This window comes from Nocardia sp. NPDC004168, assembly GCF_040610355.1.
Classification (GTDB): domain Bacteria; phylum Actinomycetota; class Actinomycetes; order Mycobacteriales; family Mycobacteriaceae; genus Nocardia; species Nocardia sichangensis.
This window is the reverse complement of sequence record NZ_JBEXME010000002.1, coordinates 169,713-227,383: the sequence shown is the minus strand read 5'-3', so window position 1 is coordinate 227,383 and position 57,671 is coordinate 169,713. Positions and strand designations below refer to the sequence as shown.

The window sequence follows — 57,671 nt, the reverse complement described above, 5'->3', positions numbered from 1 at the left end:
GCACCGGCGTCCTCGGGTCCATTCCGGCTGGCAGCATGCGACCTCCGCTCCATAACCGTCAACGTTGACGGTAACTCGAGTCCGATTAGAACAGAGCCCCGGCGCCACGGCAACAGTGCGCGCCAGACAACTGACTCACGAGTAAGATCCGAGCATGGGCACCAACATCGCAGTGCGGTTCGACGACCACCGGGCGTACGTCACGCTGGACCGGCCGGACAAGCACAACGGCCTGACCATCGACATGCTCCACGAGCTGGTTGCCAGCGCGAAGCTGGTGGCCCGCCGCAGCGATGTGCGTGCGGTCATTCTGTCCGGCAACGGACCCAGCTTCAGCAGCGGTCTGGATATCTCCGCGGCAATCAGCGATCCATTGGCAATCGTTCGGAATTTCGTGCCGCTACCCTGGCGCGGCACCAATGCCTTCCAGGAGGCGTGCTGGGCTTGGCGCCGCCTGCCGGTGCCGGTGATAGCCGCCGTGCACGGGCGCTGCTACGGCGGCGGGCTCCAGCTCGCGCTCGCCGCCGACGTCCGTTTCGCCACCCCCGACGCGGAGTTCTCCGTCATGGAAGCCAAACACGGGCTGATCCCGGATATGACCGGCGCTGCAACACTATCCAGGCTGATCGGCATCGACAAAGCCCTCTTGCTCACGATGACCGCGGACGTAGTGGACGCGGACTACGCCGCGCGGATCGGCTTGGTCACCGAGCTGACGCCGGACCCCGTGGCGGAGGCGGAGAAACTCGCCGACCGCCTTGCGACGCGGTCGCCGCACGCGGTCGCCGCCGCCAAACGACTCTTCGAGAAGTCGTGGCAAGCATCCACCCGGCGAACCCTGGCCGTCGAGCGCGCGACCCAACTTCCTTTGATTCTCCGCAAGGCGCGCAGCCGCCCTCCCAAGAATTAGCTACAAATTCGCTAGTCTGCTGGAGAACCCTCCCCGCGACTGGTTCCGCTGCTACCATTTGCACGATTTGCCAGCCAGTCGACTAGTGGTGCGCGGCACACTGCGAAGGGTCTGTGTATCGCGGGACGTCCGTGTTTCGCACCGCTCTCGGGAAGAAACCGGAGGGCTCACAGATCGTGATCAAGACCGCATCCTTCCTGCTCTCGGCGCTGGCGGGCGCCTCGGCCCTGCTCTTCACGGCGACCACACCCGCCATCGCGAACCCGAACGCCATCAATCCGATCCCGGTGCTCAACGGCACGACCGGATTGCCGAATCTGCTCGGCCGCACCAAGGCGGTCTTCCAGGTGACCGGTATGGCCAGCCCGAACAACACTCAGACCTACAACGTCCTCGGCACCGATCTCGGCATCATGTGGGACAACGGGCACGGCGAAATGCTCACGGCGTTCGGCGACACCGCAGGCGTCGGTTTCCCGAATCTGCTCGCGGGCAGCATGTGGGCCTGGCGCAGCAATATCCTGCTGCGCAGCCACACCACCGATCCGGCCGAGGGCGTCTATTTCGACAGCGTGGTGCGCGACGTGTTCGGGCAGGCGCGCGATCTGATCGCCAGCCCGAAGATCCCGTTCCTGGAGATCAGCCGCATCCCGACCGCGGGCGTCGCCGTCGACGGCGTGCAGTACATGAGCCTGATGTCCGTGCGGACCTGGGACGACGTCGGCCAGTGGAGCACCAACTTCTCCGGTCTCGCCGTCTCCGGGGACAACGGCGAGACCTGGGCCGAACTGCCGGAAACACGGCGGAACAACGAGGGCGGAGACGCCAACTTCCAGATGAACGCCTTCCTCGCCGACGGCGGGTACATCTACGAATACGGCACGCGGTCCGGACGCAATCACACCGCGCACGTCGCCCGCGTGCGCGCGCACGACATCGGAAATCTCGCCGAATACGAATACTGGGACGGCCACGCCTGGCGGAAGAACGACGTGAACGCCGCCGCGCCCATCATGTTCGGCGTCGGCGAACTGTCGGTGATGTACAACGCCTATCTGGGGCAATACATTTCGCTGACCACCGATCGATTCAACTCCGTGGTGATGCGGCGCGCCCCCGATCCGGTCGGGCCGTGGAGCGATCCCGAAGTACTGATCGACACCCGCGAATTGCCCACCGCCTACGCGCCTTCCATCTTTCCGTACCAGACCGGGCGCGATCTGTACTTCCTCACGACCGTGCACAGCCAGTACAACGTCCTGCTGATGCGCACGACGCTGTGACCGGGAACCCGGCGATCCGACGCGGCGCTTGACCTCAACAAAGGTTTATGTACGAGGCTGCACCGCGTTGGATCGTTCACGTTTCCGGGAGGCACCATGCTCAGCACCACCGTCGACATCCGCGCCTGGTTGCGCGACAACGCCGTCGCGATCGACAGCACCGATCCGGACTCGCCCGGTACCGAACTCGACGGCCTGATCACGCGGCTCGCCACCGCCACGGTGGTCGGGCTCGGCGAGTCGACGCGGTTCTCCCGCCAGACTTTCGGTGTGCGCGAGCGGCTGCTGCGCGGGCTCGTCGAACGACACGGCTTCCGCGCACTGGCCATCCAGGACAGCGCGCGTTCCGGCGAACGGTGGGACCGGTTCGTCACCGCGGGCGCGGGCGACCCCGAATCGGTGCTCGCCGGCGCCTGGCGTCCGTGGCGTACCGAGGAATCGGTGGCCACGCTGCGCTGGATCCGCGCGTACAACCTGGCGCACCCGGACGACCCGGTGCGGATCTTCGGCGTCGAACCGCCCCGTGCCGAACCGAGCGACTACGACGCGGTACTCGACTACGTGCGCCGCGCGGCTCCCGACCGGCTCGCCGCGATCGAGGCGCATCTCGCGCCGATCCGCACCGCGCATCAAGTCGACGAACATGTCCAGCGCCATCAAGGCACCCACCCCGGCCGCCCGTTCGCCGAGCACGCCGAAGACGCCCTCGAGCTGCTCACGGCATTGCCGGATACCGGCGAGCGCGCCTCGGCGCTCACCCACGCCCGCCTGATCCGCGACTTCCACCGGCAGAGCGTCGCGAGCCAAGGGTTCGCCAGGGACGAACGGCCGTCGGCCGAGACGGTGCTGGAATGGCAGCGCTCGACCGGCGCGAAGATCGTCTACTGGGACGGCCTCGCGCACACCACCAGCCTTCCGATCGTCTTCGGTACGGCCGAATTCCGCGGCACCGGAAGTCATTTGCGCACTGAGCTGGGCGAACGATACGTGTCCGTCGGCATCGGCTTCCATCACGGCGACCTCGGCGCGGCCGTGGCGCCCAATCCGCAACCGGACCTGGTGGACGCCGCGCTGGGCGAAGTCGAGCTGCCCGCCTACTACGTCGACCTGCACGCCGCCGCGCCGGAACCGGTCCATGATTGGCTGACCGGCCCGGCGAAGCTGCGCACCATCAGCGGCGTCTACGACCCGGCCGCCGACGCCACGGCCAACATCCGGCTTTCGTCGCTCGCCGATGCGTTCGACGTGCTGATCCACGTACGCGAGACCACGCCGGTGCACTGGCTCTCGCAGGTATCGGACTGACTCGGGCAACCCCACGAAGCGCGGGTGGCCCGATCAATAGACTCGAAATATGGATGCGGCCGACTGGGACGAGCGCTACGCGCAAACGGAATTGGTCTGGGGCGCACCGCCGAACAACACCGTGGTGGAGCACGTCTACGGGTTGGAACGCCGTGCGCCCCTCCAAGCCGCCACACCCGAGGGCGATGCGCCGGAGTTCCCGCGCGCTCTCGATCTGGCGTGCGGCGAGGGCCGCAACGCCCTGTGGCTCGCCACGCACGGCTGGCAGGTGCACGCCGTCGACTACTCACAAGTCGGCATCGACAAAGGCCGCACGGTGGCGTCGCGGCTGTCCCGCTCGGTCCGCAATCGCATCACCTGGCAGTGCGCCGACGTCACCGATTTGGACGAAGCGGGGATCACCGGACCGTTCGAGCTGGTCTTGATGGTCTTCCTGCACCTGCCCGCCGAGCAGCGCCGCGCTTTGGTGCGCACGGCGGCCGGGCTGCTGGCTCCGGAAGGCACCCTGCTCGTACTCGGCCACGACACCACCAACATCACCGACGGCTGCGGCGGGCCGCAGGACCCGGCCATCCTGTTCACCCCTGACGACATCGTCGCCGACCTCGGCCCGCTCGCGGCGGCGAGCGAGGTGCGCGTCCGCATCGCCGACCGCGTCTACCGGCCCACCGAAACGGGCGACGCCATCGACGCGCTGGTCATCGCCACCCGACCGGCCGAATAGGACTCAGGACCAGCGCTCCAGCCACGGAGTCACGGTCTCGGCGATCAGGTCGAAGCCCGCACGGAAGGCGTGCGGCTGTCCTGGGATGACGCGCACTTCGGCGGCGTCGGCGGGGTCGGGAATGCCGAACGGGTCGTTCGCCCCGTTGACGACGACCACCTCGATGTCTCCCGGCGCGAGCAGTTCATCCCGGCGCGAGTTCTCCGGCTTGCCCGGCGGATGCAGCGGGAACGAGAGCGCGAGAACGCCACGGACCCGTGCCGCGACGGCGGTACGACAAGCCACCCGCGCCCCGTTGCTGCGCCCACCCTGGATCACCGGGATGCGCTTGCGCCCGCGCAGCCGCGCGACGATCTCCAGCCAGGCCTCGTCCTGCTTGACCGCCGAACCCGGCGCCCGCCGCCCAGCCACCCGATACGGCTGCACCACCCGCGCGACCCCACCCCCCAGCCGCAACGCGACGTCACGCACCGCGAGCAGGTCCTTCGCCTCCACCCCTCCCCCCGCACCATGCGTGAGCAGCAGCAGAAACGCGGGCCTGCGCGGCTGTTCGAGCTCGACCTCAGCCGGCCCCGCACTCGTCTCGATCAGCATTGTGCTCATTCTGCCGCGCCGGCCCCCCGAAGCCGCACCGTCGCTCCCCGCGTGATCGACCTGCGACTATCGGAGCAAGCGGCGGCCGTCGCCCACCCCGACCACGTCTTTCGAGCGAAGCGAGACCGAGCATCCGCCGTTCGCGCGAAGGCGCGGCAAATCAAACACTGTAAAACGCGTCACATTGCCTGCTCAGCTCTTTGCGCAATCATTACCGGCCGGTAATATGTTTCATAAGTTACCCGCGAGTAGCATGCGGAAAACCGGCACGACTACCCGGTGGAGCGAACAACGGGCGGGAACGGCAACCATACCGACCGCACCAACTCAACGGAGAGTGAGTACTGACAATGGGTCACTACAAGAGCAACGTCCGCGACCTGGAGTTCAACCTCTTCGAGGTTCTCGGCCTCGGGTCGATCCTGGACAGCGGCGCCTACGGCGATCTCGACACCGACACGGTGAAGGAGATGCTCAACGAGGTGCGCCGCCTGGCCGAGGGTCCGCTCGGTGAGTCGTTCGCCGACGCCGACCGTAACCCCCCGGTCTTCGACCCCGAGAACCACACGGTCACGCTGCCGGAGTCGTTCAAGAAGAGCTACCGCACCCTGCAGGACGGCGGCTGGGACAAGCTCGGCATCGCCGAGGAGCTCGGCGGCCTGCCGATCCCGCGCGCCGCGTACTGGGCGATCGCCGAACTGATCCTGGGCGCGCAGCCCGCCGCCTTCATGTACGCCGCGGGCCCCGGCTTCGCGAACATCTTCTACAACAACGCCACCGACGAGCAGAAGAAGTGGGCGGAGATCGCCGCCGAGCAGGGTTGGGGCGCCACGATGGTGCTGACCGAGCCCGACGCCGGTTCCGACGTCGGCGCCGGTCGCACCAAGGCGATCAAGCAGGAAGACGGCACCTGGCACATCGAGGGCGTGAAGCGGTTCATCACCTCCGCCGACTCCGACGACCTGTTCCCGAACATCATGCACCTGGTGCTGGCCCGCCCCGAGGGCGCGGGACCGGGCACCAAGGGCCTGTCGCTGTTCTTCGTACCGAAGTTCCACTTCGACCACGAGACCGGTGAGCTGGGCGAGCGCAACGGCGTGTTCGTCACCAACGTCGAGCACAAGATGGGCCTGAAGGTCTCGGCCACCTGTGAGGTCACCTTCGGCGGTCACGGCATCCCGGCCAAGGGCTGGCTGGTCGGCGAGGTGCACAACGGCATCGCGCAGATGTTCGACGTCATCGAGCACGCTCGCATGATGGTGGGCACCAAGGCCATCGCGACCCTGTCGACCGGTTACCTGAACGCGCGGGACTACGCCAAGGAGCGGGTCCAGGGCGCCGACCTGACCAAGATGACCGACAAGGCCGCGCCGCGCGTGACCATCACCCACCACCCGGATGTCCGTCGCTCGCTGGCCACCCAGAAGGCGTACGCCGAGGGCCTGCGCGCGGTGTACCTGTACACCGCCGCTCACCAGAACGCCGATGTCGCCCAGCACGTTTCCGGTGCGGACGCCGACCTGGCCGCGCGGGTCAACGACCTGCTGCTGCCGATCGTCAAGGGCGTCGGCTCGGAGCGGGCCTACCAGTACCTGACCGAGTCGCTGCAGACCCTGGGCGGTTCGGGCTTCCTGCAGGACTACCCGATCGAGCAGTACATCCGCGACGCGAAGATCGACTCGCTCTACGAGGGCACCACCGCGATCCAGGCGCAGGACTTCTTCTTCCGCAAGATCGCTCGTGACCGCGGCGTCGCGCTGGCCCACGTGGCCGGTCAGGTGCAGAAGTTCATCGACGCCGAGGCGGGCAACGGCCGCCTGAAGGGCGAGCGCAAGCTGCTGGCCACCGCGCTGGAGGACGTGCAGGCCATGGCCGCCACGCTCACCGGCCACCTGATGGGCGCCCAGGAGCAGCCGAGCGAGCTGTACAAGGTCGGCCTCGGTTCGGTGCGCTTCCTGCTCTCGGTCGGTGACCTGCTCATCGGCTGGCAGCTGCTGCGTCAGGCCGAGGTCGCCATCGCGGCCCTCGACAACGGCGCGACCGGCGCCGACGCGGCGTTCTACAACGGCAAGATCGCGGTCGCGCAGTTCTTCGCCCGCAACGTCCTGCCGGAGCTGACCGCCACCCGCGCGGTGCTGTCCAACCTGGACAACGACATCATGGAGCTGGACGAAGCCGCGTTCTGACCTTCGTTCCACCGCAACGGCACAACGGCCCGGAGATCCTCTCCGGGCCGTTGTCGTCTACATTTGTCGATTCGTGACGTTCGATCACCGCTCGACGCCGATTCTCTCCGGTAGATTGCGTGCTCCCGGGGAGCGACAAGAGCCTCCCGCTTCCCACAGTTCGGCACGAGAATTGTCGGCAGAGGTGCCCGAGGTGACGCGCAACGCAACTGGCATCGGCGCCTATCTGCGCGAACGACGCCTCGCCGCGGGGCTGACGCCCGCCCATCTCGCCGAGCGGGCCGAGCTCACCGAAGCGGTGCTCGATCAGATCGAGACAGGCGCGGTGGCGCCGAATCAGCCACTGCTGCAACAGCTGTTCGACGCGCTGGAGGTGCCGATCTGGTACCGCAAACATATCGTCGTACTGTCGCTGCCGAATTTCTTCACGGACGCCTACGGACCCGGCCCCGACGTGCCCACTCCGGACGACCAGGCCGACCTGCACAGCTTCCCCGACCCGGCCTGCTACCAGCGGATGCCGACGCAGGACCTGGTGGCAGCCAATTCCGCCTACGAACGCGCCTTTCCAGGTGCCCTCCCCCGAGGAAACGTGCTGGAGTGGATGTTCCTCGACGCGGCGGCCCGCCGGGTGATGGTGGACTGGGCCGTGGAAGCGCACCTGCTCGTCGACGCCTTCCGTATCCTGTCTCCGCTCGCGCCGCGCGAGCGCGTCGAGGAGATCGCCGAACGTTGCCGCCGCTCCCCTGATTGGGATCGCATGTGGACCACCGAAGTGCGTCCCGCCGACCTCCCCCGCCGCCGATTGCAGGTGCGCGATCCAGCCTCGAGACGGGTCCGATCGATGAGCATGCGGGTCTACAGCCCAGAACTACCCGAGCGCCCGTGGTGGCTTTACCGGCTGGTGACGATCGGCCGAACGCGCTGAGTCCACCCACCGATGTAGGCGACATCGCGGCGGCGAACGGGCAGAATGACCGAGCAGACTGCGTCCCAGAGGAAGGGAATTGCCGGATGACTCGATCGCTGTCCGCACTCACCGGGGCCGGCGCGCTAGCCGCGGTCTTGGCGCTGGTCGCCGCCACGCCCGCCGGAGCCGACCCGAACAACGTCATTCCGATTCCGGCGATCAACGGCATTCACGGCCTGCCGGACCTGCCCGGGCCTGCCAGAGCGGTGTTCCAGGTGACCGGCATGGACAGCCCGAATCGGACCCAGAACGTCAACGTGCTCGGCACGGATCTCGGCATCATGTGGGACGACGGCAACGGCCGCATGATCACCGCCTTCGGCGACAGCGCGGGCATCGGGATCCCGAATCTCCTCGCGGGCAGCATCTGGGCCTGGACCAGCAATGTGCTGTTCCGCAGCTCCAGGCACGATCCGGCCGACGGCATCATCTTCGACGACGTGGTGCCGAATCCCATACCCAGCCCCAAGATTCCCGGCATCGAGATCAGCCTGATTCCCACCGCGGGCATCTCGGTGGGCGGCGTGCAGTACATGAGCTTGATGTCGGTGCGCGAATGGGGTGACCACGGGAAGTGGAACACCAACTTCTCCACCCTCGCCGCCTCCGGTGACGGCGGCACCACGTGGGCCCAGCTCACCCACACGCGGCGCGCGAACGTCGACGGCCACGAGAACTTCCAGCAGAACGCCTTCTTGAAGGCGAATGGCTACGTCTACCGCTACGGCACCCCAGCAGGGCGCAACAATCCCGGATTCGTCTCTCGCGCCAAGGAAAGCGATATCGCGAATATCGACGCCTACGAATACTGGGACGGCAGAGAATGGAAGCCCACCGACGCCAAGACGGCGGCTCCGATCGTCGGCGGCGTCGCGGAACTCTCGGTGATGTGGAACGACTATCTGGGCCAGTACGTCATGTTGACCACCGATCCGGCCAACAGCGTCGTCCTGCGCACCGCACCGGCTCCGGAAGGGCCGTGGAGCGAACCGCGCATCCTCATCGACGCCCGCGCGCTTCCCACCGCGTACGCGCCGATGATCTATCCGTATCAAACCGGCCGCGACCTCTACTTCGTGGTCACCCAGCACACCCAGTACAACGTGTTGCTGATGCGAACTCCGTTGTGAAGACGACGAATCCGCCCCTCCGGTGCGTGGCGGGGCGGATTCGGGAACCGCGTGCTCGGGGCTATTCCCTCACTCGCACTTGACGATCGGAATCGGGTCGTACTTCACCGTGCGGGTCTTTCGAGACACTTCGCGGCCGGTTTTGTGGTCGGTGATGACGCGGGTGTCGGAGATGGTGAAACCGGGGCCACCTTCGGAGGCGATGCAGTCCTTGCCCTTGGGCAAGGTGACCGTGTTGGGTTCGGTCGGTTTGGTCTTCTCGCCGGTGATGGACTCGACGTCGACCGTCTTCGTGCCCCACAGTCGCACGGTGATCTCGGTGGCGGTCGCCGAGGTTTCGATGTAGATGCCGGTCTGGGTGTTGTTGCGGAATTTCAGGTCGATCACGCCGTCGAAGACGGTGGCCTCGCGGGCGGCGGGGTAGCGGGAGATGTAGTAGCTGTGCTCGGTGTGACCCGCGTCCTCGAGACCCGCGAAATACGCCGCGTTGTAGAGCGTGGTGGCGAACTGGCTGATGCCGCCGCCGACGGCGGTGCTGGGACGACCGTGGTCGATGATGCCGGACTCGACGTATCCCTCCGCCGTGCCGCGTGGACCGGTGAAGTCGTTGAGCGAGAACGTGTCTCCCGGCTTCACGATCGCGCCGTCGACCTTCTTGGCCACGGTGCGGATGTTGACCCCGGAGGGGCCGCTGAAACCACCGGTAGTGAACGATCCGACGGGTTCGACCACGCCGAGCCCCTGTGCGGCCTCGGTGGTCAGCTTCGGTTCGACCCGTTCGTAGACCACCTGCGCGGTCCGCTCGCCCGGCGCGGTCAGCAACGCGGTGAGCTGTTCGAAGGTCTTGGGCCAGTTGATCTTGTCGCCGATCACGGCGGGGACGACGGACGCCTTGCCACCCGCCACCGCGAACGTCGCGTCTTTCGGTTCGACCTCCGTGGTGGCCAGTTGCGGCCCGAGTAGACCGGTCGCGGCGTCCTGATTCACCGACGCGGCGAGACCGCCTTGCCCGTCCGGCGCGAAGGCCAGCACGGACGCGATCTGCTCCGGATCGAGCCTGCCCGAGGCGCCCTTGCCCGCGAACGCGATCGGCGAGCGCACCGCGGGCTGGGCGATCTCGCGCAGGGCCTTGTCCACGGCCTCCGGACGCACCTGCAGCGGCGCGGGGACGACAGGAAGGTCCACTGTGGCGCCGGCGACCCACTGCTCGGCCAATTCCGTACGCGCGGCGGCGACATCGAGCACCCGGCCCGGAACCGGAGGCACCGCGACGGGTTCGGCATTGCGGAAGGTGATGGTGCCCTCCACCGACGGCCGGTCGTGCACCCGCAGTTCGGTGAGTTGGCGATCCAGGGCCGGTTCGTCGATCGCACTGACGATCGACACTTCGCGGGTGGTGAAGAAGGAGGCGAGCCGGGTGAACGGGTTGAGCGGCTGGGACCCGATCCGCGACCAGGTGGCGTCCCAGTCGACGGCCAGTCCGGCGGCGCTCGGCACGATGCGGGTCTGCACGTCGCCGATGCGCAGCGGCAGTTCGCGGCCCGCCCTGGGATCCAGTTCGGCGCGCAGCTTCGCATCGGCCGCGGCTTTGTCCATGCCGCCGATGTCGACACCGGCGACGACGGTGCCACGCGCGACCTCGCCCGAGGACATCACCCAGTCCACCACGTAGCCGAGACCGGCGACCGCCAGCACCGCGCCCACCGCGATACCCACCCGGCGCACGACGGCGCTGTCCAGGCGTTTCGACGGCGGGGGCGAGATCGGGCGACGCGCGGGCGCACGGCGAGGTGCGGGTGGCGGGGGCCGTCTCCGGGTAGTTTGCAGAGGCTGGGTGAGCTGTTCGTCGCCGGTCCAAGCGACCGACCGGTCCGCCGCCTGGGGCCGCTCCGCCCCGAGAAGCTGGCGCCATCCGACTTCGCCACCAGCCTGTGGGCCGCGTCCTCCGGTGCTCGGCTGGCTCGTCACGAACCGTCCTCCCCGTTCGATTGAATTGTGGACCCGCACCGCTGCGCGTCCCTGCCAACGATAGTGGTCCACACCGACAGTGCTCGCCACAGCTCGGGCATAGCGCACATTCCGCGCGAAGAACCGGGTACACCACACAAAGAGGCCCGCGCAGTTGCCGGGTCGGGGGTCAGGCAACTGCGCGGTGCCGATCTGTTTATCGGGCTGTAGCGGGCGGCGTTACACCCGCGAACCGAACCGTGATCGATCCCACGCGGAAGAATCGAGACGACCCCGCCGCAAGACTTGGCTACACGAGGGAGATGGATGGCATGCAGCTGGGAATGATCGGCCTCGGCCGGATGGGCGCCAACATCGTGCGCCGCATCGTCGGGGACGGACACACCGCCGTCGGATACGAACGTCGCTCCGCGCACATCGACGAACTGCGCGCCGAGCTCGGGGACGGCTTCCGGGGCAGCACCGACCTCACCGAGTTCGTCGGCATGCTGGAGACGCCGCGCGTGGTGTGGGTCATGATCCCCGCCGGGGCCACCGGTGCGGTGATCGAGCAGGTCGCCGAGCTGCTCGAACCGGGCGACATCGTCATCGACGGCGGCAACAGCCGCTACCACGAGGACCTCGTGCGCGCCGAGCGCTTGCGGCCCAAGGGCATCCACTACGTGGACATCGGCACTTCGGGCGGGGTTTTCGGGCGGACTCGCGGCTTCTGCCTGATGATCGGCGGCGAATCCGAGCCAGTGAAGCACCTGGACCCACTGCTGAAATCCATCGCGCCGGGCCTCGGGGCGGCGGAGCGGACGCCGGGACGCGGCGGCGAGCCGTCCACGGCCGAGCTGGGTTATCTGCACTGCGGACCGGTAGGGGCGGGCCACTTCGTGAAAATGGTGCACAACGGCATCGAGTACGGGGCGATGGCCGCCTACGCCGAAGGGCTGAACGTCCTGCGCCGGGCCAACTACGGCGCCGAGCACACGGGCGAGTTCTCCGCGGAGGAGACGCCCCTGGAACATCCCGAGTACTACCGGTACGACCTGGACATCCCCGAGATCACCGAGGTGTGGCGGCGGGGGTCGGTGGTCGCGTCCTGGCTGCTGGACCTCACCGCGGCCGCGCTGCACGCGGACCCGAGCCTGGATTCCTACAGCGGCCGGGTATCCGATTCCGGCGAGGGTCGCTGGACGGTCGATGCCGCCATCGACACCGGCGTGCCCGTCCCTGTGCTGGCTTCGGCTTTGTTCGCGCGATTCTCCTCGCGGGGCGAAGCGGTGTACGCGGACAAAGTGCTCTCGGCGATGCGCAAAGCGTTCGGCGGGCACCTCGAGCTGCCCGGCGAGTAGGGCGCAGGTGGTCCGACCGGAATTCCGGTCGGACCACCTCGCGGTGTCGATCGGTCAGCGCTCGAGGATCGCCACGACGCCCTGGCCACCCGCGGCGCAGATGGAGATCAGCGCGCGGCCGGAGCCCTTCTCGGCCAGCTGCTTCGCGGTGGCGGCGACGATACGGCCGCCGGTCGCGGCGAACGGGTGACCCGCGGCCAGCGACGATCCGTTGACGTTCAGCTTGCTGCGATCGATCGAGCCCAGCGCGCCGTCGAGGCCGAGGCGCTCCTTGCAGTAGGCGTCGGACTCCCACGCGGTCAGGGTGGCCAGCACCACCGAGGCGAACGCCTCGTGGATCTCGTAGTAGTCGAAGTCCTGCAAGGTCAGGCCGTTGCGGGCGAGCAGGCGCGGCACCGCGTAGGTCGGGGCCATCAGCAGGCCGTCGGGCCCGTGGATGTAGTCGACCGCGGCGACCTCGCTGTCCACCAGGTGCGCCAGTACGGGCAGCTTGCGCTCGGCGGCCCACTCCTCGCTGGACAGCAGCACCGCGGAGGCGCCGTCGGTGAGCGGGGTGGAGTTGCCCGCGGTCATGGTCGCGTCACCGGCTTTGACGCCGAAGACCGGCTTCAGCGTCGCCAGCTTCTCGATCGAGGAATTCGGCCGCAGGTTGTCGTCGCGGGTCAGGCCGAGGAACGGCGTGATCAGGTCATCGAAGAAACCGCGGTCGTAGGCGGCCGCCATGTTCTTGTGCGACAGATAGGCCAGCTCGTCCTGCGCCTCGCGCGGGATGCCGAATTCCTTGGCGGTGATGGCGGCGTGCTCGCCCATGGACAGCCCGGTGCGCGGCTCGGCGTTGCGCGGGATCTCGATGCCGAGCATGCTCGGGCGCAGCTGGCCGACCAGCTTGAGGCGGTCTTTGTTGGTCTTGGCGCGGTTGGCGTCGAGCATCCACTCGCGCATGCCCTCGCTGACGCCGATCGGGGCGTCGGAGGTGGTGTCGGTACCGCCGCCGACGCCTGCTTCGATCCGGCCCGCGGCGATCGCGTCGCCGACGGTGACGATCGCCTGCAGGCCGGTGCCGCAGGCCAGCTGCAGGTCGTGCGCCGGGGTGTAGGGGCTGAGCTTGCTGCCGAGCACGCTCTCCCGGATCAGGCCGTGCTCGCCGACCCGCTTGAGCACGGCGCCGCCGACGACCATGCCGAGCCGCTCGCCCTGCAGGCCGAAACGGCTGACCAGCCCGTCCAGCGCGGCGGTGAACATGTCCTGGTTGGAGGCGTGCGCGTACGCCTTGTCGGAGCGAGCGAACGGAATCCGGTTGCCACCGACGATCGCGACCGGGCGGGTGGTCCTACCGGTCTTGGCGGCACTCTTCGCCGAACGGGCTTTGCTAGTCACTCGAGTCTCCAAGGTCTCGTGGATGGGTGTCCCGGCGGCCCGGTGGAGCACGGATATCTCCGCGCTGCTCGGCGCCCCGTCGCGGTTGTTTACATTAAACTTACTCTGGAGTAAGTTTAATGTCGACACATACCCCCGCAAAAGTGCGCCAGCAGACCACGCCGGGGCGATACCCCAGACCCGAGAGCCAGAACTCAGAAAAGGTAGGAATAGTGGCAGCCAGCAAGAGCAAGGGTGCTCCCAACCTCTATGGATCGTTCGTACACTCCGCGCCTGGCGCGTTCCTGGCCGGCAAGCTCGGCCTTCCGAAGCCGGAGAAGCTGCGCCGCTACGTCAAAGGCGAGCCGCCGCTGTCCGGGCCGGTGCTGATCGGCGGCAAGGGCCGCGTCGCCGAGCCGGTGCGCGCCCTGCTGTCGGACTACACCTTCGCCGACGCGCTGAGCCAGGGCACCAAGTACGGCGCCCTGGTATTCGACGCCACCGGCGTCGGCACCATCGAGGACCTCTCGCAACTGTTCGAGTTCTTCCAGCCCGCCCTGCGCAGCCTCACCTCCTCCGGACGCATCGTGGTCATCGGCACCACTCCCGAGCTGGCTTCCGGCATCGACGAGCAGATCGCGCAGCGCGCACTGGAGGGCTTCACCCGCTCGGTGGCCAAGGAACTGCTGCGCGGCTCGACCGCCCAGCTGGTCTATTTGCACCCGGAGGCGTCCGCGGCGGCGACCGGCCTGGAGTCGACCCTGCGCTTCCTGCTCTCGGCCAAGTCGGCGTTCGTCGACGGCCAGGTCATCCGGGTCGGCAAGGACGACGCGAGCGCGCCCGCCGACTGGGACCGCCCGCTGGACGGCAAGGTCGCGGTGGTGACCGGCGCCGCGCGCGGCATCGGCGCCACCATCGCCGAGGTGTTCGCCCGCGACGGGGCCCAGGTGATCGTGGCCGACATCCCGGCGGCGGGCGAGGCGCTGTCGCAGACCGCGAACAAGGTGGGCGGCACCGCGCTCGCGCTCGACGTCACCGCGCCCGACGCGGCGGAGAAGCTGGCCGAGTTCGCCACCGAACGTTTCGGCGGCATCGATATCGTCGTGCACAACGCGGGCATCACCCGGGACAAGCTGCTGGCGAACATGGACGAGGGCCGCTGGAACGCGGTCATCAACGTCAACCTGGCCGCTCCGCACCGGATCACCGAGGGGCTGGTGGCCAAGGGCGCGCTGAAGGAGGGCGGTCGCGTGATCGACGTGTCCTCGATCGCGGGCATCGCGGGTAACCGCGGGCAGACCAACTACGGCGCGTCCAAGGCGGGCGTCATCGGCATGGTGAACGCGGAGGCGCCGAAGCTGGCGGAGAAGAACATCACCATCAACGCCGTCGCGCCGGGTTTCATCGAGACCGCGATGACCGCCGCCATCCCGCTGGCCACCAGGGAAGCGGGCCGGCTGATGAGTTCGCTGCTGCAGGGCGGCCAGACCGTCGACGTCGCCGAGACCATCGCCTACTTCGCGAGCCCGGCGTCGAGCGCGGTGACCGGCAACGTCGTGCGGGTCTGCGGACAGAGCCTGATCGGAGCATGATGGCCCAGGCTCCGGCAGGCAAGGAGAAGACCCAGGTGATCGCCCTCACCGAACCGCCGAAGAACAACCGCCTGTTCGTCAAGGCGGCGCTCGGCGCGGTGCCGCTGCTGTCGGCGCGCAAGCCGACGCTGCCGGACCGGGCCGTCCGGCTCGACGGGCTGCGGGTGGACCCGGATCATCTGGCCGCCTACTGCCGCGCGACCGGGCTGCGGTTCGGCGACGCGCTGCCGCTGACCTACCCGTTCATCCTCACCTTCCCGCTGGCGATGCAACTGGTGGTGGCGCGGGACTTCCCGTTCGTGGCGGTGGGCGCGGTGCACGCGCAGAACGTCATCGAGCGCACCCGCGAGATCTCGGTGAGCGAGCCGCTGGACATCCGCACCCACATCGAGAACCTGCGCGAGCACCCGAAGGGCCTGCTCGTGGACGCGATCAGCGATGTGAAGGTGGGCCGGGAGCAGGTGTGGCACCAGGTCACCACGTTCCTGCACCAGCAGCGCACCTCGCTGTCGGGCGGGCCGAAACCGGAGCCCAAACCGGAGGAGGTTCCGCCGCCGCCGCTGCGCACCCTGCGGGTGGATCAGAAGACGATCACCCGGTACGCGGCCGCGTCCGGTGACCACAATCCGATCCACACTTCGGCATTGGGCGCCAAGGCGTTCGGCTTCTCGCGATCGATCGCCCACGGCATGTGGTCGGCGGCGACGATTCTCGGGGCGGTCGAGGGACGCATTCCGGAGCAGACCACGTACTCGGTCAAGTTCGGCAAGCCGATCCTGCTGCCCTCCGCCGTCAACCTGTATGCCGATCAGGTCGAAGGCGGTTGGGATCTGGCGCTGCTCCACCCGAAGAAGGGGTACCCGCACCTGACGGCGACCCTGCGCTGAACGTTCCGCGAAGCCGCATCCCGATTCCCACGAATCAGGATGCGGCTTCGCGCTTTTCAGCGAGATCGGCCGTGCCTTTCGCACGGGAGCGGCCGGCTCGCCGCTCCAGCACGGATCAGCAGTCGCAACCGCAGTCGCAGCAATTGCAATCCCCGCAATCGCAACAACTGCAATCACACCCGCCGCAATCTCCGCAATCTCCGCAGTCGCAGTTCTTGATCCACGCGTCCTTGCGTTCGCCCGTACACGGTTGCGTGTGGTCGGCGCAGCACGCGTAGCCGGTGCAGTAAGCGCCCAGGATGAGCGCGAGAGATTCACCGATGCCAGGGCGGCGGGTCGGCGGGCGGTGGCGGGTTCCGTGCGCGTGGGCGCGGATGTCGGCCCCTTCGGGCGACACCGAGCAAGTGTGGGCGGCGAACGCGCCGAGCCCGCCGCCGAGCCGCCGCAGCACCGCGGTCAGCGGGTCGAGCAGCATCCAGCGTACGGTGGGAACCCGGCTGAGTTCGGCCGCCGCGACGGCCGCGCGCAGGCGCGAATTCGACTGCCGCATCAGGTCGTAGGCCTCGGGCAGGCTGGTTCCAGTAGCCGCGAGAGGGTTGAAGCGGTCGTGGGCGGCGTCATCGTCATAGTCGGTTACGGCGTCGGCTAGATGCGCGATCCGGCCGAACTGCCATCCCGCCTCCCGCAGCGCGTCGACGTTGTCCGTGCGGTCGGCCAAGACAGCTGTGTGGGCGAAGAACTCCGACGCGCACAGCTGAGTGGGTGCGGTCAACCGGTCGATCGGGTCGGCCGACGGCGACATCGCGGAACGCCAATGCGAGGAATGGGCAAGGGATTCCGGCGCGAAACCAGCCCCGCCCACGGCGACCAGCTCCTTCGCCTCCTGCTCCAAACGCACCTGCGCGGCGAGCGCCGCGACGAGCGGTTCGACGTCCAGACCGATTCGGTCCGCGCCCGCGCGAGCCTCGCGGTGCCATCGCGTCGCGGCTTTCGCCAGCGGCCCGCGCGCGAGCGCGACCACCTCACCGTCGTCCACGTGATCGCGAATCTTGGCCGCCGCCAACAACAACGACGCGGTGGTGGCGAGCTGGACGCCGGGCGCGCCCGCGGCGACCACCGACGCGCGGCGCATTCCGCGCAGCGGGCACGGCGCCGCGGTGGTGCGTGCCGCCGGTCCGGACTGGGCCTCGGTGAGCATGCTCAGCACCAGCGCGTCCTTGTTGGTGGTGGCGCGGGCGAGCTGACCGTGCCCGTCGCGCAAGCCGAGACACAAACCGCACAGATGCGCCCGCCATTCGGCCGCATCGATTCCATACTTCTGAGCGCCGTGCGCACACGGCCTGAGCAACCCGAACAATTCCGCCCCGTTTCTCCCCGGCTCTTCGGACGAGCCGGTCCGCGCTGTGCGAACTCACGCACTTTGGCAGGAGGGGCGGCGCGGAAGCAACCGATCCGGGCGATGGGCGGGCTACTCGGTTTTCTTCCGTCCGGCGAGACCGCGCCAGGCCAGATCATCGAGCAGGTCGACGGCCTCGGCGACCTCGATCCGGCCGCTGGCCAGCCGGTCGGCGATGGCCTCGCCCGCGCCGATCACGGCGACCGCGACGACGTCGAAGTTCGTCCCCGGCTCGGCGTGCTTGGCGCTGGACTCCAGCAGTTTTGCGGTCAGCTCGATGACGCGTTCGCGCGCGTTCTCGATCTCCGAGGCGAACGCCTGCTGGCCGATGGCCTGCCGGTAGAGCACTTGCCAGGAGCGCCGGTTGCGGTCGACGAAGCCGAGGAAGCCCTCCAGCGCGGTGCGCACCTGCTCGTGCGGCGTGAGCAGCGGGTTGCCCGCGGGCGCGACGGATTCGATGAACCGCAGCCCCTCGCGCTGGATGCAGGCGCGGAACAGTTCGTCCTTGGAGCCGTAGTACAGATACAGCATCGGCTTCGAGATCTTCGCCTCGGCGGCGATCGCGTCCATCGACGTGTCGTGGAAGCCTTTACGCGAGAAGACCTCCACGGCGGCGTCGAGCATCTGCTGCTCGCGTACCGCCCGCGGAAGCCGCTTCGTACCGCCCGCCATCCACACTCCTACCACAGGTGAATCTCATATATTACTCCAAGGTAAGTTCCGGCGGTCCGATTTGCTCACCAGTCGCCCGACCCGACCGTGCGGCGCGCCTCAGCAGCGCGGCAACGCACCTTTGTACGCGGCCAACCGCAACACCGAAGCATCCACCTGGGCCATCGGCAGCCGCCCACTCGAAACCGCCTGCTCCAGCCGGTCGAGCACCTGGGGCACCGCGTCGGTGGTGATCCACAAGGCGCTGTCCGCGCCGGCGACCAATGCGGCCTCGACGGCGTCCTCGATCGACATCCGGCTGGTGATCGCGGCCATGCCACCGAGATCGTCGGTGAAGATCGGTCCCTGGAACGGCGCGGCTCCGTAGCCGGTGCCCTCGCGCAGCAAACGCATCGCTTCCGGGCTGATGCTGGCCGGGACGTTGGGTGTGGTCAATCCGGGCACGTCGAGGTGACCGACCATGACGGCCGCGCCCGAGCCGATCAGGTTGCGGAACGGCACCAGGTCCGTGTTCTGCATCTGGTCCAGCGGCGGGGTGCGCACCGCGCCGGTGTGCGAGTCGCCCGAACCGGATCCGTGACCGGGGAAGTGCTTCATCACCGTGCCGACGCCGACCTCGCGCATGGCGCGGATGTAGGCGTCCGCGTAGCGGGTGACCACGTCCGGGTCGTCGGAGAAGGAGCGGTCGCCGATGACGGAGTCGTCCGGCTGGGAACTGACGTCGACGTCGGGAGCGAAATCCACCGTCACACCGAGATTCTTCAGCGCGCGACCCCTGGTCAGCGTCGCACTATAAAACTCATCGGGGCTCATGGTCTGCGCCGTCTGCCGCGCCGAGGGCGCCGCGCCGATCAGGTCGCGCACCCGCGAGACCCGGCCGCCCTCCTCATCGATGGTCACTATCAGCGGCACCTTGGCAGCCTGCTTCACCTGCTCGATCTGGCCGGAGGCGAGCAGCGCCTGGTCGGTCCAGCCGCCCACGAAGATGCCGCCGATCTGCTCGTTGCGCACCACGTTCGTGGCGTCGGCCGCACCGGTGACGCCGACCGTCAGCAACTGGGCGAGCTTCTGGCGGGTGGTGAACTGCGCGAGGTATCCCGCGTTGCAGTCCGGCGGCGCCGAGCTGGTGACGGGGACCGCGGCGGTGGTCGCGTCCGTGGTGGTGGTTGTGCTCGATGGGGCCGACTCGGTGGAGCCACCGTTCGAGCAGGCGGTCGCGACCGCGGCGAGTACGGCGAGTACGAGCAGAGGCGTCTTCCGCATAGAGGTCAACCGTACTCGCCGCGACGTGCGCGACCGCAGTCGCTACGTCCCTACCGAGCAGGCAACTCGGGTGCGGCCGCGAACCCGCAGGTAGACCCCCGAAAACAAGCGCTCGACGCGGGCCTCCAGGGGTAATCTCGAGGTGTCGCCGTGCGTCCTTTCCAGGAGGTCATCGTGCCCTGCGATCTGATGCTCATCGCCTACGACGGCTCCGAGAACGCCAAGCGCGCTGTCGAATACGCCGGGCGATTCCTCACCGCCGACCGGGCCATCGTGCTCACCGCCTGGGAGCCCATGGTGCGGCAAGCGGCTCGCCTGTCCGGGCTGTCGGGAGTGATGCAACCGGAATGGGTGCCGGACGACGAGATCGAGGACATCGCCTACGTCGACGCGCGCGCCATCAACGCCGAGGGCGTGCGGCTGGCCGAACTGGTGGGTCTCAACGCCGAGGCGCGCACCGCCGAATGCGCCACCACCATCTGGAACGCCATCGTCGACTGCGCCGACGAACTGGACGTCGACATCATCGTGGCAGGCACCCGTGGCGCCACCGGCATCCGCGCGCTGCTGCACAGCAGCGTCGCGGACGCCGTCCTCAAGCATTGTCACCGCCCGGTCCTGCTCGTCCCGCCCGGCAAGAGCTCGTGATCGCACTCGCGTGAGATATGGATCGCTCCACCGCTGTGGGGCGCGGCGACGGGGTTACGCGTACCTCCGCCTTCGCTCCGGCCATGCGCGGGCTGAGGACGGACCACGTCCGACCGCACCCACTAGGTTGGGGGCATGGATGGGTTCCTGCTTGCCCGGGCCGACGGGGTTGTTCGTGGTCACGGGACCCGGGTCTGCTTCGACGACGCGCGACGAGCGCGGGCGGCGCTGCTGGACGGCAGTGCGCGGCTGGTCGTCGGCGCGCTGCCCTTCGATCCACGGGAGCCTGCCGCGCTGAGCGTGCCGGAGCGCGCCGTGCACACCGCTGGTCCATGGCGGCCCGCCGCGTTGCCCGAGCTGCCGCCGGTGCGCGTGGTGACCGAGGTCCCGAGCCCGGCCGAGCATGTGGCGCGGGTGACCAAGTTGGTCGAGCAGCTCAACGATCCCGCACAACCGCTGCGCAAGGTGGTCGCGGCGCGGTCGGTGCTGGCCGAGGCGCAGTCCGCGCTCGACCCGGAAGTCGTCGCGGGACACCTGCTGACCCGGCATCCGCACGCGAACGTCTTCGCGGTCGATCTCACCCCCGCCGGACGCCCCGGTGCGACGCTGGTCGGCGCGACGCCCGAAGTGCTGATCGCCCGGCAGGGCGACACGGTGACGCTGCGCCCACTGGCGGGCACCGCGCCACGGCGAGCCGATCCGGAAGCCGACGCCGCTCAGGCCGGGGAACTGCTGGCGAGCACCAAGAATCGGGACGAGCACGCCTTCGTGATCGACTGGATCCGCGAGCGGCTCGCGCCGGTCTGCGCCGAGCTGTCGATTCCGGAGAGCCCGGAACTGATCAGCACCCATGAGGTGTGGCATCTGGCGACACCCGTCACCGGGCGGCTGCGCGACAGCACGATCACGGCATTGGACCTGGCGCTGCTGCTGCACCCAACGCCCGCGGTCTGCGGCACCCCCACCGGCCTGGCGCTGGACACCATCACGCACCTCGAGGACGACCGCGGCTTCTACGGCGGCGCCGTCGGCTGGTGCGACGCCGACGGCGACGGCGTCTGGGTGGTCGCGATCCGCTGCGCGGAACTCTCGGCCGACGGTCGCGCGGTGCGGGCGTACGCGGGCGGCGGCATCGTCGCGGCCTCCGACCCGCAGGCGGAACTCGACGAGACCACCGCGAAACTGCGCACCCTGCTCGGCGCGCTGCACTGCGCTCTCCCCGCCCGCTGACGCGGCCGCTTTCCGGGCAGTCCGTCGGGCGCTCCAGCGTCGGCCGGGGCGCGTTCAGCGGAGATTCGGCGGCCTGAACGCATACAAATACCGGACGCCCTGCTAGGTTGGCCGGGAACGTGCCTGCATCGACGTATTGGAGTACCGCGATGAAGTTTGCTGTCCCGGGTGTTGCGAGTGCCGTCGCGGGCGCCGTGCTGGGCGTGCTCAGCGTCTTCCTCATCACCATGGCGGTCCAGCAGAACTCGCGGCCGGAGATCGATCGCAGCGGAGACAAGGACTCCTCGCTGCTGAACAACGTTGAGTACGGCAGCCGCTGACCCGCTGACCTCCGCTTCACCCGCCGACTCGCTCGGATCGTCCGGGGCGCCGGGGCAGCACAGCACCGCGCCGCTGGGCAGACGTTGGTTCGCCGCGACCGTCGTCGTGGCGTTCCTGCTGACCTTCGTGCAGGCTCCCGGCCTCACGGTCGCCGACACGAAATACGACCTGGCGCAGAATCCGCTCGGCTTCCTGGAACGCGCGAGCCATCTGTGGAGCAGCCAGGCGCCGATGGGTCAGGTGCAGAACCAGGCCTATGGCTACTTCTTCCCGCACGGCGCGTTCTTCTCGCTCGGCCATCTGCTGGGCGCGCCCGCCTGGGTGACGCAGCGGATCTGGTGGGCGCTGCTGCTGCTCGCCGGATTCTGGGGGATCGTGCGCCTGTGCGAGGCGCTCGGCATCGGCACGCGCGGCTCACGCGTCGTCGCCGCGCTCGCCTTCGCGTTGTCGCCGCGAGTGCTGACCACCGTCGGGTCGATCTCCTCGGAGACGCTGCCGATGATGCTGGCGCCGTGGGTGCTGCTCGCGCCCGCCGCGCTCGGCGTCGCCGGGCGCGAGCGGCGGCGGGGCGGGGCCGAGTCCGCCGCGGGCAGTGCGCTGGCGCTGGCTCTGATGGGCTCGGTCAACGCGGTCGCGACCGTGGCCGCCTTTTTGCCTGCGCTGCTGTGGTGGGCGGCTGCTTCGCCTGTGACCGGCCGTGGACGGACTGCGTCCGACGGCGCCCGAGCGGGCTTCTCTCGCTACAACCAGCGTTGGTGGCGCTTCACCGCCGCCTGGATCCCGCTGCTGGTGCTGGCCACCTTCTGGTGGGCGGTGCCGTTGCTGCTGCTCGGCAAGGTGAGTCCGCCGTTCCTGGACTACATCGAGTCCTCGGGCGTGACCACGCAGTGGGCCTCGCTCGGCGAGGTGCTGCGCGGCACCGACAGCTGGACGCCGTTCGTCTCGCCGGAACGCATCGCGGGCGCGGTGCTGGTCACCCAGCCTGCGGCGGTGCTGGCCACCGGGCTGGTCGCGGCGGCGGGCATGGCGGGGCTGGCCCTGCGGTCCATGCCGTATCGCGGCAGGCTCGTCCTGATCCTGTGTGTCGGGCTGGTCGGCATCAGCGCCGGGTTCGTCGGTGAACTGAGCGGACCGTTCGCGGAGTCGGTGCGCGTCTTCCTGGACTCCGGCGGCGCCCCGCTGCGCAACGTGCACAAGCTGGAGCCGTTGATCCGCATCCCGCTCGTGCTGGGGCTGGCGCAGCTGCTCGCCCGGGTTCCGCTGCCCGCCTCGGTACCGCTGAAGTCTTGGCGGAGCGCTTTCGCGCACCCGGAGCGGGACCGCGCGGTCGCGATCGCGGCGCTGATCCTCACCGCGCTGGCCCTGTCCACCTCGCTGGCCTGGACCGGCAAACTCGCCCCGCGCGGCGCCTACGACCGGGTACCCGCGTACTGGCAGCAGACCGCGGACTGGCTCGAGCACAACGCCGCCGATACGCGCGCCCTGGTGGTGCCCGGCGCGCCCTTCGGCAGTCAGGTCTGGGGACTCACGCGCGACGAACCACTGCAAGCGCTGGCCCGAACGCCGTGGGCGATCCGCGACGCGGTGCCGCTGAACCCGCCCGGCACCATCCGCGCGATGGATTCGGTGCAGCGGCTCATCGCCGACGGCAGGCCATCGGCCGGACTGGCCGCGACGCTGAGCGCCCAAGGGATCGGCGTCGTCGTCCTGCGCAACGACCTCGATCCGGAGACCTCCCGCTCGACCCGGCCGATGCTGGCCCATCAGGCGCTCGACGGGTCGCCCGGGCTGCACAAGGTGGCCGAGTTCGGCAACCCCATCGAATCGGTGGTGATCGCCGACGACCTGGTGGCCGACGGTGACCTGCGCCCGCCGTACCCGGCGATCGAGATCTACCGGGTGGACGCGCCGGGCCACGGGACACCCGCGGAAGTGCGTAGCGGCACCGGCGCGCCCGAGGCTTTCCCCGGCGCGTACACCGTCCCGCTCGGAGACGTCCCGGTCATCCAGGGCGGCCCCGAAGTGCTCGAGCGGATGCGCCGCGATCCCGGCCTCGCCCGGACACCCGCCTTGCTCGCCGCCGACGCGACCGAGGCCGGGTTGCCGCTCGGCCCGGTGACGGTCACGGATACGCCGATGGATCGCGAAGCCGATTTCGGCCGGGTGGACAACCACAACTCCGCGTTGCGCGCACCCGACGACGCGCGCCGCACCTTCAACCTGGTCCCCGACTATCCGGTGCCAGGCACCGAATTGGTGCGCGGCGCGTGGTCGGGCGCCACTGTCACCGCGTCGAGCTCGGCCGCCGACGCCACCCAGCTCGGCGGCGCGGCCCCGGGAAGTTCCACCGCGGCCGTCGTCGACGGCGATCCGTCCACCGCATGGATCAGCAACGGCACCGAGCCCGCCCTCGGCCAATGGCTCCGGCTCGATCTCGACCACCCGATCAAGGCCGGGCAACTGAACCTGACCACCAGTTCGGCCGCCATCGGCGACCCGGTCAAATGGATCGAGGTGCGCACCGCGAACGGCACCGTTTCGGTGCGGGTGCCCGAACCCGGCGCGCCGGTCTCGGTTTCGCTCCCCGCAGGCCGCACCGAGTGGCTGAAGATCACCGCGATTCGCACCGAGAACGGTTCCTCGGGAGGGCAATTCGGGATCAGCGAACTCACGCTGGACGATTACTCGACGCGCAACGCGCCCGTCCGCGTCGACATCAGGCATCGCACCGTGGTGCCGTCGGCTCCCGCGGGCGCACCGGTGCGGGAATGGGATCTCGGTCAGGAATTCCCCGGCCGCAGCGCCTGTTTCGACGCGCCCGACCGGGTGCGTTGCAGTAAAGGTCTCGCCTTGGCCCCGGAGGAACCGGGGGCGTTTCAGCGCACGCTGACCGTCCCGGAACCGATGTCGGTCGCCCCGGAACTGACCGTCCGAACCCGGCAAGGTCCGGCACTGGAGGCGCTGCTCACCGACCACGCCAGGCCGGTGGCCCGGGGCAAGGCCGACGTCGGCGACCTGCGCGGGGCCGCATTCGCCGCGACCGACGGCGATCCGCGCACGAGCTGGACCGCACCGGAGGACTCGGTCCGCGAGCCGACCGCAGGCAGGCCGACGCTCACCCTCGAGTTGCCCGAGCCCACGCTGGTGACCGGCCTCGAACTGACTCCCTCGCTCGGCGGTCTGCCCGCCGCGCCCACCTCGGTGACGGTCAACCTCGGCGACGGCCCGCAGGTGCGCGAGCTGGACGACGACGGCCGGGGCGCGCCGACGCGGATCTCCCTGCATCCCACGGTGACCGACCGCATCGAGTTGAGCATGCGGACCTGGCAGCCGGTGCTGGACAAGACCGCGCTGGGTTTCGTCCAGACCCAGCCGCCCGGACTGGCCGAGGTGACGGTCATCGGACCGGACTACCCGGAGGCCGCCGCGCTGGACCGCGAGATCACCGTCCCGTGCGCACTCGGCCCGACGATCGACACGGGCGGCCGGACGCTGCGCACCACGGTCACCGCCACCGTCGGCGAATTGCGGTCCGGGGCGCCGGTTCCCGCCCGGGTGTGTACGGACGAAGCGGACACACCGGAACTCACGCTGCCGCAAGGCCGGGCCGACGTGGCGGTCGGTCCGACCGACCTCTTCTTCGTGGATCGCCTGCGCCTGAACCGAACCGGGGCGGAAGCCGCCGCCGCACCGCCGACGAACGCGGGCGACCGCCTGCTCGTGCTGCCGCTGAGCACCAATGTCGGATGGCGCGCGACCAGCGCGGACGGGCGCGTGCTCGAACCCGTGGTGGTCGACGGCTGGCAGCAAGCCTGGCTGCTGCCTGCCGATGCCACCGGCCCGGTGACGATCACCTTCCCGGTCGACCGGTGGTATCGCCTTGCCATCTTCGGCGGATTGCTGCTGCTCCTTCCGCTCGCGGTGCTGGCCGTTCCCCGCCGCGCGCGGCCTGCCGCGGGTATGCCTACCGACCAGGCGAATTCGAGCACCGAAGTGCCCGGCACCTGGGGCCGTCGCTGGATGGGCGCGATCGGGCTCACCGGCGCGGCCACCGTGATCGCAGGTCCGGTGGGTGGTGCCGCCACGGTGATCGCCTTGGCCGCAACGCGTTTCACGCGATTTGTCACACCGCGCGCGCTCGTCGTCGTCGCGGGCATGGGCACCATGCTGTCCGCTGCCGCGCTGTCCACGGGCCCGTGGCGTTCGCCCGACCGTTATATGGGCGGCTCCGTGCTGGTGCAGCTGCCCGCAGTGCTCGCGATCATCGCGGTGGGCATCGCGGCGCTGCCTCGGCCGAAACACGCCGATCGGCCCGGCGCGGTCCGGCCGGACGAAACCGATCCGCCGACCGGAGAGCACTGACCCGCGGCCCGCGCGCCGGCCGGCGACCTCGGCCCGCGCGAAGCGCGGCAGCGCCGCTGGACAAGACCCCATTCGCCGTGCGCCGCAACGGCACCCGTTGCTAACGTGACCACGCGTGAACACCTGTGCCGAATGCGGTTTCGTCTACGACTTGGCTTCGGCGGCCGACGTGCCGTCGCTGGCGCGGGAGCACGCCGTGGAATACGCCGACCTGCTCGGCGCCGACAGCGTCAAGTTGCGCGAGCGCGGCAAGCCCGATGTGTGGTCGCCGCTGGAGTACGCCTGCCATGTCCGGGATGTGCTGCTGGCCCAGCGCGAACGCGTGCTGGCCGCTCGCCGTTCGGACAACCCGCCCATCACCGCGATGGGCCGGGACGAACGAGTCGAGCACGACGGCTACGCCCAGCAGAATCCCGCCGACGTGGCCCGCCAGATCCGTGACGCCGCCCTGCTGTTCGCCAACGTGCTGGAGCGACTGGGCGACGACGATTGGGAACGCACCCTCGGCTTCCCCTACCCCGAACCCGCGGATCGCTCCCTGCGCTGGCTGGCGGTGCACACCCTGCACGAGCTGCGCCACCACCTGATGGACATCCACCGGCAACTCGACGGCTGACTTCGAGCGGGACCCGCCGATCAGGGCGCGGGCTCGGGTTCGGAGCTCCGTCGCACCCGGTCCCGGCGGCGAGCCCAGCGCCGCACCGGCTCCTCCACCAGCGCATAGCTGGCCGCGGCGACCGGAAGGGTGATGGCGACCGTGAGAACAAGGACGTAACCGAAGTCGCCCTGGAAGGGCAGGATGCCGAACACCGGGAAGACGATCGACAGCACCGCGAGGTGCCAGATGAAGATGCCGTAGGACCAGCGTCCGAGCGTCGCGGCCACCGGCGACTCCAGCCAGCGATGCCCGCGCGCGTCCGGGTCCCGCAGCACCAGCGGCGCGAGCAGCGCGAAGCCGATGATCGCGCCCAGCCCCATCTTCACCGCGTACTGCCATGGTTCGGCCCGGGTCAGACCCGCCGGACCGGCCAGATCGGTAGCCGCGAGCAGGAAGGCCACCGCCGCGACGGCCCACATCAGGGGCTGATTCCCGCCGAATTTCCACCAGCGTGATAGCCGAACGCTATGTTCGGCGAGCTCCGCGAGGAGCATGCCCGCGGCGAACCAGGGCAGATATCCGGGCAGCCAGTTGTCCGCGTGGATCGCGTCGGGTGTCGGGACCGGAATGAAATTCCAGCCGAGACTGATGAGGGCGACGGCGACCAGCACCGGCACCCGCCACCGCGCCGCCGGTCCGCGCAGGCGCACCAGCGCGAACGCCAGCAACGGCAGCACCAGATAGAAGGCCACCTCCACCGAGAGGCTCCACATCTGCGTGAGGCCGTCGGTGAGCGTCAGCGGCACGAATACCTGCAACAGCGCCAGGTTCGACACCCAGACCCGAAGGCCCGCGGTTCCGGCGGCGCTTGGCAGCAGCACCAGGACCGCGCACACCACCACCCAGTACGCGGGCAGGATGCGGGCGGCACGATGCCGCAGGTAGTAGCCCACGGGCGGAGCGGTGTCGAGCCCGCGCGCCGCCGCCGCGTGCGGACGCCAGAGCAGGAAGCCGGACAGTGCGAAGAACACCGCCACCGCCATGTCGAACCGGCCCCACACCCGTCCGACGACCGGCGTGCCCGCTGCGCCGGTCTGGAAGGCGACATGGGTCAGCAGCACACCGAGCGCGGCCATACCGCGCATGCCTTCCAAGGCAGGCACGAACGCGCGGGGGCGCACCCGTTCGGTCGCGGGCGCGGTGCTGGGCAGGGTTGCGGTCATCGGGCTCCAGTCTGCCTCGGCGGGTCCACAGTTGATAACCCGACGTTTCAGATTTCGCGCTAGACTCGGGCGATTTCTCGGCCGTTTCCGGCCTCGACGCCGCATGGTACGACATCGGACTGTTAGTGTCGGGGCTCACGAGTGCCGCGGCGTGCCCGCAGTACTCGCCGGAGCGACCTGTGTTCTACGACGAGGAGAGTTTGCATGGCACTGAGTGCCGGTACCAGAAGGACGGTGGCCTGCCTGCTCGTGGGTCTCGGCGCGTTGCTGATCGTCGCCGCAATCATGATCCCGACCTACACCGTCGACAAACTGGCGAAAACTCCCCTCGACTTGGAGATCACCACTATCGCGACGAACCAGCAGAATGAGGACAGCCTGGTACTCGACTCCAAGTCGCTGACCGCTCCGGAAGGCTCGGCGAAGGTCGACACCAACGTCCCGCTGGTCTCGCAGCGCTTCCTCACCGTCGAGGACCCGGCCGACGCCCACCAGATGACGGTGCAGGCGGGCCAGACGCTGCGGCGCATCGACAAGCAGGGCGACACCGGCCTGCTCACCGCGACCGTCGACCGGGTGACCATCGACCGGGTGACCGGTGAGCCCGTCAGCACCCAGCCGAACGGTTCGATCGCGGTGACCGCGAACCTGGAGGGCCAGAGCATCGCGGAGCCGGTGCAGCACACCGGTCTGCAGTACCGATTCCCGATCGGCACCGAGAAGAAGACCTACCCGTACTTCGATCTCAACGTTCGCAAGACCTTCGACGCGAACTTCATCGAAGAGACCGAGATCAACAACACGAAGGTCTACCACTTCCAGATGTCGGTGCCCGCCACCAGCCTCTGGGACGTCGTGCAGGCGCCGACCAACCGGCTGAGCCTGCCCGCCGCCAAGTGGGGCGTCGAGGGCGGCGATGCCCCGGTGACCATGACCCGCTACTACACCAACACCCGTGACCTGTGGGTGGAGCCGCAGACCGGCACGGTCGTCAAGGGCGGCGAGGCGCTGCACCTCTACTACTCGCGCACCGCGGACAAGCCGGAGGTCACCGCGCTGAAGTCGCACCTGGTGTTCGACGAGAACACGATCGAGTCGCAGCTGTCGGTGGCCAAGGAGAACATCGACAAGCTGTCGCTGTACGGCCGGATCCTGCCGATCATCCTGGGCGTCCTCGGTGTGATCGCGCTGATCGTCGGTGTGGTTCTCGGCATTCGCGGCGGCTCGGCTCCGACGCCCGCGCGGGCGGGCGGGGCCCCGTTCCAGCGTCCGGGCGGTTCGGCTCCGACCAGCCCGGCCCCGCGCGTCAACCGCGGCGCCGACGACGCACCGACCGAACAGATTCGGATCGATAAGCAGCCCTGACCGGCTGAGCGTTCCTGAATTCGGCTCCCCCGCCCTCCGGCGGGGGAGCCGAATTCGTTTCGGTCAGCCGACCGGGCGCAGCGGTTCGGGGCGCGCCGTGTGGTCGGCCGCGCGCAGGACCATGACGGCGACCACGACGGTGGTGGTGGCCGCGACCGATACCGCCGTGGTGATCAGCGCCGGAATCGAGCGGGCCAGCGACAGCATCAGGGTGACTTCGACGACCAGGCCCAGCCAGGTGACCAGTGCGAGGGAAGTGCGGTCGACGGCGATGGCCGAGAGCACCGCGCCTTGCAGCACGGCCAGCAGCGCGCCGTGCAACGCGAACAACCACAGCAGGCCCTGGATCGGGGCATAGTCCTCGCCCGCGAGCAGCGGGGCGAGCGGCGCGGCCAGCGCGGCCCCGAGCACGGCGACGAGACCGATGCCGCTGAGCACCGCCAGCGCGGCCCGGATCGCGCTCGCCGAGTGCGTCGGCTGCGCCATTCGCGGATAGAGCACGACACCGACCGCCTGCGGCAGCCAGAAGGCGATCTTCGTGGCGATGGTGCCAAGGGCGTAACGGCTGGCGTCCACGTCGTCGAGCACGATCCGGACCACGATCAGGTCCGCCGACGAGAGAGCCATCATCGCCGCCTGCACTTGGGCGGCCCGCAGGACCGGCAGCACTCCGGGCGCGGAGACCTCGCCGGGTTCGTTTCGGGCGCGCTCGGACGGCGCACCTGCGACGATCCTGGCCAGCACTGCCGCCGTCGCGATGCCGCATGCGGCGGCCCACAGCGCGATCGTCGCGCCGCCGCCCAGCGCGAGAATTATCAGCGCGGGCGCGACCCGGGCGACCCCGGCGGCGCCGAGCACGACTCCCAGCGCTCGAAACCGCTTGCTGCCCTGCAGCACGCCCTGCTCGCCGGACAACAGCACCAGCGCGGGCGCCGCACCCAGTGCCGCCGCGGTGGCGGCCACTCCGGCGTGCAACGTGACGGCGACCAGCGGCACCAGCACCGCGGCCACCAGGGCGACGATCACCGCGCAGCGCCACTGCAGCCCGCGCAGCGCCGCCGTTCCCGCGCCGCGAACGAGTTCCCTGGCCACCACGTTCTGCAACGCCAGCGCGGGCACCGCGCACAGCAGCTGGACGGCGAGCAGACTCGCGAACTCGCTGTACCCGGTGACGCCCAGCCACCGCCCGGCCAGCAGTTGTAGCAGATACCCGGCGACGTTCGCGGTCATCGCACCGGCCGTCACCCACGTCAGATCCGCCACCACAGGAAACCGACGGACAGCAGACACGCCGCCCATCGTCCCACTCGCACGGACCACCGCCCGTCGCGCCCCGCCGGACCATGGGACAGGCAATGCGCTCGCCGGCGTCCCGACAGTTTTCGGCCTCGACAGACTCGCGACCACACAGCACCCACCCTGGTCCTCGTCATCCTCGCGGCAGCACATCACCCCAGATCAGACGGTGCGCCCGCCAGCTGATACCGGAGTACGGCCGGCTGCGACGGCGCTGGTACACAGCACCCCCGCGGTCCCCCCGGATTCAGCCGTGACATTTCCGCGCCGACGCCGCTGGATCGGCGGCGGTGGTGGCCGGGACGTACAGTGCTCAGGCGTGAGCGGGAGCAGTCGGACTCGAGCGGTGGTCGCGGCATACAGCGCGGCCGGTGCGCTGCTCGTCGCCGGGCCGTTGCTCGCGCCGGGGTATCTGTTGTTGCGAGACGCGGTGAGCACGCCGCGCAACTATCCGACCGACGCGGCGCTCGGCCTCGGCGACGCCGCGCCACGGGCGGTGCCACAGGACGCTCTGCTCGCGGCGCTGACGTCGTTCGCGGACGGCGGGCTGGTGGTCAAGGCGATTCTGCTCGTCGCACTGTGGGCCGCGGCGTACGGAGCGGCGACGCTCGCGCGTGAATTGCTGCGCGCGTCGCTCGGCCCGCAACTGGTCGCCGCGACGGTCGCGTTGTGGAATCCGTACGTGGCCGAGCGGCTGCTCCAGGGACACTGGAGCCTGCTCGCGGGCTATGCGGCGTTGCCGTGGACAGCGCTGGCCGCTTACCGCCTTCGAGGTACGGCCACTGCGAAGCGACGCCGACGGATCCCTTCGAACACACCCGCCTCGGCCGACACCACCGAGTCCACCCCGCACGGCGAACCGCTGGGCACCCCGGACACAATCGAGCACCCCAGCGAAGCGCCTGCTGACATCACCGGTAACGGCCCGCGTTCCGAAACAGCTGTCCCAGGGGAAGCGCCGGCGACTACGCACCACGTGTCCGATCGTGCGAGCGGAGTCGCACCGACCGAGGCCCGTGAGCACACCGGGTCGACCGGCCGAGCCGAACCACCACTGGCTACGCGCCACTCACCCGGACACCCCGGCGGGGTAGCGGCAGCCGAGCCCCACTGGCAACCAGCCGCGCCCGGCTCCTCCCATCGTTCCGACGACACCGCTCCGGCCGATTCAGCCGAACATCCGCGCAACTCCGTACCAACCGGCACGGCGGGCGAAGGCGGGCCGAATCGGCTCAGCGTCACAGCGGCGCCGCGCGCGACCGTCCGAACGGCAACCACCTGGGCGGCCCTGGCCGGATCGCTCGCAGCGGCCGGACTCACTCCGACCGGAGCGCTGCTGGCGGGCGTGACCGCTTTCGCCCTGGTCCATCGACGTCAACTCGCCGCGACGTTCGTCCTCTGGCTGGCCGCCTCCGCGCCATGGCTGGCCGCGACCGCGCTGTCCGGCGCGGGCGCGGAGCCATCCGATCCCGCGGGTATCGCGGCCTTCGCCGCGCGGGCCGAACCCGGTTTGGGCACGCTCGGGAGCCTGGCCGGTCTCGGCGGGATCTGGAACGCCGAGGCGGTACCGGACTCGCGCACCACACCGCTGGCGGCGATCGGCACGCTGGTACTGCTGGCGATAGTCGTGCTGGGCGTGCGCTCCGTCGCCACCGGCGGCCCCGATCCCGACAACCGCCACGTCCGCCGGGCATTGCTGCTGCTCGCCGTGATCGCGATCCTGTTCCCCGCGCTCGGCGCGACCGCGTGGGGCATGCACGCACTGGAATGGCTGGTCGCCCACGTTCCCGGCGCGGGTCTACTGCGCGACACCCAGAAGTACGCGGCCTTGGCCATGCCCGCTTTCGCGTTGTGCGCGGCGGCGGGGTGCGTGGTGACGGCTCGGCGTCTTTCCCGCGCGGACGCGACGACCGCCCGGCCCGCGACGGCGTCTCCGGCCACGACGGCAACGGTCACAGCGGTATTCGTGGCGCTTCTGGTGTTGCCGCTCTACGACCTCGCCTGGGGCGTCGGTGGAGCCGTCCGGCCCGTGCACTATCCCGCCGGCTGGCAGCAGGTCGCCGCAAGGATGGACGGTCCGGGCGACGTCGCGGTGCTGCCGGGCGGAATGTTCCGCAAGTTCCGCTACAGCGGCGCGGCTCCCGTGCTCGACCCCGCCCCGCGCATGCTGCCCAACGACGTCTTGCAGACGGGCGAACTCCCGGTGCGCGGACGCACCGTCTCCGGTGAAGGCGCCCGCGCACGAGAAGTGGAGAACCTGCTGCTCCACGGCGGCGCGCCCGCGGACCTCGCCCGCCTCGGCGTTGGCTGGATCCTCGTCGAACGGACCACCCCTGGACCGGTCGGCGCATCGGCGTCGACTCTCGCCCAGGTCGAACAGGTCTACGAGGACGCGGACCTGGCGCTGTATCGCGTGCCCGGTGTCGTCGAGCGCGGTACCTCGACGACCACACAACGCTCCGTCGCCGCCGCGGCCCACTTGCTCTGGGTCGCGGTGCTCGTCGCAAGCTCACTTACCGCTCTGGGCGCACGATTCCGCTCGAGATCACGGAACTGACGCACGATTTCAGTCCACCGTCCGCGGCGCGATCAACCCGCTCGTGTGCTCGCCGCGGGCGGCCGCCGCCAATACTTCGTAGACTCCGTTTCCGGTTTGCTCCCAAGAGAATTCGCGCGCGCGGGCGCGGGCCTTCTCCCCCATGACCGTGCGCGCGCCGGGATCGTCCAGCAGGTCGCCGACGGCGTCGGCCAACTGGGCGACGTCGTCGACCAGGATTCCGGTGGCGCCGTCCACAATGGAATCGGTGAGCCCGCGCGAGCTGCGATAGCCGACCGTCGGAACACCGTGCTGTGCCGCCTCGATCACCGCGAGCCCCCACCCCTCCTTCCGGGAAGGCAGCACATGCACCCAGGCGCGCGCGAGGAGTTCGTGCTTGCGGCGCTCGTCCACGTGCCCATGGAAGGTGACGGCGTCGGCGATACCGAGTTCGCGGGCGTTGTCCCGCAAGTTGTCCGCCCACCAGCCGCCGCCGATCACGTCGAGGCGCAGACCCGGGATGCGGTCGCGCAGCCGGGCCACGGCCGCGAGCGCGTCCTCGATCTGCTTGTGCGGCACCAGCCGGGACAGCACCACGACAGTTGGTGTGGGAGTGCGGGTTTCCGCGGCGCCGGTGGGTGCGTCCACTGGAACAGGTTCGGCCCCGTTGCGAACCACCGCGATTCGGGAGCGGTCCACACCGAGGGTGGCCAGCTCTTCCGCCGACGGCAGTGAAACGGTCAGGTATTGATTGCGGCGGTGCACGCGGGGCGACAGCCACGACTCGATCCACCAGCCGACGCGGCCGACCAGCCGACCCGCGACCGGCCACTGCTCCCGGTGACCGTGGTGCACCAGCACCACCGACGGGGCCGCGGTGACGGCGGTGGCGAAGAACGGTATGCCGTTCTGGGTGTCGATCACCGCGTCCGGCCGCACGCCGCGCAACGGGCCGAGACCGATCCTGCCCAGGAGGAGCGCGGCCAGCGCTCGCGGGTACACCGTGTAGCGTCCGCCCGCCCTGCTGATGGTGATGCCGTCGACGTGTTCGCGCCGCGGCGCCCCCGGATAGCGGGCGGTACGGAGGGTGACTCGAACCCCGCGCGCCGCGAGCTGCGCGCCGACCTGCTCGAGGTACCGCTCGCTGCCGCCGCCCTGTGGGTGCCCGGTGTCGCGCCAGCAGAGCAGGAGGACTTCGCGCACGGTGGAGCTTCTCTCGGTCAGTAGGTCCCGGTGGGAATGTCGGACGTCGCGCTACACCCTATCCCGAGCACCCGCCCGAGCAGGCCGGCATCCGGGTTGTGCGAGACTCGGCGCCGTGCTCAAAGCCGCGAAGACGCCGACACGCAGGAGTTCGCCTCGGTTCGCCCGCCGGGCGACCCTGCGCCGGTCGCTGCGACTGCTCGGCAGTTTCCGGTTCGAGCAGACCGACCCGGCCCTGTTCTACGGAGGTCTGGCCGCCGACAGCGCGGCGCTGATCGCCGACTTCTACGCCGATCTCACCGGCCGGTCGCTGGACGGGGCGACGATACTCGACGTCGGCGGCGGTCCGGGCTACTTCGCGGACGAGTTCGCCCGTACGGGGGCTCGCTACATTCCGGTGGAGCCCGACCCGACGGAGATGCACGCCGCGGGCCTTTCCGTGGCGGGCGCGGTCCGCGGGTCCGGGATGGCGCTGCCGTTCCGCGACGACGCGATCGACATCTGTTTCTCGTCGAACGTCGCCGAACATGTCTCGAAGCCGTGGGTGATGGCCGACGAGATGGTGCGGGTGACCAGGCCGGGCGGGCTGATGGTGCTCTCCTACACGGTGTGGCACGGCCCGTTCGGCGGCCACGAGACCGGGCCGTGGCACTACCTCGGTGGCGAGTACGCCGCCCGGCGGTATCGGCGCAAGCACGGGCGCGAACCCAAGAACAGGTTCGGCACGTCGCTGTTCGCGGTGCGGGCCGCTGACGGATTGCGCTGGGCGGCACGTACTCCGGCGGAGGTGCACACGGTCTTCCCGCGCTACCACCCCCGCTGGGCGTGGTGGTTGATCCGGGTGCCGATGGTGCGTGAGTTACTTGTGAGCAATCTGGTCGTGGTGGCAACCAAAAGTTAGCCGAAGTACGGCTCCAGCCATCCGCGACGCCAGTGCCGCTTCCCACAGGGAGCGTGCACGGGCTCGCTCCACGGCGATTCGCGCATCGCCAACCCGACGGTCTCGAGCGTGGTGAGCCCGACCAGGTCGGCCAGCATCCCTACGGCGGCGACCGCCTCCGCGGCCTGCATAGCCGCCGTCGCCTGCTCGATTGTCAGGGTGCGTCCGGGTAGGAACGAGACCACCCACCCGCCGCTGCCGACACTCTTAGCCTGATGCTCGGTTTGATCACTGGTCATCAGCGACCGGCCGATCACTTGCACCGCCATGACTCGGACTCCCCAGTTTGCGGTAACGATTCGGTAATGGAGCGAGCTGATATGTCGATACAGCATCCCCCTTCCAGCAACAGAACGCAATAGTGCGTTCTGCGAAAAGCGAACCGAGAGGTCGGGATTCACACTGGCCAGGGCGTCGCCGCGCCGCAAAACTGGAACAGGTTACAGACAATGCGGAGGCAAAACTGTAACGTGTTCTCATGCACTACGACAGCTTGTTCATCGGCGGCCGCTGGACCGCGCCAGCCACCGCCGAGCGCATCCAGGTCATCTCGCCGGCCACGGTCGAGCCGGTGGGCAGCGTCCCCGCGGTGAGCCGGGCGGATGTCGACGCCGCGGTCGCCGCGGCCAGGCACGCCTTCGATCACGGACCGTGGCCCGCCACGCCCCCGAAGGAGCGAGCCGAGGTACTCACCCGCGCCGCCCGGCTGATCGAACAGCGTTCCGCCGATCTGCTCGCCGCGCTGACCGCCGAGGTCGGCGCGCCGCAAATGATCGCGATGACGCTGAACCAGCTGCCCGCGGTCGCCGCACTGGACGCCTACGCGGCCCTGGCGGAGTCCTTCCCGTGGTCGGAGACCCGGGTGGGCGGGTTCGGCACCACTCGGGTCACCCGCGAGCCGCGCGGTGTCGTCGCGGCGGTGACCGCGTGGAACGTCCCTCTGTTCCTCGCGGTCAACAAGCTCGCGCCCGCCCTGCTGGCCGGTTGCACCATCGTGCTCAAGCCCGCCCCGCTGACTCCGCTCACGGCGAACCTGGTCGCCGACATCTTCACCGAGGCGGGCCTGCCCGAAGGCGTGCTCTCGGTGCTGCCCGCCGAGCCCGACGCGGCCGAGTACCTCGTCTCACACCCCGGCGTGGACAAGGTGACCTTCACCGGAAGCACCGCGGTCGGCCGCAAGATCGGCGCCATCGCCACCGGTCAGCTCAAGAGCGTCTCGCTCGAACTCGGCGGCAAGTCGGCGGCGATCCTGCTGCCCGATATGGACGTCGCGGCCAATATCCCGGTGCTCGCGTTCTCCGGCCTGATGAACAGCGGGCAGGGCTGTGTCGCGCAGACCCGCATCCTCGCCCCGCGCAGCCGGTACGACGAGATTCTCGACGCGCTGGTCGAACACGTGAAGACGATGAAGGTGGGCGACCCGAACGACCCGAGCGTGCAGCTGGGTCCGCTGATCTCCGAACGCCAGCGCGATCGGGTCGAGGGCTACATCGCCAAGGGCAAGGCCGAGGGAGCGCGACTCGTGCTCGGCGGCGGTCGCCCGGAGGGGCTGGACCGGGGCTGGTTCGTCGAGCCGACGATCTTCGCCGACGTGGACAACAAGTCGACCATCGCCCAAGAGGAGATCTTCGGACCGGTGCTTTCGGTCATCCCGTACGAGACCGAGGACGAGGCCGTGGCCATCGCCAACGACTCGGTCTACGGTCTCGCGGGCTCGGTGTGGACGACCGATATCGAACACGGCGCCGAGATCGCGGCGCGGGTGCGCACCGGCACCTACGCGATCAATTGGTACGCGTTCGATCCGAGTTCGCCGTTCGGCGGTTACAAAGCCTCCGGACTCGGCCGCGAGAACGGCCCGGAGGGTCTCGATTCGTTCTGCGAGCAGAAGTCGCTGCTCATGCCGCTCGGCTGGACCGGCTGATCACTCCGGTGGCATGACCACACGCAGCAGCGGAGCACGGTTGCCGTAACGCCGGGGTGGTGCGTCGACGATCTCGACGCGCCACCCGGGCGGCAGCACCGCGCGCAGCCGTCCCGCGGCCCGGCGCAGCGGGGTACTCACGGTCTCGAACTCGAATTCGGCCACCATCGGGGCAATCGACATCGTCATCTCCGGATCGGCCATGCTCCATCCACCTCTCGCGTCGATCTCGCCGTGCGCCGCGGCATCGCGGGTCCGATATCGGTAGGGAAGTCGTTCAGTCGATCAGTTAACCGCCAGTAATCCGACTGGGTGATGCGGAAGGAAGAACACGCCAAGCATAGGTTACGAATACACGAAATCTCTCGACAAGATCATTACCCCCTTTCCCATCCGGCTAAACCGATCGGTCCGTGGGAATTTCGCGAACTAGAGTGTGACGCGGGACACCGATCCGACCGCCCGACTCCCGAGCGCCGAGGTCGGCACAACCGAATCATCTCCCCCGCAAGGTTATTCGCCGCACCAGGCACTTCACCCCGGTGCGTTCACCGGCCCAGCGACCGGCGATACGCGGCCGGTGTCGCGCCCGTCGCCGCACGCAGGTGCGCCCGGAGCGCGGTGACGCTGCCGAACCCGGCCTTTACCGCGACGACTTCCACTGGCAAACGCGTGGTTTCCAGAAGCTCGCGCGCCCGTGCGGTGCGCTGGGCATCCAGCCACCGCCGCGGCGTGGTGCCGACTTGCGCCTTGAAACGGCGGATGAAGGTCCGCTCGCTCATCAGCGCGTGCGCGGCCAGCGCCGAAACATCCACCGCCACAGCTGGTTCCGCCACCGCCCAGGCCATCGTCGCGGCGAGACCGCCCTCGGTACGCGCGGCGGGTGCGTCCGGAATGTATTGCGCCTGACCGCCTTCCCGGTGCGGCGCGGTGACGTTCCACCTGGCCAGCTCCGCCGCCGCGTGCGCGCCCAGCTCGCGGCGGACGATGTGCAGGCACAGATCGAGACCCGCCGACAGCCCGGCCGACGTCAGCACGTCACCGTCATCGACGTAGAGGGCCGTCGGGTCCAAACGCACCGCCGGATACAGTTCGGCGAACTCGTCGCAATAGGCCCAGTGCGTAGTCACGCGTCGTCCGTCCAGCAGCCCGGCCTCGGCCAGGACGAACGCGCCGACGCAGATGCTCACCATGGTCGCGCCCCGCGCGGCCGCGCCGCGCAATGCGACGAGCGCCTCCCGTGGGGTGGGCAGCGTCGGGATACCGATGCCGGGCACGACGACGACATCGGCTTCCGCCAACGCCTCCAGCCCGTGCTCCACGCGCAATTCGAAGCCGTTGGGTGTCCACACCGGACCGGGACGCACCCCACAGGTCCGCATCTCGAACCCGGACGGCTCGCCGGTCTTGCCCGGCCCGTGCCGGAACGCCTGAACAGCACAGGCCAGGTCGAAGGCCATCACCCCGTCCAGCGCGAGCGCCACGACTTGCTTCATCGTCCCCAGTTTGGCACGAATCCGAGCAATACTGTCATTTCCGCCACTCGCCGCGGATCCGGACACACGCTTGACTTCAGTGCACACCGAGTTCCGACCAGAAGGAGGAATCGTGGCCGCACCGACGGGCCTCGACTGGGCATGGGCCACCCGCACCGGGGGCGCTCTGTCGAAAGAGCAACGCCGCGCGTTGGCCGTCGCGACCGCCCGCACGCTGCCCGCCATGGCGCCCAACCGGCTCCGGCTGGCACTGGGCAGGCGGGGACGCGGGCGGCTGGAGTTCGCCGGCCTGCGGTTACCCGACTCCCAGCTCGCCGTCGCGGCGGAGACCGAGGCGCGGGAGTCGCTGTCGCCGCACGTGCTGAACCATTCGCTGCGGACCTACTACTTCGGACGGGTCCTGGCGGATCTCGACGGCGCCGCCTACGACGACGAGCTCGTCTACGTCTCCTGTCTACTGCACGACCTGCAACTCGAACATCCCACGCCCGGACGGTGTTTCGCCGTGGTCGGCGGCGAACGGGCGGCCGCCGTCGCACTGGGCGCGGGCGCGCCGCCAGAACGGGCCGAAGCGATCGGCGCGGCCATCGCCGCCCACATCACGCCCGGGGTCGCCGACGATCTCGGCGACCCCGGCGGCTTCGTCTCCGCGGGAGCCTCGGTGGACGTACTCGGGACGCGACTGGCGGAACTGGACCGCGAGTGGGTCGCCGAACTGCTGCGGCGGCACCCGCGACTGGAGTTCGTACGGCATGTCGTCGCCGCCTTCCGAGCGGAAGCGAAGGCGATGCCGAAAGGCCGGATTCATTGGCTCAACAGGGCGGGTTTCCTGGCCATGATCCGGATGTCCCCGTTCGCCGAATAACCAAGCCGCCCCGTCAGACCGATCGGTATGCTCAACGTTATGAACGGTGTCACCGGCATCGCAAGCGCACGGCACAAGCTTGCTCGCGCGGGACACCACATCAATGACCTCGAACGCATGATCTCGGAATACCAGAACGCGAACCAGGTCGAAGTCCGAGTCGACCTTTCCCCGAGCCTGGAATACGAGAACGAGATCGATTGTCAGGTAGCCGCGGTGAGCGTATCCGAGGTGCCCGACGAGTGGGGACTGATCACCGGTGACGCGCTCACCAACTCGAGGGCCGCCCTCGACCACGCCGTCTACCCGCACGCGGAGCATTTCCCGATCCTGCTGAGCAGCACGGACAGCAGGGGTGAGGAGATATGCGTTCAGGAGATATTCGACGCCACGACCACAGCGATAATTCTCCGCCATCAGCCATATAACGATCCGCAGCCGACACATCACCCACTCGGACTTCTCCGCGAACTCGTCGACCGTGACGCGCACCGCCGAGTGCTCGTCACCAACTCGTTCAGGACCGAGCTGATTTTCGCACCATCGGATGACTACGAAGTCGTGGATATTCCAGGACTGGCAGTCCACGAACTCGTGCCGGGAGCTGTTTTCAAGCATTTCCGTTTGAAGCTTCGCCCTGGGTTCACACAATCTCAGCTCACATACAACAACCGACTCGTGGCGACTGTCGTCGTCAATGTTCCCGATACCGATGACGATGTGCCCCTCGTCGCGTGTATGAGATCGATTCACACACGAGTGTCGGAAATTTTGGATCAGCTCGAAGCCCTCGGGATTCTATAACCGCCACGGTGTCGCCGTTTCCGGCAGCCATGATCCGCGATCTCCGCGCGGTAGAGCGACGACCGCGCTGGACGACAAGCCATGGTTCGTGGAGTGCGGACCGCGCGGAGTGGTCCGGCGAGCTCCACGGCCGACCGCGATGCTCGAAGGGCGCTTCCGGACCGCGCTGAACACGGAAACGTTTGTCTCGCAGAACAAATCGCCCGCACCATCTGCCGGATGGTGCGGGCGAATGCTACTTTGGGTGGAGTGTCAGCCCAGACGCTGCTTGAGCGCCTCGAACTCGTCACGCACGCCGGAAGGCAGCTTGTCGCCGACGAACTCGAACCACTCTTCGATCAGCGGGATCTCCTTGCGCCACTCGTCGGCGTTCACGACGAGCGCCTCGTCGACGTCCTTGGGGTCGACATCCAGTCCCTCCAGGTCGAGCTGCGCGGCGGTCGGCACGTTGCCGATCGCGGTCGCCTCGGCGTGGGCGGAACCCTCGATACGGCCGATGATCCACTCCAGCACGCGGGAGTTCTCACCGAAGCCCGGCCACAGGAAGCGGCCGTCGCCGCCGCGGCGGAACCAGTTCACGTAGAAGATCTTCGGCAGCTTGCCCGCGTCGGCGTTCTTGCCGACGTTGATCCAATGGCCCAGGTAGTCCCCGACGTGGTAGCCGAGGAACGGCAACATGGCCATCGGGTCGCGGCGGACGGTGCCGACCTTGCCCTCGGCGGCCGCGGTCTGCTCGGAGGACAGCGTCGCGCCCATGAACACACCGTGCTGCCAGTCGAAGGACTCGGTGACCAGCGGGACGGTGGTCTTGCGGCGGCCGCCGAACAGGATCGCCGAGATCGGCACGCCCTGCGGGTCGTCCCACTCGGGCGCCAGGATCGGGCACTGCGCCATCGGCGTGCAGTAGCGGGAGTTCGGGTGCGCGGCCAGCGTCTCGGTCTCGCGCTGGTACCAGTCGTTGCCCTTCCAGTCGATCAGGTGATCGGGCTCGCCTTCCAGGCCCTCCCACCACACATCGCCGTCATCGGTCAGGGCGACGTTGGTGTAGACGGTGTTGCCCGCCTCCACGGTCGCCATGGCGTTCGGGTTGGAGCTGCGGTTGGTGCCCGGCGCGACGCCGAAGAAGCCGAACTCGGGGTTCACCGCGTAGAGACGGCCGTCCTTGCCGAAGCGCATCCAGGCGATGTCGTCGCCCAAGGTCTCCGCGCGCCAGCCCGGCACCGTCGGCTGGATCATCGCGAGGTTGGTCTTGCCACAGGCGCTGGGGAACGCGGCGGCGATGTAGTAGGCCTTGTTCTCCGGGGAGATCAGCTTCAGGATCAGCATGTGCTCGGCCAGCCAGCCCTCGTCGTGGGCCATCGCCGAGGCGATCCGCAGCGAGTAGCACTTCTTGCCGAGCAGCGCGTTGCCGCCGTAGCCGGAGCCGTAGCTCCAGATCTCCCGATCCTCGGGGAAGTGGGTGATGTACTTGGTGTCGTTGCACGGCCACGGCACGTCGGCCTGGCCGTCGGCCAGCGGCGCGCCCACGGAGTGCAGCGCCTTCACGAACGGGCGGTCGGCGCCCAGCTTCTCCAGGGCGGCGGCGCCCATGCGGGTCATCACGCGCATCGACACGACGACGTACTCGGAGTCGGTGATCTCGACGCCCAGCTTCGGGTCCTCGGCGCCCAGCGGGCCCATGCAGAACGGCACCACGTACATGGTGCGGCCCTTCATCGACCCGCGGTACAGCTCGGTCATCGTGGCGCGCATCTCGGTCGGGTCGACCCAGTTGTTGGTCGGGCCCGCGTCGGCCTCGGTCTTCGAACAGATGTAGGTGCGCGACTCCACCCGGGCCACGTCGGAGGGATCGGAGAGGGCGAGGAAGGAGTTCGGCTTCTTCTTCTCGTCCAGCCGCTTGAACGTCCCCGCCGCGACGAGCTGCTCGGTGAGCCGCTCCCATTCCTCGTCGGAGCCGTCTGCCCACACCACTCGATCCGGCTGGGTGAGTTCGGCGACTTCTTGTACCCAGGCGAGTAGTTCGCTGTGCTCGGTCGGCGCCTTGCCGTCGGATCCACGAAGACCAGGAATGGTCGCTGACGTCATGAAAACTCTCCTGAGATGGGCGGCTGTTCGATGCTCCGCCGCCTGGCCCTAGGCCCATGACCAGCGCGAATGCACCGAGCGCCACCGTTGGCGGGAAGGCGCCCGCTCCGACCGGTCGAACGCGCACCCCAGGAGGGCGGCAGATCAGGACTTAGCGGACGCCCAAGTTCCTGAATAGAGGTTAACGCGATGTGACGGCCGGTACGGTATCGGGTTCCTCACTGTGTACCCAATTGGTCGTTCGTTTCAACAGGCGCGATCCAGCGATCGAGGATCCGGACGTCGCGCTCGCATGCGGCGAGCTGCCCCGGCTGCTCGGCCGCCATCCGGCGCAATTCGGCCTCCAGCCGGGCCACCCTGCGATCCGTCTCGACCATTCGCGCGGTGCTTGCCTGGACCACGTGATCGGCCAAAGTGGTCTCCGCTTCCACGAGTGCGGTCACCACGCGCTGCTCGAGCTGCGCTTTTACGTTGACCAACGCGTCGGCGACCCATTGCCGGATGTGCGCTCGATCGGCCAGCTGGCGGCGTGCTCGGACCACCCACGCCGCCGCACCGCCGCCGAGCAGCAACGTTACCGGCACGCTCGCGACGTCGAGGGCCGATACCAGGGAAAACGGAGCAACCAGCAAGCGACCCAGACCGACACCGGCCGACGCGCCGAGCGCGATCATAAGGTGATCTTCGACACCCCGATGGCGTGGCTCGGGATCCGGGCCGACCCGAGGGGCCTGGTCGCGGCGCCGCGTAGGCGAACCCCGATCCGTGCTCTCGATCCGGGCGCTCAGTTCGGCGATGCGCTGGTCGATGACGTGGTCGAGGGCGCCGGTCAGTTCGGTGACGGACTGCTGCAGCCGAGTGGGGTAGCCGCCGAGCTCGGCGGGCCGCAGCCGGTCCAGCTCGGCGCGCACGGCGGTGTGCAGCGCCCGGATGCTCGCGCCGATCTCGGTCATCAGGTCCACCCGGGCCAGGTGCAGCTGCCCGCGCAGGGTGGACATCGCGGTGGCGCGCCCCCCGTCGCGACCGGCCAACAGAAGGGCGCGCTCCTCGCGCAGCCGGGCCGCTTCGGCGCCGGAGCGCAGCACCGCCACCTGTTCGGCCACCCGTCGACGCGTGTCGGCGAGGACCCGGCCGGTCACCGCACCCGGCCGGTCACCGCCTGCGGCGGCTGCCGCGGTGAGCCGCGCGTGCAATGCGCCGACACCGGAGCGATCGAGCAGTCCGGCGTCGCCCGCGGCGCGTGCGGCGGCCGCGAGCCGCGCCGAGACCGGCACGATGTCCAGATCGCCCGCGCCCGACGCGGCGAGCAACTCCAGGTCGCGCTCCCGCACGGCGTGCCAGTCCCGGTGGGCGTGGACGCCGTTCATCGCGAGCAGCAGGCGGGCGCCGTCCGCGCGCAACCGATCGACCACCCCGAGCGTGTCCGCGCCGATGATGGTGCCCGCGTCGAGCAGGATCAACGCCACCGCGGGCGGGGCGGACTCCGATACGGCGTCGGCGCGGGGTTCCGACAGCGTGAGGCGCGGTTCGAACCGGGCCAACTCGGTGCGCAACAAGGTCGTGTTGACGTCGGCGGGGCCGATCACCGTGACCGCACGAGCGCCACCGGAGTCGTGCACCGCGCGCAGCAGCGCCATACCTTGCGGATTCCATCGCTCCACCACGGCCGCGAGCTCGGGGACGAGCGCGGCGGGGCGCTCGGCTTCGCCGTCGGCGGAGTCGCCCGCCGTGTAAGAAGGCGGATCCACCGCGGCAGCCGCACCAGGCGACGCCGATTCCGGCGGCTCAGAGACCGGCACTGCTCATCCGTTCCCATAGTCGGACGTACCCGTTGTGCACCCGCAACGCGGCGCGGCGGGCGGCCGGGGGCATATCGCTGGTGACGACCGCGTGCCAGCGCGTGGCGCGGGCAAGCGCATCGTCGGCGTCGGAAGGAGCGGGCGCGGAATACCCTGCGGCGAGATGGGCCACTTCGGGCCCCGCCAGGCCCGCGCAGAGTCCGAGCCAGACGGCGTCGTCGCTGTACAGATAGGACTCCAGGAGGTCGCGCGCCCGGCCGCCCTCCTCCGGGACCGCGCGGGCGGCGAGCCGGGCCAGCTCGTCGAGCAGCTCGCCGCCGCGCAGCGCGGACACTTGTTCGTAGCGGCGGTGCAGCAACTGGTGGAGCGCGTCGATGCCGCTGGCCGCGTGCAAGATCTGCAGCAGCGCCTGCGGAGCGAGATCCGGATCGTGCCGTAGGGCCGTGCACGCGCAGGCCACGCCGTACAGATCCCAGCGGCGCAGCAGTTCCTCGCGCTCGGCGGCATCCGGACCCGGTGCGACGAACAGGTCCGGCGCGAGGAGCAACGCGGGGTCGGCTTCGGTGGCGAGTTTGCGCAGCAGGTCCAGCTCCGCGCCGGTCAGCGCGCCCGCCCTGGTGCGCATCGCGAGCGAGGCGACCACCGGAACCACCGGAAGCCGCAGCTGGCTGCCGTACTGCTGGGCCGAGGCCACGGCATCGCCCCAGCGAGAGCCGATCGCGTCGGCTTTGTTCAGCACCGCGATCGTGCGCTGCGGCGGCAGCGTGGCCAGCACCCTCCGATCGGCCGGCGTCGGCGCGGCCGACAGCACGTAGACGACGATGTCGGCGTCGAGGTCGGGGTCGGGCGCATCCGGCCGGTCCACCGGATCGGTCTCCACCGCAGACATGAGCGCGAGCGCGTGCAGCACCGTTGTCCGCCCCGCGTGCGCGCGCCCGGTCACCTGGATGCGCGGCGGCTTGCGCCACGCGCTGACGGCCGCCGCCGCGGCGTACCCGATCTGCGGATCCCGCCCGGTGCCGAAGCGCAGCTCGGCGAGCAGCTTGTCGAGCTGATCGTGCGCGGACGTCGGCACGCCACGCTCCCGCAGCGGCCCATCGGAATCAGTGGCTGTCGGCATGCTGCACACACCCCCTTTTATGGTGCGCAATTGTGTCAGAAGTCGGCTCGCCGGGCAGGTTCGACGGGCTCAGCTGCCACTGAAGTATTTGTTGGCGGTGCGCACCATCCAGTTCGGCGCGTATTTCCCCACCGTCGCGAGCACCTTCGCCTGCGCGCCGATCTCATAGTGCACTTTCGGCAGCCGGGCGCGCTTGCGGGTGGCCTCCCAGATCCCGGCCGCGACGTCGTCGGCGGTCAGTCGTACGCCCAGCGATTTCGTCGTCCCGGTCGTCACGCCGTCCACCATGGCCGTGGCCACGAACAGCGGCCAGATCGCGAGCACGCGGATGTCGTGGCGCTCCCATTCCAGGTCGAGCGCCTCGGTGAAGCTCTTGACGGCGGACTTGGTCGCACCATAGCTCGCGAGTTCGGCCTGGCCGTAGATCGCCGAAGCCGAGCACAGGTTGACCACCTGCGCGCCCGGCGTGTCGCGCAGGTAGCGGAACGCACTGTGTGTCCCCGTGAGCACGCCCACCACGTTGACCTCCACGATCGCCCGATGGGCGGCGATGTCGATCTCCTCGAACGGCCCCGCGCGCAGGATCCCGGCGTTGTTGACCAGGATGTCCAGTCGTCCCGTCGCGGCGTGGAACTCCGCGAGCCGCTCCGCCCACTGCGTGGCGTTCGTCACATCGAGCACTCCTGTGTTAACTACGCCACCCTTGGCTGTGATATCACCGGAAAGCCTGGTCAGCCCGACTTCATCGATGTCGTAAGCCCCGACTTGGTATCCCTGCGCAGCGAAAAGCAAGGCCGTGGCCCGCCCGATGCCCGCCGCCGCGCCGGTGATGAATACTGTCGGTCTGCTCATGCCGGGGAGTCTAGTGCCGGGAATGCCGTGTATCGCGGGGTTCCCAGACGCCCGGTCGGTCACTTACCCTGCAGAAGTGGTCGGCACCATAACCGGTGCGCAGCTTGAACTTTCGCATGCGGCAACCGACCTCGAAGATGAGGAGGTTGCGATGACCGCGAATGTCATCGGCGCTGTCGACCGGGAGCCCGCCTGTCCCGCGGACCGCAAGCCCTTGCTGCCCAGCACGGACCCGTTCCATCGACCGCCGAAAGGGTTCGCGGCCAAGGCGCCGGGCACCATTCTGCGCAGCAGGAAGATCGAAGTGGCGCTGTTCGGAATTGTCCCGCAACAGGTCTCGGCCTGGCAGTTACTCTACCGCAGCTGTGATCTGCACGGGGCACCGGAAGCGGCGATCACCACCGTACTGCTTCCGATCGGCGCGGAACCGGACGAGGATCGCCCGCTGCTGGCCTTCCAGACCGCGATGGACGCGGTGACCGAGAAATGCTCGCCGTCCTACGCGCTGCGTCACGGCTCGCGGGCGCTCGGTTCGATCACCCAGTTCGAATGGCTCCTGGTCGCGAACGCGCTGCGGCGCGGCTGGGCCGTGAGCATCGCCGACCACGAGGGACCGCACGGGAACTTCGGCGCGCCGCGCGAGCCCGGCTACCGCGCGCTCGACGGCATCCGCGCCGCCCTGCGCTTCGACCCCCTCGGGCTCGGCCCGGAAACCCGCGTCGCCGTGTGGGGCTACTCCGGCGGCGGCATGGCCAGCTCGTGGACGGTCGAGATGGCGCCGACCTACGCCCCCGAACTCGACATCGTCGGCGCGGTGCTCGGCGCCCCGGTCGGCGACCCGCGCCAGGTCTTCGACCGGCTCAACGGCACGCCCTTCGCGGGTCTGCCCGCCATCGTCATCGCCGCCCTGCGCAGGCTGTATCCCGCGCTGAGCTCGCTGATCGACAACGAGCTCAGCCCGGACGGCCACCGGTTCGTCGTCCGTGCCGAGAACGCGACGCCGGTCGGCGCGATCCTCGGGCTGGCGGGCAAGAAGGTGGACGACTTCCTCGACCGCCCGCTCGCCGAGGTGCTCGACACCCCGGAGCTGCGGGCGATGTTCGACGATCTGCGGCTCGGCAATACGACGCCGGCCTGCCCGCTGCTGGTGGTGCAACCCATCCACGACCAGGTCATCCACATCGAGGGCATCGACGGCCAGGTGGCGCGCTACCGTCGCGGCGGCGCCGCGGTGACCTACGTTCGCGACCGGCTCAGCGAGCACTTCTCGCTGCTGCCGCTGTCCACGCCGATCAGCCTGGACTGGCTGGCAGACCGGTTCGCCGGGCAACCGGTGAGCGACGCGGGCGACAGCACTGTCTGGTCGGTCGCCGCCTCACCCTCGGGTGTGCGCGGACTGCTGGAGATGGCGGTGACCGCGGCCAAGGTCGCGCTCGGAAGACCGCTGCGTCAGCAACGGCCGACCGAGCCGAGGATCGCGCCCGCGCGCGCCGCCTGACCTCCTGCTCAGCGGCCCGTGCACAACCGCTTGCCGCACTGATCGCCGGATGCTGGACAATGGACGCCGTGAACGACGCCGCGAACCATACTGCCGAGTCAGTTCCGGGCCCGCCGTCCACAGCTTCGGCTCCGGCCGAGGGCGGGCCCAGGCACAAGACCGGCTCCCGCCTGTACCCACGAGTCACCAGCTTCCGGTCGCGCAGGGGCGCGCTGACCGCCACCCAGCAGCAATCCTGGGACCGGATGTGGCCCTCGATCGGCCGCGAGGTCGCCGACGAGCCGCTGGACGCCGCCGCCTGGTTCGGTCGCGACGCTCCGCTGGTCATCGAGATCGGCTGTGGCACGGGCACCGCGACGGCCGTCATGGCGCAGGCCGAACCGCACCTGAACCTGATCGGCATCGAGGTGTATCAGCCCGGCCTGGCGCAGTTGGTGCAGCGCGTCGAGCGCGAAGGGATCGAGAACATCCGCCTGCTGCGCGGCGACGCGGTCGACGTACTGGAAAACATGATTGCCGAGGAGTCGCTGACCGGCGTCCGGGTGTTCTTCCCCGACCCGTGGCCGAAGGCGCGCCATCACAAGCGGCGGCTGCTGCAACCCGCGACGGTCGCGCTGATCGCCAACCGCCTGAAGCCGGGCGGTGTGCTGCACGTCGCCACCGACCACGCGGGCTACGCAGAGCACATCCACGCGGTCGGCATGGCGGAGCCCCTGCTCTCGGGTCTCAACGAGGCGACGGGCGGTGTCAGCGCGGAGCATCGCGCCACCGCGCCGATCGGTTTCGAGCGGCCCGTCACGAAATTCGAGGGCAAGGCACATCGCGCCGGTAGCGCCATCACGGAGCTCATATGGGGGAAGATCGACCGATGAGCGTCAGTGAAATGGCCCACGAAGTGGTCGATGTTGCCGGGGAGGTGCACGGCGGCGGAGCGGAAGGTCTGGGCAGCTCGGGGCCGGACGTGCGCCGCGTCCTGTTGGTGTGGGACGCCCCGAACCTCGACATGGGCCTCGGCGCCATTCTTGGCGGTCGTCCGACCGCCGCCTACCGCCCGCGGTTCGACGCGCTCGGCCGCTGGCTGCTGGCCCGGACCGCGGAACTGTCGGTGGGCGCGGTGCATCGGGTGGAACCCGAGGCCACCGTTTTCACCAACATCGCGCCCGGCACCGCCGACGTCGTGCGGCCCTGGGTGGAGGCGCTGCGCAACGTCGGCTACGCGGTCTTCGCCAAACCGAAGATCGACGAGGACTCCGACGTCGACGCCGACATGCTGGCGCACATCGCCTTACGCAGCCGCGGCGCGGGCTTGGCGGGCATCATGGTCGCCTCCGCCGACGGCCAGGCGTTCCGCGAACCGCTGGAGGCGCTCGCCGCAAAAGGAGTGCCGGTTCAGGTGCTCGGCTTCCGCGAGCACGCGAGTTGGGCCGTCACATCCGATACTCTCGAATTCATCGACCTCGAGGACATTCCGGGCGTGTTCCGTGAACCGCTGCCCCGGGTGAGCCTCGACTCGCTGCCCGACGAGGGTGCCTGGCTGCAGCCGTTCCGGCCGCTGTCGGCACTGCTCACCTCTCGCCCCGCCCAAGGAGTCGCTTAGTGTTCACACGCTGGGGCGATCTGGTATACCGGCTGCGATTCGCCGTCATCGGCGTGGTCGTGGCCGGTCTTCTGGCTCTCGGTGGCTACGGCCTCGGGTTGGAGGACCACCTCAGCTCCAGCGGGTGGGATGATCCGACCTCGGAGTCGGCGCGCGCGGCGCGAATCAAAGACGGTGCCTTCGCACGGGATCACAACTCCGACGTCATCGTGTTGTACACGGCGCCGGAGGGCAAGACTATCGATGACCCGGAATTCAGCGGCAAGATCCTCGAGAATCTGGGAAGTCTGCCCCGCGATCATCCCGACGAGATCACCAAGATCAACGGTGTCTACTGGCGGAACAGCGCGAACATTCCGGTCCAGGCCTCCGTTTTCGGCTCCAAGGACAAGAAGTACGCCTTCGCCTCCATCGCCATCAAGGGCGACAACGACACCGAGATGGTGCGCAACTACCGGAAGGTGAAGAACGTTTTCTTCATCCCCGGGGTGGATGTGCAGGTGACGGGTCTGCAGGCCGTGGCGGGCACGCTGAACGACACCATGGCCGACGACCAGAAGCGCATGGAGATCCTCGCCATTCCGGCGGTGGCCGTCCTGCTGTTCTTCGTCTTCGGCGGCATCGTCGCCGCCGGATTGCCGCTGATCGTCGGTGGTCTCACCGTGATCGGCGCATGGGGCATCGTGCGGTTCATCACCGAGTTCACCGAGGTGAATTCGTTCGTCTCGCCGGTCGTCTCGATGATCGGCTTGGGCCTGGCCATCGACTACGGCTTGTTCATAGTGAGTCGTTTCCGCGAGGAACTCGCCGAGGGATACGACACCAGGACCGCCGTCCGCCGAACGGTGATGACCTCGGGTCGCACCGTGGTGTTCTCCGCCACGATGATCGTCGCCAGCCTCGGCGGCATGCTGCTGTTTCCGCAGGGCTTCCTGAAATCGGTGGCCTACGGCGCCATCGCGACGGTCACCCTCGCGGCGCTGACCTCGATCACCGTGTTGCCCGCCATGCTGTCGGTGCTGGGCAAGCGGGTCGACCTGCTCGGCCTCAAGCGGTTCCGCCAGACCAAGACCGCCGATGAGGTGGAGAACGGTATCTGGGGGCGCTCCACCCGCTGGGTGATGAAGCATCCGCTCAAGATCGCGATCCCGCTCTGCATCCTCTTGCTGCTGCTGATCATCCCGGTCAAGAATCTGAGCTTCGGTGGTATCAACGAGCGGTATCTGCCGCCGGACAATCCGACCCGCTTGGCGCAGAAAGAGTTCGACACGATCTTTCCGCTGCGCAAATCGGATCCGATCGAACTGGTTTTCGTAGTCGACGATCCCAGCCTCGCTCCCCAGGTAGCCAAGGTGGTGAAGGAGGCGAGCAAAGCGCCCGGGCTGGCCGGCGAATTCGCTTATCCGCCCAGCACGGCTCCCAACGACAAGACCATCTACAACACGTCCGTCACGCTGACCAATTCGCAGGACGCCGATCCGACCATCGATTACCTCCGCTCGCTGCCGTTGCCCGACGGCGTCACCATGCTCGTGGGCGGTCAGCCGACGATCCAGAAGGACAGCATCAACGCGCTGCTGGGCCGGATGCCTTTGATGATCGCGCTCGTCTTGTTCGTGACGACGCTGCTGATGTTCCTGACCTTCGGCTCGCTGGTGCTGCCGATCAAGGCCGCGCTGATGAGCGCCCTCGGTCTCGGATCCACGCTCGGCATCCTCACCTGGATCTTCATCGACGGCCACGGCGCGGGACTGTTGAATTTCACTCCGCAGCCGATCATGTCGCCCGTGCTGGTGCTGATCATCGCGATCATCTACGGCCTGTCGACCGACTACGAAGTCTTCCTGATGTCGCGCATGGTCGAGGCGCGCGCCCAAGGCGCGAGCACCACCGAGGCGGTGCGGATCGGTACCGCGCAGACCGGCCGGATCATCACCGCGGCCGCGCTGATCCTGCTCGTCGTCACGGGTGCGTTCGCCTTCTCCGACCTGGTGATGATGCAGTACATCGCCTACGGCATGATCGCGGCGCTGTTCATCGACGCGACCGTGCTGCGCATGCTGCTCGTCCCGGCCACCATGAAGCTCCTTGGCGACGACTGCTGGTGGGCGCCTGCCTGGATGAAGAAGGTGCAGGAGAAGGTCGGGCTCGGTGAGCCGATCCTCGATGACGAGCGCGTCGGCGGTAGCGATGTCGTCGACCTGGTGAAGACCACGCCGATCACCGATCCGGTGACCATGCAGATCCCCGCCGTCACCGCCGCCAACAAGGTGCCGCGCAGGCGCAAGCCGCGCACGGTCGCCGAGATCGAGGCCGAGGCGCCGACCAGGCGGCTGGACCGGGTACCGCCGTCGCCCGCACCGCAGCCGACCCCCGCGCCGCCGCCGCTCGATCCGGCCAGGCCACGCACGGAACCACCACGGAATCCCACACCCCCGCAGGGCGAACCGATTCGCCCGCGGCGGATTTCGCAGGTTCCGAACGATCCTCGCTCGCCCGGCCAAGCGGAGCAACGGCCGCCGGCACCGCCCGTGCACCCGCCGCGACCGGCGCCGCCCACCGGCCTGCCGCAGGACCCGAACGCATCGCATGCCGGTGTGCCGTCGGTGACCCTGCCCGAGCACAGCCCGCGACCCGCCGTCTCACCGATCACGCCACCCGCCCCGCGCCCGACCCACGCACCGGAACCACGCCCGCTGTCGGGCATCTCGCAGGAACACACCGTCGATCTCGCACAACAGCGCCCCGACGCGCCCGGTCCGGCGCACCACCTGCCGCCCGATGCTCCGGCCGCTTCCGACGTCCCCGCGCACCGCGCACCCGAACCCGAGATCCCCGCGGAGCCGTACAACGGACCGGACACCACCAACCGCAGCAGCATCGAGAGCTGGATGGCCGAACTGCGCTCCTCCCGCCGCCACATCGGCCGGGCCCCCGAGGAGGGCAGGCACCACGGCGGCGACGGCCGCACGGTGAGCGTGAACGAACTGCTGCGCCGCCGCGACCGCGAGTGAGCCGACGCCACCGCTGACGCGAAGCCGCCGCGCCGTAGTCGTTGAAATCCACCATGGCCCAGCGGTTCCCGCTCAGCGCGTTGCGTAGCACCATCGGCCAGGCCTGCCGACCGAACTGTCCTGCGAGCAGAGCACAAAGGCGGTCGAGCACGCGTTCGCCTGTTCGTAGCCGCGCGGCACCCGGCCCGTTCGCAGACCACTGTTCGGCGGCGAACGCGGTGCCGATCTCGCTCACGCGGCGCAAGCGATCGCGCAGCGACCTCTCGCTTTGAGTGCGTTCCCGGTGAGCGTGGCGACGGTCTGGGCCACCGCGACCGGGTCGCGGGTAAGTCAGCTCGCTCGACCGGAGTCGTCGGGCTCCTCCGTTCGCTTCGTGACAGTCGTTGCGGTGCCATCAGGTGCGTTCCCCGTTCCCGCGTCGGCGAAGGCGCGCGCATAGCGGGTACCTGCCAAGAGCAGCAGAATGCCGACTACGAGGAAGGCGACGACGCGGACCAAGCCGTCCAAGGTGGCCAGGTCGAAGAGGAACAGTTTGGCCAGTGCGGCTGCCGTGACCAGTAAACCGGAACCCAAGGCGAGTTTGGCGACCGCGGGTGCTTCGGCGAGTGCGCGAAGTCCGAACAGGAGGGCGCTGGTCGCGGCTGCCATCCAGAGGATGGTCGCGGCGCTGTGGCCGAGGAGGAACCCGTTCGGCGTTCCGGTCACGACGCCGAGGGAGACCGTCGTCGTGGTCACCGCGTAGAGTCCCGCGACGCTCGCGGCGATCCATGGCCACGCGCTGCCCGCGGCAGGTCCGGGCAATCGCCGCGCGCACCACATCGCCACCGCGATCACCGCGAGGGCCAGCGTCGCGCCGAGCACGGTCGCCACGCCGAGGTTCGCCTCCGAAAGATGTCGCGAGGCAAGCACTTCCGGGCTCGCGACACTCAGCAGCGCCAAGCCGCCGAGCACCGCGAACGCCGCGCCGAGGCCCGCCGCCGGGCGGGACGTCCGCTGGCCAGCGACGCCGAGGAAGACCAACGCCACCAGCAGCAGAGCCGTGGGCAAGGTCCGCGTCTCGGTAACGCCGACACATGCCTCGAGCGCAGCGATCGAGCCCGCGACGGCGGCCACGAGGGCCGTGTGCCCCGGGATCCGTACCAACTCGTTCACTTTCGGCGCCATGCTCACCGCGGCGACGAGCAAGAGCACCGCGGCGGCGATCGACGCTACCGACACCGCGATGTGCCGTTCGGAATACATCCCCGGGGCGAGCAGCATCGGCACGAGCGCTGCCGCCATCGTCAGCGAGGCGGTGAGATCGGCGGGCCGGTGCCGGACGACGACGATCGTCCCGGTGATTCCGACCAACGCGACCGCCACCGCGGCCACGAGCACCCAGGTGCGCACTCCAGCGGCGGGAGTTCCGAGAACCGCACCCGCGACGAACCCAAACGTCGCCAGTACGGCAGGCAATGTGCGCGCCACGTGCAGATATGGCCAGTTCCGCGTCAATTGCACCGGCACGCAGACCAATTGCAACACGATCAGGAACGCGAGCAGTACCACCCGCGTGGTCACCACCGGAGACAGCGCCGCCGCGGCGAGCACCACCAGGACCGCGAGTGGCTGCGTGCGCCACCGCATCGCCAAACCGACGCCCGCGGTGGCGACACCGAAATCGACGGCGAGCCCGAGTACCGGATGCAGCCAGTGGTAGATGGCGGTCACCGCGACGACATCGAGATAGGCGCCCGCGATGCCGGTGGCCGCCAGTGCGATACCGCCGACCCGCCCTCCGGTCCGCTGGAAGACTCGTACTCCCGCAGCCAACAGCACAGCCGAGAGAGCCGCTCCCGCAATCACTCTCGGCACCGGCCCGAAGAATCCCGCCTGGGCAGCCAGAACTAGGAGCATCGCGACGCCGATCAACGTCACCGCGACACCCGCCAGCGCCAAGAGCCGGCTGATCACCCCGTCACGTTGCCACCACGGCGTATGCGGCACCGGTGGCCCCGCGCGCGGTGGGACAGGCGGGCGAGGCGGCACCGCCCCTGGCATCGGTCCCCGCGCGTTGGGCGGCCACTGAGCGCCACCCCACGCACCGCCGGGCGGTGGGGCGAAACGCGGAACGTATGTGGGCTGCGGAGGGGGAACCGGCACACCGGCCACCGACGATTGTCCCGGCCAGGGCGGCGTAATCGGTGGTATCGCACCGGACGCCGCGTACCCCGCTCCCGCGAACCCGCCGCTGGCAAGGGGATCGGCCGCACGCGACGACGACCCAGCGAACCCACCGCTGACAGACCCTCCGATTCCACTCGACGACCCCGCGACCGGGCGTGCGGGCGCACCGGGTTCCGAGGCATCGCCGAACGCCTGTCCGCCGGTCTCGCCGTATACCGGCGGTTGCGCGATCGAATCGCGCGCCTCGCCGGACGCTGCCCCGCGCGGTACCTCGTTCCCGGGCACACCCGGCGTGTCGGATGAGGCCGGACGCACCGGGACGCCCGCATCCGCGACGACCTGCTCATGTAGCACACGCAGATCCCGGCCGAGCACGCCCAACTGCGTCCCCAGCGTCGTGAACTCGCCGGAGAGACGCGCGAGCAACGCCGGATCGATGGAGGTAGTCATGACTTCATGCTGGTCACCGCGACGCGCGCGAGCATGAGTAGTTACCCCTGGTAGACAGGCGGGTTCTACCCGCCCGACCGGCCCTCACCCAGGGCAGTCGGATGAGGACCGGTCGCGCCATGTGGTCAGTAGGTGCGCAACCCGACGACCTCGTGCACGGCCTCGATCACCGCGGTGCGCGGCGGCATGCGCAGGACGCCCGGCGCCGGCTCGCCCGCCCAGTGCCAGCCCAGTGCCGAGTCGGAGCTGGGGAGCAGGATGATGCGACCGCCGGGGACCACGGTGACCCCGTGACCGGCGAGACAGCGCCGGACCGCGACCTCGACCGGCCGAGCTGGGCTCGGGGGCGTGACGAGAAAGGTCCATGTGCGCTCGCCCGGATCGGCGATGACGGGTGCGGTGTGGTTGCGGTCCAATTGGACGAGCACCTTGCGACCCAGTTCCGGCGGCATGACGATCGCGCCCATGATGGAGCCGGTGGTTATCGTCGGGCGTCCGGCCAGCAACTGAACCGGAAGCCCGTAGGTATGCCGCAGCAGATGCGCGACTTCCTGGGGGTCGTGACAGCCCTCGAACATCGCTTTACTCCGCATCGCAGTAGCCGAATTCGGTCGAAACGAGAGGCTTTCGGGGTAGCAACCCGCGCTGGTCGCGCATCCGTGTTCCGGCGTTCGCGGGCAGAGCGCTGACCTGGCGTAGCGGTCGAATCGCGCGGTGGCGCGCCGGTCGCGTGGTCTGTGCACCAGGCCGCCACGCGCGATCGGCGCGCCCGGCCTGCAAGGTGTTCTTCGGCATGGTTTTCATTGCCGCCGCCCTTTGCATTCAAAGTTGCAGAAAGGCAACGGTATTCCAACCAGCAGCGAACGAGTCGTACGCAATGTCCCACTTCGGTAGTCCCAGATAACATAGCGTCGTACTCTGAAACCCAGATTTAACAAAAGGACTTGGGTATGGACGAATCGTCGATCGGAGTTCGGATCCGCCAGTTCCGCGGGAAGGCGCTCACGCAGCGCCAGCTCGCCGATCAGGCGGGTGTCAGCGTGGATCTGGTGCGCAAACTCGAGCAGGGTGGCCGCCAAACCGCCTCCATCGCCAGCTTGCAGAAGATCGCGCGCGCCTTGGACGTGGATATCGCCGATCTGATCGGCAAGCGCCAAGGCGTGCCGTCCACCAATCCGGACGCGGGCATCGTGGCCATCCGCCGCGCGCTGACGCCGGTAGACGACCTGCTCGGCGAGACAAGGGAAGAGGAGGCGGTCAGCCTCGACGACGGCCGGCGCTCGGTCGAATACGCTTGGGGCGCTTACTGGTCGGGCCGCTACGAGCTGCTGACCTCGATCCTTCCGCCGGGATTGACCCAGCTGCGCGCCACCGTGCACGCCGCGCGCAACGGTTCGGTCGCACCCGCCAACGAGTTGCTGGCCCGGATGTACTGGGTAACCGGATGCACGCTGGTGCATCTCGGCCAGACCGATCCGGCGTTCCTGGCCATCCGGCAGGCGCTCGCCGCCGCCGAGCTGGGCAACGATCCCCTACTGCTGGCCACCATCCGCGGTTCGGTGGCCTGGCAGTTGCTGGTGCAGGGCCGCTACGACGAGTCACGCGGCGTGGCGCTGAACGCGGCCGCGACCCTGGAGCCCTCCGGCGACGTCACGCCAACGCATCTGTCCGCCTACGGCTCGCTGGTGTTGCAGGGCGCGACCGCGGCGGGCCGGGCCCAGGACGTGCACGACGCCTTGTCCCTGGTGGAAGCGGCGAGCGAGGTGGCCCTGCGGATCGGTACGGACCGGCAGGACTACGAGACCTATTTCGGCCCTTCCCAGGTAGTCATGCAGACGGTCGATGTCAACATCTCCTCCGAGCGCTACCCGGAGGCGCTGGCCGCGGCCAAGGACATGCCGGTCAACGGCAGTCTCCCGCAGGCATCCCGGGCGCGGCACCTCGCCGACACGGCGGTCGCGCTGACCCGCACCGGCCGGCACCAGCGCGCGCTGGACGCCTTGCTGACCGCGGAACGGGTGGGCGGCGCGGACTGGCTGAAATACCAGTCGCTACCGCGCCACATCGTGTCCGAACTGCTCGACCACGACCGCAAGGTGCCGCTGCGCGCGTTCGCCCGCCGGATTGGGGTCAACACCTAGCCCGCCGGTCGTTCCCCGGCTCGTTCGATCACCTCGTCCAGCACCTCGCGCGAGCGCAGGAGATCATTGATGGTGCGGGTGATCCGTTCGCGCTCGGTGTGCAGCTCGTCGACCAGCGCGGGCGTGGCGTACTCGTTGGGACCGCCGTCCGCATCGCGCATGCAGGGCAGGATTCGCGCGATCTTCTTGCTGGTGAGTCCCGCCGCGAGCAACTCTTGGATGTGGATGACCCGGTCCACCGCGCGCTCCGGATAGTCGCGGTGACCGCCGCTCGTGCGGTCGGAGGCCAGCATGCCCTGCTCCTCGTAATAGCGCAGCGACCGTTCGCTCACGCCGGTGCGCTCGGCGAGTTCCCCGATTCGCATCCTCACCTGGCCTTTCGCCTTCGGGCTTGAATCTCACATTGATGTCAAGTTTTACCGTACCAACATGACGAACGCAGCGGCTTCCGATCTCTTCCAGCCCACGACACTCGGCTCCCTCGCGCTGCCGCACCGCCTGGTGATGGCGCCGATGACCCGTAACCGCGCCGCGGCCGACGGCACGCCGTCCCAGATCATGG

47 protein-coding genes (2 of these 47 cut by a window edge) are annotated in these 57,671 nt (G+C 69.2%); 27 read left to right on the top strand and 20 right to left on the bottom strand.

Annotation, left to right across the window (positions count from 1 at the left end; translation table 11 throughout):
* Window positions 1–37, bottom strand: the 5' end (the start) of a protein-coding gene (locus ABZW96_RS04780; RefSeq protein ID WP_355071385.1) for an acetyl-CoA acetyltransferase. The gene continues 1,493 nt to the left of window position 1, outside the view; 37 of the gene's 1,530 nt are visible here — the first part of the coding sequence; its start codon is at window positions 35–37; its stop codon lies off the left edge, out of view.
* A gap of 117 nt (window positions 38–154) precedes the next feature.
* Between ABZW96_RS04780 and ABZW96_RS04775 the strand changes: the two genes are divergently transcribed.
* The 4 genes from ABZW96_RS04775 (at window position 155) to ABZW96_RS04760 (ending at window position 4,222) form a co-directional block, all read left to right on the top strand.
* The gene (locus tag ABZW96_RS04775; protein ID WP_355071383.1) at window positions 155–910 is read left to right on the top strand and encodes a crotonase/enoyl-CoA hydratase family protein; all 756 of its coding nucleotides are present in this window, start codon (window positions 155–157) and stop codon (window positions 908–910) included.
* 209 nt (window positions 911–1,119) lie between these two features.
* Complete coding sequence (locus tag ABZW96_RS04770; RefSeq protein WP_355072101.1) at window positions 1,120–2,193, top strand: DUF4185 domain-containing protein; 1,074 nt, start codon at window positions 1,120–1,122, stop codon at window positions 2,191–2,193.
* 96 nt (window positions 2,194–2,289) lie between these two features.
* Window positions 2,290–3,498 carry an erythromycin esterase family protein gene (locus ABZW96_RS04765; protein ID WP_355071381.1) on the top strand — a complete coding sequence of 403 codons (1,209 nt, stop codon included), beginning with the start codon at window positions 2,290–2,292 and terminating at the stop codon, window positions 3,496–3,498.
* Between the two features lie 49 nt (window positions 3,499–3,547).
* A complete protein-coding gene (locus ABZW96_RS04760; RefSeq protein ID WP_355071379.1) occupies window positions 3,548–4,222 on the top strand; it encodes a class I SAM-dependent methyltransferase in 675 nt (224 codons plus the stop codon).
* 3 nt (window positions 4,223–4,225) lie between these two features.
* On the opposite strand, the gene ABZW96_RS04755 is transcribed toward ABZW96_RS04760, so the two are convergent.
* On the bottom strand, window positions 4,226–4,816 hold the full coding sequence (locus ABZW96_RS04755) for an alpha/beta family hydrolase (RefSeq protein WP_355071377.1): 591 nt from the start codon (window positions 4,814–4,816) through the stop codon (window positions 4,226–4,228).
* A gap of 350 nt (window positions 4,817–5,166) precedes the next feature.
* On the opposite strand from ABZW96_RS04755, the gene ABZW96_RS04750 reads away from it, so the two are divergent.
* From ABZW96_RS04750 to ABZW96_RS04740, 3 genes are all read left to right on the top strand, one after another.
* Window positions 5,167–7,002 (top strand): acyl-CoA dehydrogenase, encoded by a 1,836-nt coding sequence (locus ABZW96_RS04750; RefSeq protein WP_355071375.1) that lies wholly within the window; start codon window positions 5,167–5,169, stop codon window positions 7,000–7,002.
* Window positions 7,003–7,195: 193 nt separating this feature from the next.
* On the top strand, window positions 7,196–7,930 hold the full coding sequence (locus tag ABZW96_RS04745) for a helix-turn-helix domain-containing protein (RefSeq protein WP_355071374.1): 735 nt from the start codon (window positions 7,196–7,198) through the stop codon (window positions 7,928–7,930).
* A gap of 86 nt (window positions 7,931–8,016) precedes the next feature.
* A complete protein-coding gene (locus ABZW96_RS04740) occupies window positions 8,017–9,102 on the top strand; it encodes a DUF4185 domain-containing protein (protein WP_355071372.1) in 1,086 nt (361 codons plus the stop codon).
* 69 nt (window positions 9,103–9,171) lie between these two features.
* Here ABZW96_RS04740 and ABZW96_RS04735 read toward each other — a convergent pair whose 3' ends face one another.
* The gene (locus ABZW96_RS04735; RefSeq protein ID WP_355071370.1) at window positions 9,172–10,827 is read right to left on the bottom strand and encodes a VanW family protein; all 1,656 of its coding nucleotides are present in this window, start codon (window positions 10,825–10,827) and stop codon (window positions 9,172–9,174) included.
* A 554-nt stretch (window positions 10,828–11,381) separates the two neighbouring features.
* On the opposite strand from ABZW96_RS04735, the gene gnd reads away from it, so the two are divergent.
* On the top strand, window positions 11,382–12,410 hold the full coding sequence (gene gnd, locus ABZW96_RS04730) for a phosphogluconate dehydrogenase (NAD(+)-dependent, decarboxylating) (RefSeq protein ID WP_355071369.1): 1,029 nt from the start codon (window positions 11,382–11,384) through the stop codon (window positions 12,408–12,410).
* A gap of 54 nt (window positions 12,411–12,464) precedes the next feature.
* Here the strand turns inward: gnd and ABZW96_RS04725 are convergent, their stop codons facing one another.
* Window positions 12,465–13,787, bottom strand: coding sequence for an acetyl-CoA C-acetyltransferase (locus ABZW96_RS04725; RefSeq protein ID WP_355071367.1), 1,323 nt, complete (start codon window positions 13,785–13,787; stop codon window positions 12,465–12,467).
* A 212-nt stretch (window positions 13,788–13,999) separates the two neighbouring features.
* Between ABZW96_RS04725 and ABZW96_RS04720 the strand changes: the two genes are divergently transcribed.
* Both ABZW96_RS04720 and ABZW96_RS04715 read left to right on the top strand, forming a co-directional pair.
* Window positions 14,000–15,358 carry a 3-oxoacyl-ACP reductase gene (locus ABZW96_RS04720; protein ID WP_355071365.1) on the top strand — a complete coding sequence of 453 codons (1,359 nt, stop codon included), beginning with the start codon at window positions 14,000–14,002 and terminating at the stop codon, window positions 15,356–15,358.
* Entirely contained in the window at window positions 15,355–16,245 is an 891-nt protein-coding gene (locus tag ABZW96_RS04715) for a MaoC/PaaZ C-terminal domain-containing protein (RefSeq protein ID WP_355071364.1), read from the top strand. Before ABZW96_RS04720 ends, ABZW96_RS04715 begins: the two co-directional genes overlap by 4 nt.
* A gap of 115 nt (window positions 16,246–16,360) precedes the next feature.
* On the opposite strand, the gene ABZW96_RS04710 is transcribed toward ABZW96_RS04715, so the two are convergent.
* The 3 genes from ABZW96_RS04710 to ABZW96_RS04700 form a co-directional block, all read right to left on the bottom strand.
* Window positions 16,361–17,593, bottom strand: a complete 1,233-nt coding sequence (locus ABZW96_RS04710; RefSeq protein WP_355072099.1) for a DUF5685 family protein — start codon at window positions 17,591–17,593, stop codon at window positions 16,361–16,363.
* A 120-nt stretch (window positions 17,594–17,713) separates the two neighbouring features.
* Window positions 17,714–18,313, bottom strand: coding sequence for a TetR/AcrR family transcriptional regulator (locus ABZW96_RS04705; protein WP_040870930.1), 600 nt, complete (start codon window positions 18,311–18,313; stop codon window positions 17,714–17,716).
* A 99-nt stretch (window positions 18,314–18,412) separates the two neighbouring features.
* Window positions 18,413–19,576 (bottom strand): glycoside hydrolase family 3 N-terminal domain-containing protein, encoded by a 1,164-nt coding sequence (locus ABZW96_RS04700; protein ID WP_355071361.1) that lies wholly within the window; start codon window positions 19,574–19,576, stop codon window positions 18,413–18,415.
* 174 nt (window positions 19,577–19,750) lie between these two features.
* Here ABZW96_RS04700 and ABZW96_RS04695 point away from each other — a divergent pair, with 174 nt between their 5' ends.
* The 5 genes from ABZW96_RS04695 (at window position 19,751) to ABZW96_RS04675 (ending at window position 26,753) form a co-directional block, all read left to right on the top strand.
* Window positions 19,751–20,224, top strand: coding sequence for a universal stress protein (locus ABZW96_RS04695; protein ID WP_355072097.1), 474 nt, complete (start codon window positions 19,751–19,753; stop codon window positions 20,222–20,224).
* Window positions 20,225–20,359: 135 nt separating this feature from the next.
* A complete protein-coding gene (locus ABZW96_RS04690) occupies window positions 20,360–21,454 on the top strand; it encodes an isochorismate synthase (RefSeq protein WP_355071360.1) in 1,095 nt (364 codons plus the stop codon).
* Between the two features lie 149 nt (window positions 21,455–21,603).
* Window positions 21,604–21,774 carry a DUF2613 domain-containing protein gene (locus ABZW96_RS04685; RefSeq protein WP_083880942.1) on the top strand — a complete coding sequence of 57 codons (171 nt, stop codon included), beginning with the start codon at window positions 21,604–21,606 and terminating at the stop codon, window positions 21,772–21,774.
* A 73-nt stretch (window positions 21,775–21,847) separates the two neighbouring features.
* Window positions 21,848–26,137, top strand: a complete 4,290-nt coding sequence (locus ABZW96_RS04680) for an alpha-(1->3)-arabinofuranosyltransferase (RefSeq protein ID WP_355072095.1) — start codon at window positions 21,848–21,850, stop codon at window positions 26,135–26,137.
* Window positions 26,138–26,306: 169 nt separating this feature from the next.
* A complete protein-coding gene (locus tag ABZW96_RS04675; RefSeq protein ID WP_355072093.1) occupies window positions 26,307–26,753 on the top strand; it encodes a DinB family protein in 447 nt (148 codons plus the stop codon).
* 20 nt (window positions 26,754–26,773) lie between these two features.
* On the opposite strand, the gene ABZW96_RS04670 is transcribed toward ABZW96_RS04675, so the two are convergent.
* Complete coding sequence (locus ABZW96_RS04670) at window positions 26,774–27,958, bottom strand: acyltransferase (RefSeq protein ID WP_355071358.1); 1,185 nt, start codon at window positions 27,956–27,958, stop codon at window positions 26,774–26,776.
* Between the two features lie 204 nt (window positions 27,959–28,162).
* Between ABZW96_RS04670 and ABZW96_RS04665 the strand changes: the two genes are divergently transcribed.
* On the top strand, window positions 28,163–29,323 hold the full coding sequence (locus tag ABZW96_RS04665; RefSeq protein ID WP_355071356.1) for a DUF3068 domain-containing protein: 1,161 nt from the start codon (window positions 28,163–28,165) through the stop codon (window positions 29,321–29,323).
* Between the two features lie 63 nt (window positions 29,324–29,386).
* Here the strand turns inward: ABZW96_RS04665 and ABZW96_RS04660 are convergent, their stop codons facing one another.
* Complete coding sequence (locus tag ABZW96_RS04660) at window positions 29,387–30,622, bottom strand: polysaccharide biosynthesis protein (protein WP_355071355.1); 1,236 nt, start codon at window positions 30,620–30,622, stop codon at window positions 29,387–29,389.
* A 316-nt stretch (window positions 30,623–30,938) separates the two neighbouring features.
* On the opposite strand from ABZW96_RS04660, the gene ABZW96_RS04655 reads away from it, so the two are divergent.
* Entirely contained in the window at window positions 30,939–33,176 is a 2,238-nt protein-coding gene (locus ABZW96_RS04655; RefSeq protein WP_355071353.1) for a hypothetical protein, read from the top strand.
* A gap of 9 nt (window positions 33,177–33,185) precedes the next feature.
* Here ABZW96_RS04655 and ABZW96_RS04650 read toward each other — a convergent pair whose 3' ends face one another.
* Window positions 33,186–34,358 carry a glycosyltransferase family 4 protein gene (locus ABZW96_RS04650; protein ID WP_355071351.1) on the bottom strand — a complete coding sequence of 391 codons (1,173 nt, stop codon included), beginning with the start codon at window positions 34,356–34,358 and terminating at the stop codon, window positions 33,186–33,188.
* Window positions 34,359–34,473: 115 nt separating this feature from the next.
* On the opposite strand from ABZW96_RS04650, the gene ABZW96_RS04645 reads away from it, so the two are divergent.
* Window positions 34,474–35,259 (top strand): class I SAM-dependent methyltransferase, encoded by a 786-nt coding sequence (locus tag ABZW96_RS04645; RefSeq protein WP_355071349.1) that lies wholly within the window; start codon window positions 34,474–34,476, stop codon window positions 35,257–35,259.
* Here the strand turns inward: ABZW96_RS04645 and ABZW96_RS04640 are convergent.
* Window positions 35,256–35,567, bottom strand: a complete 312-nt coding sequence (locus ABZW96_RS04640; protein WP_355071348.1) for a hypothetical protein — start codon at window positions 35,565–35,567, stop codon at window positions 35,256–35,258. The two genes, ABZW96_RS04645 and ABZW96_RS04640, sit on opposite strands and share 4 nt — an antisense overlap.
* A gap of 209 nt (window positions 35,568–35,776) precedes the next feature.
* Between ABZW96_RS04640 and ABZW96_RS04635 the strand changes: the two genes are divergently transcribed.
* Entirely contained in the window at window positions 35,777–37,222 is a 1,446-nt protein-coding gene (locus ABZW96_RS04635) for an aldehyde dehydrogenase (protein ID WP_355071346.1), read from the top strand.
* Here ABZW96_RS04635 and ABZW96_RS04630 read toward each other — a convergent pair whose 3' ends face one another.
* Together ABZW96_RS04630 and ABZW96_RS04625 are read right to left on the bottom strand one after the other, a co-directional pair.
* Window positions 37,223–37,426: a hypothetical protein gene (locus ABZW96_RS04630; RefSeq protein WP_355071344.1), complete on the bottom strand. Its 204-nt coding sequence runs from the start codon at window positions 37,424–37,426 to the stop codon at window positions 37,223–37,225. It abuts the gene before it with no gap.
* 344 nt (window positions 37,427–37,770) lie between these two features.
* Window positions 37,771–38,727 (bottom strand): helix-turn-helix domain-containing protein, encoded by a 957-nt coding sequence (locus tag ABZW96_RS04625; RefSeq protein ID WP_355072091.1) that lies wholly within the window; start codon window positions 38,725–38,727, stop codon window positions 37,771–37,773.
* Window positions 38,728–38,830: 103 nt separating this feature from the next.
* Between ABZW96_RS04625 and ABZW96_RS04620 the strand changes: the two genes are divergently transcribed.
* On the top strand, window positions 38,831–39,583 hold the full coding sequence (locus tag ABZW96_RS04620; protein ID WP_355071342.1) for a phosphohydrolase: 753 nt from the start codon (window positions 38,831–38,833) through the stop codon (window positions 39,581–39,583).
* Between the two features lie 39 nt (window positions 39,584–39,622).
* Window positions 39,623–40,387, top strand: coding sequence for a hypothetical protein (locus tag ABZW96_RS04615; protein WP_355071340.1), 765 nt, complete (start codon window positions 39,623–39,625; stop codon window positions 40,385–40,387).
* A 252-nt stretch (window positions 40,388–40,639) separates the two neighbouring features.
* Here the strand turns inward: ABZW96_RS04615 and ABZW96_RS04610 are convergent, their stop codons facing one another.
* The 4 genes from ABZW96_RS04610 to ABZW96_RS04595 all read right to left on the bottom strand — a co-directional run bounded on the left by ABZW96_RS04610 (window position 40,640) and on the right by ABZW96_RS04595 (window position 46,243).
* The gene (locus ABZW96_RS04610) at window positions 40,640–42,472 is read right to left on the bottom strand and encodes a phosphoenolpyruvate carboxykinase (GTP) (protein ID WP_355071338.1); all 1,833 of its coding nucleotides are present in this window, start codon (window positions 42,470–42,472) and stop codon (window positions 40,640–40,642) included.
* A gap of 218 nt (window positions 42,473–42,690) precedes the next feature.
* The gene (locus ABZW96_RS04605; protein ID WP_355071336.1) at window positions 42,691–44,271 is read right to left on the bottom strand and encodes a hypothetical protein; all 1,581 of its coding nucleotides are present in this window, start codon (window positions 44,269–44,271) and stop codon (window positions 42,691–42,693) included.
* The gene (locus tag ABZW96_RS04600; RefSeq protein ID WP_355071335.1) at window positions 44,258–45,391 is read right to left on the bottom strand and encodes a hypothetical protein; all 1,134 of its coding nucleotides are present in this window, start codon (window positions 45,389–45,391) and stop codon (window positions 44,258–44,260) included. The genes ABZW96_RS04605 and ABZW96_RS04600 overlap by 14 nt, the downstream gene beginning before the upstream one ends.
* Window positions 45,392–45,460: 69 nt before the next feature.
* Window positions 45,461–46,243 carry an SDR family oxidoreductase gene (locus tag ABZW96_RS04595; protein WP_355071333.1) on the bottom strand — a complete coding sequence of 261 codons (783 nt, stop codon included), beginning with the start codon at window positions 46,241–46,243 and terminating at the stop codon, window positions 45,461–45,463.
* 151 nt (window positions 46,244–46,394) lie between these two features.
* Between ABZW96_RS04595 and ABZW96_RS04590 the strand changes: the two genes are divergently transcribed.
* From ABZW96_RS04590 to ABZW96_RS04575, 4 genes are read left to right on the top strand one after another with little or no spacing between them, the layout of a single operon-like run.
* Window positions 46,395–47,741 carry a lipase family protein gene (locus ABZW96_RS04590; RefSeq protein ID WP_355071331.1) on the top strand — a complete coding sequence of 449 codons (1,347 nt, stop codon included), beginning with the start codon at window positions 46,395–46,397 and terminating at the stop codon, window positions 47,739–47,741.
* A gap of 59 nt (window positions 47,742–47,800) precedes the next feature.
* On the top strand, window positions 47,801–48,613 hold the full coding sequence (gene trmB / locus ABZW96_RS04585) for a tRNA (guanosine(46)-N7)-methyltransferase TrmB (protein ID WP_355071330.1): 813 nt from the start codon (window positions 47,801–47,803) through the stop codon (window positions 48,611–48,613).
* Window positions 48,610–49,338, top strand: a complete 729-nt coding sequence (locus tag ABZW96_RS04580; RefSeq protein WP_195044044.1) for an NYN domain-containing protein — start codon at window positions 48,610–48,612, stop codon at window positions 49,336–49,338. Before trmB ends, ABZW96_RS04580 begins: the two co-directional genes overlap by 4 nt.
* Window positions 49,338–52,352, top strand: a complete 3,015-nt coding sequence (locus ABZW96_RS04575) for an MMPL family transporter (protein ID WP_355071329.1) — start codon at window positions 49,338–49,340, stop codon at window positions 52,350–52,352. Before ABZW96_RS04580 ends, ABZW96_RS04575 begins: the two co-directional genes overlap by 1 nt.
* Before the next feature lie 330 nt (window positions 52,353–52,682).
* On the opposite strand, the gene ABZW96_RS04570 is transcribed toward ABZW96_RS04575, so the two are convergent.
* Complete coding sequence (locus ABZW96_RS04570) at window positions 52,683–54,968, bottom strand: DUF2339 domain-containing protein (RefSeq protein ID WP_355071328.1); 2,286 nt, start codon at window positions 54,966–54,968, stop codon at window positions 52,683–52,685.
* Window positions 54,969–55,093: 125 nt separating this feature from the next.
* Entirely contained in the window at window positions 55,094–55,561 is a 468-nt protein-coding gene (locus tag ABZW96_RS04565) for a hypothetical protein (RefSeq protein WP_355071326.1), read from the bottom strand.
* Between the two features lie 357 nt (window positions 55,562–55,918).
* Here ABZW96_RS04565 and ABZW96_RS04560 point away from each other — a divergent pair, with 357 nt between their 5' ends.
* On the top strand, window positions 55,919–57,109 hold the full coding sequence (locus ABZW96_RS04560; RefSeq protein ID WP_355071325.1) for a helix-turn-helix transcriptional regulator: 1,191 nt from the start codon (window positions 55,919–55,921) through the stop codon (window positions 57,107–57,109).
* Here ABZW96_RS04560 and ABZW96_RS04555 read toward each other — a convergent pair.
* The gene (locus ABZW96_RS04555; RefSeq protein WP_355072089.1) at window positions 57,106–57,474 is read right to left on the bottom strand and encodes a MerR family transcriptional regulator; all 369 of its coding nucleotides are present in this window, start codon (window positions 57,472–57,474) and stop codon (window positions 57,106–57,108) included. The two genes, ABZW96_RS04560 and ABZW96_RS04555, sit on opposite strands and share 4 nt — an antisense overlap.
* A gap of 64 nt (window positions 57,475–57,538) precedes the next feature.
* Between ABZW96_RS04555 and ABZW96_RS04550 the strand changes: the two genes are divergently transcribed.
* On the top strand, window positions 57,539–57,671 hold the 5' end (the start) of the coding sequence (locus ABZW96_RS04550) for an alkene reductase (RefSeq protein ID WP_355071324.1). 980 nt of this gene lie beyond the right edge of the window; only the first 133 of its 1,113 coding nucleotides appear in the window; the start codon lies at window positions 57,539–57,541; its stop codon lies beyond the right edge, outside the window.

Coding starts and splice junctions, on each gene's coding strand:
- ABZW96_RS04775 (WP_355071383.1), top strand. CDS start 155: ATGGGCACCAACATCGCAGTGCGGTTCGACGACCACCGGGCGTACGTC.
- ABZW96_RS04765 (WP_355071381.1), top strand. CDS start 2,290: ATGCTCAGCACCACCGTCGACATCCGCGCCTGGTTGCGCGACAACGCC.
- ABZW96_RS04760 (WP_355071379.1), top strand. CDS start 3,548: ATGGATGCGGCCGACTGGGACGAGCGCTACGCGCAAACGGAATTGGTC.
- ABZW96_RS04755 (WP_355071377.1), bottom strand. CDS start 4,816: ATGCTGATCGAGACGAGTGCGGGGCCGGCTGAGGTCGAGCTCGAACAG.
- ABZW96_RS04750 (WP_355071375.1), top strand. CDS start 5,167: ATGGGTCACTACAAGAGCAACGTCCGCGACCTGGAGTTCAACCTCTTC.
- ABZW96_RS04740 (WP_355071372.1), top strand. CDS start 8,017: ATGACTCGATCGCTGTCCGCACTCACCGGGGCCGGCGCGCTAGCCGCG.
- gnd (WP_355071369.1), top strand. CDS start 11,382: ATGCAGCTGGGAATGATCGGCCTCGGCCGGATGGGCGCCAACATCGTG.
- ABZW96_RS04715 (WP_355071364.1), top strand. CDS start 15,355: ATGATGGCCCAGGCTCCGGCAGGCAAGGAGAAGACCCAGGTGATCGCC.
- ABZW96_RS04705 (WP_040870930.1), bottom strand. CDS start 18,313: ATGGCGGGCGGTACGAAGCGGCTTCCGCGGGCGGTACGCGAGCAGCAG.
- ABZW96_RS04700 (WP_355071361.1), bottom strand. CDS start 19,576: ATGCGGAAGACGCCTCTGCTCGTACTCGCCGTACTCGCCGCGGTCGCG.
- ABZW96_RS04690 (WP_355071360.1), top strand. CDS start 20,360: ATGGATGGGTTCCTGCTTGCCCGGGCCGACGGGGTTGTTCGTGGTCAC.
- ABZW96_RS04685 (WP_083880942.1), top strand. CDS start 21,604: ATGAAGTTTGCTGTCCCGGGTGTTGCGAGTGCCGTCGCGGGCGCCGTG.
- ABZW96_RS04670 (WP_355071358.1), bottom strand. CDS start 27,958: ATGACCGCAACCCTGCCCAGCACCGCGCCCGCGACCGAACGGGTGCGC.
- ABZW96_RS04665 (WP_355071356.1), top strand. CDS start 28,163: ATGGCACTGAGTGCCGGTACCAGAAGGACGGTGGCCTGCCTGCTCGTG.
- ABZW96_RS04660 (WP_355071355.1), bottom strand. CDS start 30,622: ATGGGCGGCGTGTCTGCTGTCCGTCGGTTTCCTGTGGTGGCGGATCTG.
- ABZW96_RS04640 (WP_355071348.1), bottom strand. CDS start 35,567: ATGGCGGTGCAAGTGATCGGCCGGTCGCTGATGACCAGTGATCAAACC.
- ABZW96_RS04635 (WP_355071346.1), top strand. CDS start 35,777: ATGCACTACGACAGCTTGTTCATCGGCGGCCGCTGGACCGCGCCAGCC.
- ABZW96_RS04630 (WP_355071344.1), bottom strand. CDS start 37,426: ATGGCCGATCCGGAGATGACGATGTCGATTGCCCCGATGGTGGCCGAA.
- ABZW96_RS04615 (WP_355071340.1), top strand. CDS start 39,623: ATGAACGGTGTCACCGGCATCGCAAGCGCACGGCACAAGCTTGCTCGC.
- ABZW96_RS04610 (WP_355071338.1), bottom strand. CDS start 42,472: ATGACGTCAGCGACCATTCCTGGTCTTCGTGGATCCGACGGCAAGGCG.
- ABZW96_RS04600 (WP_355071335.1), bottom strand. CDS start 45,391: ATGCCGACAGCCACTGATTCCGATGGGCCGCTGCGGGAGCGTGGCGTG.
- ABZW96_RS04595 (WP_355071333.1), bottom strand. CDS start 46,243: ATGAGCAGACCGACAGTATTCATCACCGGCGCGGCGGCGGGCATCGGG.
- ABZW96_RS04590 (WP_355071331.1), top strand. CDS start 46,395: ATGACCGCGAATGTCATCGGCGCTGTCGACCGGGAGCCCGCCTGTCCC.
- trmB (WP_355071330.1), top strand. CDS start 47,801: ATGGACGCCGTGAACGACGCCGCGAACCATACTGCCGAGTCAGTTCCG.
- ABZW96_RS04580 (WP_195044044.1), top strand. CDS start 48,610: ATGAGCGTCAGTGAAATGGCCCACGAAGTGGTCGATGTTGCCGGGGAG.
- ABZW96_RS04570 (WP_355071328.1), bottom strand. CDS start 54,968: ATGACTACCTCCATCGATCCGGCGTTGCTCGCGCGTCTCTCCGGCGAG.
- ABZW96_RS04565 (WP_355071326.1), bottom strand. CDS start 55,561: ATGCGGAGTAAAGCGATGTTCGAGGGCTGTCACGACCCCCAGGAAGTC.
- ABZW96_RS04560 (WP_355071325.1), top strand. CDS start 55,919: ATGGACGAATCGTCGATCGGAGTTCGGATCCGCCAGTTCCGCGGGAAG.
- ABZW96_RS04555 (WP_355072089.1), bottom strand. CDS start 57,474: ATGCGAATCGGGGAACTCGCCGAGCGCACCGGCGTGAGCGAACGGTCG.